48 protein-coding genes, 3 tRNA genes and 3 pseudogenes are annotated in these 55922 nt (G+C 72.4%); 14 read left to right on the forward strand and 40 right to left on the reverse strand.

Annotated features, from left to right (window positions below; translation table 11 throughout):
* From ACIRQ9_RS35125 to ACIRQ9_RS35200, 16 genes are all read right to left on the reverse strand, one after another.
* Positions 1 to 215 (reverse strand): flavodoxin-dependent (E)-4-hydroxy-3-methylbut-2-enyl-diphosphate synthase (locus ACIRQ9_RS35125; protein ID WP_404183029.1); only part of this gene is annotated, 215 nt, incomplete at its 3' end.
* Positions 216 to 219: 4 nt separating this feature from the next.
* Positions 220 to 1242 (reverse strand): adenosyl-hopene transferase HpnH, encoded by a 1023-nt coding sequence (hpnH, locus tag ACIRQ9_RS35130; RefSeq protein WP_404183032.1) that lies wholly within the window; start codon positions 1240 to 1242, stop codon positions 220 to 222.
* A gap of 5 nt (positions 1243 to 1247) precedes the next feature.
* Entirely contained in the window at positions 1248 to 1889 is a 642-nt protein-coding gene (locus ACIRQ9_RS35135; RefSeq protein WP_404183035.1) for a 1-hydroxy-2-methyl-2-butenyl 4-diphosphate reductase, read from the reverse strand.
* On the reverse strand, positions 1890 to 3881 hold the full coding sequence (gene shc / locus ACIRQ9_RS35140) for a squalene--hopene cyclase (RefSeq protein ID WP_404183038.1): 1992 nt from the start codon (positions 3879 to 3881) through the stop codon (positions 1890 to 1892).
* Between the two features lie 117 nt (positions 3882 to 3998).
* Entirely contained in the window at positions 3999 to 5126 is a 1128-nt protein-coding gene (locus tag ACIRQ9_RS35145) for a polyprenyl synthetase family protein (RefSeq protein ID WP_404183041.1), read from the reverse strand.
* The gene (gene hpnE, locus ACIRQ9_RS35150) at positions 5126 to 6547 is read right to left on the reverse strand and encodes a hydroxysqualene dehydroxylase HpnE (protein WP_404183044.1); all 1422 of its coding nucleotides are present in this window, start codon (positions 6545 to 6547) and stop codon (positions 5126 to 5128) included. The genes ACIRQ9_RS35145 and hpnE overlap by 1 nt, the downstream gene beginning before the upstream one ends.
* On the reverse strand, positions 6544 to 6684 hold the full coding sequence (locus ACIRQ9_RS35155; RefSeq protein WP_404183047.1) for a DUF6380 family protein: 141 nt from the start codon (positions 6682 to 6684) through the stop codon (positions 6544 to 6546). The genes hpnE and ACIRQ9_RS35155 overlap by 4 nt, the downstream gene beginning before the upstream one ends.
* Positions 6684 to 7637: a presqualene diphosphate synthase HpnD gene (gene hpnD / locus ACIRQ9_RS35160; protein ID WP_351935485.1), complete on the reverse strand. Its 954-nt coding sequence runs from the start codon at positions 7635 to 7637 to the stop codon at positions 6684 to 6686. Before hpnD ends, ACIRQ9_RS35155 begins: the two co-directional genes overlap by 1 nt.
* Positions 7634 to 8536, reverse strand: coding sequence for a squalene synthase HpnC (gene hpnC / locus ACIRQ9_RS35165; protein WP_404183051.1), 903 nt, complete (start codon positions 8534 to 8536; stop codon positions 7634 to 7636). The genes hpnD and hpnC overlap by 4 nt, the downstream gene beginning before the upstream one ends.
* Positions 8537 to 8896: 360 nt before the next feature.
* Entirely contained in the window at positions 8897 to 9673 is a 777-nt protein-coding gene (locus ACIRQ9_RS35170; RefSeq protein WP_404183199.1) for an ABC transporter ATP-binding protein, read from the reverse strand.
* A 10-nt stretch (positions 9674 to 9683) separates the two neighbouring features.
* A complete protein-coding gene (locus ACIRQ9_RS35175; RefSeq protein WP_404183054.1) occupies positions 9684 to 10613 on the reverse strand; it encodes an ABC transporter permease in 930 nt (309 codons plus the stop codon).
* Between the two features lie 149 nt (positions 10614 to 10762).
* Positions 10763 to 11647 (reverse strand): glycosyltransferase family 2 protein, encoded by an 885-nt coding sequence (locus tag ACIRQ9_RS35180; RefSeq protein ID WP_404183057.1) that lies wholly within the window; start codon positions 11645 to 11647, stop codon positions 10763 to 10765.
* The gene (locus tag ACIRQ9_RS35185; RefSeq protein ID WP_404183060.1) at positions 11644 to 12387 is read right to left on the reverse strand and encodes a CDP-alcohol phosphatidyltransferase family protein; all 744 of its coding nucleotides are present in this window, start codon (positions 12385 to 12387) and stop codon (positions 11644 to 11646) included. Before ACIRQ9_RS35185 ends, ACIRQ9_RS35180 begins: the two co-directional genes overlap by 4 nt.
* Before the next feature lie 13 nt (positions 12388 to 12400).
* Entirely contained in the window at positions 12401 to 13462 is a 1062-nt protein-coding gene (locus ACIRQ9_RS35190; protein WP_404183063.1) for an iron-containing alcohol dehydrogenase family protein, read from the reverse strand.
* Positions 13450 to 14202 (reverse strand): sugar phosphate nucleotidyltransferase, encoded by a 753-nt coding sequence (locus ACIRQ9_RS35195; RefSeq protein WP_404183066.1) that lies wholly within the window; start codon positions 14200 to 14202, stop codon positions 13450 to 13452. The genes ACIRQ9_RS35190 and ACIRQ9_RS35195 overlap by 13 nt, the downstream gene beginning before the upstream one ends.
* Positions 14199 to 15971 carry a DUF5941 domain-containing protein gene (locus ACIRQ9_RS35200; protein WP_404183068.1) on the reverse strand — a complete coding sequence of 591 codons (1773 nt, stop codon included), beginning with the start codon at positions 15969 to 15971 and terminating at the stop codon, positions 14199 to 14201. Before ACIRQ9_RS35200 ends, ACIRQ9_RS35195 begins: the two co-directional genes overlap by 4 nt.
* A gap of 669 nt (positions 15972 to 16640) precedes the next feature.
* On the opposite strand from ACIRQ9_RS35200, the gene idi reads away from it, so the two are divergent.
* Positions 16641 to 17234, forward strand: a complete 594-nt coding sequence (idi, locus tag ACIRQ9_RS35205; protein WP_351314608.1) for an isopentenyl-diphosphate Delta-isomerase — start codon at positions 16641 to 16643, stop codon at positions 17232 to 17234.
* Positions 17235 to 17240: 6 nt separating this feature from the next.
* Here the strand turns inward: idi and ACIRQ9_RS35210 are convergent, their stop codons facing one another.
* A complete protein-coding gene (locus ACIRQ9_RS35210; RefSeq protein WP_404183202.1) occupies positions 17241 to 17735 on the reverse strand; it encodes an ATP-binding protein in 495 nt (164 codons plus the stop codon).
* Between the two features lie 250 nt (positions 17736 to 17985).
* On the opposite strand from ACIRQ9_RS35210, the gene ACIRQ9_RS35215 reads away from it, so the two are divergent.
* Positions 17986 to 18741: an enoyl-CoA hydratase/isomerase family protein gene (locus tag ACIRQ9_RS35215; protein ID WP_404183071.1), complete on the forward strand. Its 756-nt coding sequence runs from the start codon at positions 17986 to 17988 to the stop codon at positions 18739 to 18741.
* On the opposite strand, the gene ACIRQ9_RS35220 is transcribed toward ACIRQ9_RS35215, so the two are convergent.
* Both ACIRQ9_RS35220 and ACIRQ9_RS35225 read right to left on the reverse strand, forming a co-directional pair.
* The gene (locus tag ACIRQ9_RS35220) at positions 18713 to 19363 is read right to left on the reverse strand and encodes a DJ-1/PfpI family protein (protein WP_404183074.1); all 651 of its coding nucleotides are present in this window, start codon (positions 19361 to 19363) and stop codon (positions 18713 to 18715) included. The two genes, ACIRQ9_RS35215 and ACIRQ9_RS35220, sit on opposite strands and share 29 nt — an antisense overlap.
* A gap of 7 nt (positions 19364 to 19370) precedes the next feature.
* Entirely contained in the window at positions 19371 to 20339 is a 969-nt protein-coding gene (locus tag ACIRQ9_RS35225; RefSeq protein WP_404183077.1) for a GlxA family transcriptional regulator, read from the reverse strand.
* 138 nt (positions 20340 to 20477) lie between these two features.
* On the opposite strand from ACIRQ9_RS35225, the gene ACIRQ9_RS35230 reads away from it, so the two are divergent.
* Positions 20478 to 21347 (forward strand): hypothetical protein, encoded by an 870-nt coding sequence (locus tag ACIRQ9_RS35230; protein ID WP_404183080.1) that lies wholly within the window; start codon positions 20478 to 20480, stop codon positions 21345 to 21347.
* Between the two features lie 122 nt (positions 21348 to 21469).
* Positions 21470 to 23872, forward strand: coding sequence for a Tex family protein (locus ACIRQ9_RS35235; RefSeq protein WP_404183083.1), 2403 nt, complete (start codon positions 21470 to 21472; stop codon positions 23870 to 23872).
* Positions 23873 to 24016: 144 nt separating this feature from the next.
* Here ACIRQ9_RS35235 and ACIRQ9_RS35240 read toward each other — a convergent pair whose 3' ends face one another.
* Positions 24017 to 25657 (reverse strand): ABC-F family ATP-binding cassette domain-containing protein, encoded by a 1641-nt coding sequence (locus ACIRQ9_RS35240; RefSeq protein WP_404183086.1) that lies wholly within the window; start codon positions 25655 to 25657, stop codon positions 24017 to 24019.
* A gap of 73 nt (positions 25658 to 25730) precedes the next feature.
* Positions 25731 to 26083, reverse strand: a pseudogene (locus ACIRQ9_RS35245) (hypothetical protein); the annotation flags it as partial.
* A 24-nt stretch (positions 26084 to 26107) separates the two neighbouring features.
* Here ACIRQ9_RS35245 and ACIRQ9_RS35250 point away from each other — a divergent pair.
* A complete protein-coding gene (locus ACIRQ9_RS35250; protein ID WP_404183089.1) occupies positions 26108 to 27076 on the forward strand; it encodes an FAD-dependent oxidoreductase in 969 nt (322 codons plus the stop codon).
* A 4-nt stretch (positions 27077 to 27080) separates the two neighbouring features.
* Here the strand turns inward: ACIRQ9_RS35250 and ACIRQ9_RS35255 are convergent, their stop codons facing one another.
* Entirely contained in the window at positions 27081 to 29036 is a 1956-nt protein-coding gene (locus ACIRQ9_RS35255) for a Xaa-Pro dipeptidyl-peptidase (protein ID WP_404183092.1), read from the reverse strand.
* A gap of 221 nt (positions 29037 to 29257) precedes the next feature.
* On the opposite strand from ACIRQ9_RS35255, the gene ACIRQ9_RS35260 reads away from it, so the two are divergent.
* A complete protein-coding gene (locus ACIRQ9_RS35260) occupies positions 29258 to 30736 on the forward strand; it encodes a M1 family metallopeptidase (protein WP_404183095.1) in 1479 nt (492 codons plus the stop codon).
* Between the two features lie 39 nt (positions 30737 to 30775).
* Here the strand turns inward: ACIRQ9_RS35260 and ACIRQ9_RS35265 are convergent, their stop codons facing one another.
* Complete coding sequence (locus tag ACIRQ9_RS35265) at positions 30776 to 31297, reverse strand: macro domain-containing protein (RefSeq protein ID WP_404183098.1); 522 nt, start codon at positions 31295 to 31297, stop codon at positions 30776 to 30778.
* A gap of 42 nt (positions 31298 to 31339) precedes the next feature.
* Positions 31340 to 32809, reverse strand: coding sequence for an amino acid permease (locus ACIRQ9_RS35270; RefSeq protein WP_404183100.1), 1470 nt, complete (start codon positions 32807 to 32809; stop codon positions 31340 to 31342).
* Between the two features lie 264 nt (positions 32810 to 33073).
* Here ACIRQ9_RS35270 and ACIRQ9_RS35275 point away from each other — a divergent pair, with 264 nt between their 5' ends.
* The gene (locus ACIRQ9_RS35275) at positions 33074 to 33799 is read left to right on the forward strand and encodes a MerR family transcriptional regulator (RefSeq protein ID WP_404183205.1); all 726 of its coding nucleotides are present in this window, start codon (positions 33074 to 33076) and stop codon (positions 33797 to 33799) included.
* 27 nt (positions 33800 to 33826) lie between these two features.
* On the opposite strand, the gene ACIRQ9_RS35280 is transcribed toward ACIRQ9_RS35275, so the two are convergent.
* The 4 genes from ACIRQ9_RS35280 to ACIRQ9_RS35295 are packed head-to-tail and all read right to left on the reverse strand — an operon-like array spanning position 33827 to position 39459.
* The gene (locus tag ACIRQ9_RS35280) at positions 33827 to 36004 is read right to left on the reverse strand and encodes a 3-hydroxyacyl-CoA dehydrogenase NAD-binding domain-containing protein (RefSeq protein ID WP_404183103.1); all 2178 of its coding nucleotides are present in this window, start codon (positions 36002 to 36004) and stop codon (positions 33827 to 33829) included.
* A gap of 40 nt (positions 36005 to 36044) precedes the next feature.
* Positions 36045 to 37259, reverse strand: a complete 1215-nt coding sequence (locus ACIRQ9_RS35285; RefSeq protein WP_404183107.1) for an acetyl-CoA C-acetyltransferase — start codon at positions 37257 to 37259, stop codon at positions 36045 to 36047.
* A 38-nt stretch (positions 37260 to 37297) separates the two neighbouring features.
* On the reverse strand, positions 37298 to 38311 hold the full coding sequence (locus ACIRQ9_RS35290; protein WP_404183110.1) for an LLM class F420-dependent oxidoreductase: 1014 nt from the start codon (positions 38309 to 38311) through the stop codon (positions 37298 to 37300).
* On the reverse strand, positions 38311 to 39459 hold the full coding sequence (locus ACIRQ9_RS35295) for a CaiB/BaiF CoA transferase family protein (protein WP_404183113.1): 1149 nt from the start codon (positions 39457 to 39459) through the stop codon (positions 38311 to 38313). The genes ACIRQ9_RS35290 and ACIRQ9_RS35295 overlap by 1 nt, the downstream gene beginning before the upstream one ends.
* Positions 39460 to 39637: 178 nt before the next feature.
* Here ACIRQ9_RS35295 and ACIRQ9_RS35300 point away from each other — a divergent pair, with 178 nt between their 5' ends.
* A complete protein-coding gene (locus ACIRQ9_RS35300) occupies positions 39638 to 40816 on the forward strand; it encodes a saccharopine dehydrogenase family protein (protein ID WP_404183116.1) in 1179 nt (392 codons plus the stop codon).
* Between the two features lie 497 nt (positions 40817 to 41313).
* Here the strand turns inward: ACIRQ9_RS35300 and mmpA are convergent, their stop codons facing one another.
* The 4 genes and pseudogenes from mmpA to ACIRQ9_RS35320 all read right to left on the reverse strand — a co-directional run bounded on the left by mmpA (position 41314) and on the right by ACIRQ9_RS35320 (position 43764).
* Positions 41314 to 41460 (reverse strand): morphogenic membrane protein MmpA, encoded by a 147-nt coding sequence (mmpA, locus tag ACIRQ9_RS35305; protein ID WP_404183119.1) that lies wholly within the window; start codon positions 41458 to 41460, stop codon positions 41314 to 41316.
* Between the two features lie 75 nt (positions 41461 to 41535).
* Positions 41536 to 42225, reverse strand: coding sequence for an endonuclease V (locus ACIRQ9_RS35310; RefSeq protein ID WP_404183122.1), 690 nt, complete (start codon positions 42223 to 42225; stop codon positions 41536 to 41538).
* Between the two features lie 51 nt (positions 42226 to 42276).
* A complete protein-coding gene (locus ACIRQ9_RS35315; protein ID WP_404183125.1) occupies positions 42277 to 42609 on the reverse strand; it encodes a plasmid stabilization protein in 333 nt (110 codons plus the stop codon).
* Positions 42610 to 42662: 53 nt separating this feature from the next.
* Positions 42663 to 43764 (reverse strand): annotated as a pseudogene (locus ACIRQ9_RS35320) (WD40/YVTN/BNR-like repeat-containing protein).
* A gap of 202 nt (positions 43765 to 43966) precedes the next feature.
* On the opposite strand from ACIRQ9_RS35320, the gene ACIRQ9_RS35325 reads away from it, so the two are divergent.
* On the forward strand, positions 43967 to 44383 hold the full coding sequence (locus ACIRQ9_RS35325; RefSeq protein ID WP_404183128.1) for an SsgA family sporulation/cell division regulator: 417 nt from the start codon (positions 43967 to 43969) through the stop codon (positions 44381 to 44383).
* A gap of 219 nt (positions 44384 to 44602) precedes the next feature.
* Here ACIRQ9_RS35325 and ACIRQ9_RS35330 read toward each other — a convergent pair.
* A pseudogene (locus tag ACIRQ9_RS35330) lies at positions 44603 to 45142 on the reverse strand (isocitrate lyase/phosphoenolpyruvate mutase family protein); the annotation flags it as partial.
* On the opposite strand from ACIRQ9_RS35330, the gene ACIRQ9_RS35335 reads away from it, so the two are divergent.
* The 3 genes from ACIRQ9_RS35335 to ACIRQ9_RS35345 all read left to right on the forward strand — a co-directional run bounded on the left by ACIRQ9_RS35335 (position 45141) and on the right by ACIRQ9_RS35345 (position 48856).
* Positions 45141 to 46778, forward strand: coding sequence for an ABC-F family ATP-binding cassette domain-containing protein (locus ACIRQ9_RS35335; protein ID WP_404183131.1), 1638 nt, complete (start codon positions 45141 to 45143; stop codon positions 46776 to 46778). The pseudogene ACIRQ9_RS35330 and the gene ACIRQ9_RS35335 sit on opposite strands and share 2 nt — an antisense overlap.
* Positions 46779 to 46877: 99 nt before the next feature.
* Entirely contained in the window at positions 46878 to 47654 is a 777-nt protein-coding gene (ddaH, locus tag ACIRQ9_RS35340; protein ID WP_404183134.1) for a dimethylargininase, read from the forward strand.
* 227 nt (positions 47655 to 47881) lie between these two features.
* Entirely contained in the window at positions 47882 to 48856 is a 975-nt protein-coding gene (locus ACIRQ9_RS35345; RefSeq protein ID WP_404183137.1) for an acyl-ACP desaturase, read from the forward strand.
* A gap of 46 nt (positions 48857 to 48902) precedes the next feature.
* Here ACIRQ9_RS35345 and ACIRQ9_RS35350 read toward each other — a convergent pair.
* From ACIRQ9_RS35350 to ACIRQ9_RS35370, 5 genes are all read right to left on the reverse strand, one after another.
* A tRNA-Trp gene (locus ACIRQ9_RS35350) sits at positions 48903 to 48978 on the reverse strand.
* 341 nt (positions 48979 to 49319) lie between these two features.
* The gene (locus tag ACIRQ9_RS35355) at positions 49320 to 50645 is read right to left on the reverse strand and encodes an SDR family NAD(P)-dependent oxidoreductase (RefSeq protein ID WP_404183140.1); all 1326 of its coding nucleotides are present in this window, start codon (positions 50643 to 50645) and stop codon (positions 49320 to 49322) included.
* 26 nt (positions 50646 to 50671) lie between these two features.
* A tRNA-Ala gene (locus ACIRQ9_RS35360) sits at positions 50672 to 50743 on the reverse strand.
* Between the two features lie 11 nt (positions 50744 to 50754).
* A tRNA-Gly gene (locus tag ACIRQ9_RS35365) sits at positions 50755 to 50826 on the reverse strand.
* A 67-nt stretch (positions 50827 to 50893) separates the two neighbouring features.
* Positions 50894 to 51148 carry a WhiB family transcriptional regulator gene (locus tag ACIRQ9_RS35370; RefSeq protein ID WP_404183143.1) on the reverse strand — a complete coding sequence of 85 codons (255 nt, stop codon included), beginning with the start codon at positions 51146 to 51148 and terminating at the stop codon, positions 50894 to 50896.
* Positions 51149 to 51406: 258 nt separating this feature from the next.
* On the opposite strand from ACIRQ9_RS35370, the gene ACIRQ9_RS35375 reads away from it, so the two are divergent.
* Positions 51407 to 52195 carry a VOC family protein gene (locus ACIRQ9_RS35375; protein WP_404183208.1) on the forward strand — a complete coding sequence of 263 codons (789 nt, stop codon included), beginning with the start codon at positions 51407 to 51409 and terminating at the stop codon, positions 52193 to 52195.
* A gap of 235 nt (positions 52196 to 52430) precedes the next feature.
* Here ACIRQ9_RS35375 and ACIRQ9_RS35380 read toward each other — a convergent pair whose 3' ends face one another.
* Together ACIRQ9_RS35380 and ligD are read right to left on the reverse strand one after the other, a co-directional pair.
* Complete coding sequence (locus tag ACIRQ9_RS35380) at positions 52431 to 53468, reverse strand: LacI family DNA-binding transcriptional regulator (RefSeq protein WP_404183146.1); 1038 nt, start codon at positions 53466 to 53468, stop codon at positions 52431 to 52433.
* Between the two features lie 108 nt (positions 53469 to 53576).
* Positions 53577 to 54596, reverse strand: coding sequence for a non-homologous end-joining DNA ligase (ligD, locus tag ACIRQ9_RS35385; RefSeq protein WP_404183149.1), 1020 nt, complete (start codon positions 54594 to 54596; stop codon positions 53577 to 53579).
* Between the two features lie 185 nt (positions 54597 to 54781).
* Here ligD and ACIRQ9_RS35390 point away from each other — a divergent pair, with 185 nt between their 5' ends.
* Positions 54782 to 55846 (forward strand): ATP-dependent DNA ligase, encoded by a 1065-nt coding sequence (locus ACIRQ9_RS35390; RefSeq protein ID WP_404183152.1) that lies wholly within the window; start codon positions 54782 to 54784, stop codon positions 55844 to 55846.
* Positions 55847 to 55922: the final 76 nt, after the last annotated feature.

The raw sequence follows: 55922 nt of genomic DNA on the forward strand, positions 1-55922 counted from the left end.
GCGACGCGGACGATCTGGCAGCCGGAGGCGGTCAGCTCGGCGATCTGCTGAAGGGTCGCCCCGATGTCCGACGTGCGGGTCGTGGTCATCGACTGCACGGACACCGGCGCGCCGCCGCCGACGGCCACCGGGCCGACGTCGATCCGGCGCGACACACGCCGCTCGGCGACCGGCCGGGCGGGGACCTCCGGGAGGCCCAGGGAGATGGCGCTCATGCGGTCACTCCCGGTTTCCGCTGACCGTCTCGCGCATGGCGCGCAGCGACTCCTTGAGGGAACCCATGGTGGCCAGGACGGCGGTCGGCTCGTAGCCGCAGTGCGCCATGCAGTTGGCGCAGCGCGGGTCCTTGCCGCGGCCGTACTTGTCCCAGTCGGTCTCCTCGATGAGTTCGCGGTACGTCGGCACGTACCCGTCGCTCATCAGGTAGCAGGGGCGCTGCCAGCCGAAGAGCGAGTAGTTCGGGATCGCCCAGGCCGTGCACGGGAAGTCGACCTTGCCCTCCAGGAAGTCCAGGAAGAGCGGGGAGTGGTTGAGCCGCCACTTGCGCCGGTTGCCGCCCGCGAAGGCCTTCTTGAACAGCTCGCGGGTCTGCGCCACGCCGAGGAAGTGCTCCTGGTCGGGAGCCTTCTCGTAGGCGTAGGCGGGCGAGATCATCATCTCGTCGACCTTGAGGTCGTCGTTGAGGAAGTTGAGCACCTCGATGATGGTCTGCGGGGTGTCGGTGTTGAAGAACGTCGAGTTGGTGGTCACCCGGAAGCCGCGCCGCTTGGCCTCCTTTATGGCCGCCACCGCCTCGTCGAACACGCCCTCCTTCGCCACGGACTCGTCGTGCCGCTCCCGCAGCCCGTCGATGTGCACCGCGAAGGCGAAGTAGGGGGAGGGCGTGAACTTGTCCATCTTCTTGCGCAGCAGCATGGCGTTGGTGCAGAGGAAGACGTACTTCTTCTTCGCGACCAACTGCCGGACGATCTCGTCGATCTGAGGGTGCATCAGGGGCTCGCCCCCCGCGATGGACACCATCGGCGCCCCGGACTCCAGCACCGCCCCGACGGCCTGGGCGACCGGCATGCGCTGCTTGAGCACGCCCGCCGGATGCTGGATCTTGCCGCAGCCCTCGCACTTCAGGTTGCATGCGAAGAGGGGTTCCAGCTCCACGATGAGCGGGAACTTGTCCCGCTTGCGGAGCTTCTGTTCAGCCAAGTAAGTCGCGACCTTGATGGACTGGCGCAGCGGCATGGCCATCTGGCTCACCTCCGGGGGAGCAACAAAGAACGGTGCCATTCGAAAAAAGCCGGAAGAACGGATCGAAGAACGCGGAAAGCGGATATTCCACCGCGCACCGTGCCGATCCGGACGAGTTCATGTTCAGGAGCGTCCACGACCACCCTGACGGCCGCAACGGGGCGTTCGCCCGCGCGTACGGCGCTCAGGAGCGTGGCCGCCGATTCCATGTCGACCGCGATCGCGCCGGTCGCGAGCAGGTCGGACCGTTCGTTTCCGCGGACGACGTGGTCGGAGCCGGTGACCGGACCTGTGTGGACGGTGCGGCCGGGCAGGGTCCGTACGAGTTCTTTCACGAGGAGTTCGGTGCCGACGCACGGAACGCTGCCGCGCGGGTCCCGGGTCTCCTCGGCGACGACCAGGTCACCGGGGTGCATGCCGGGTGCGAGTCCCGCGCAGAAACCGGTGGCCAGGACGGCGGCGCCGGTGAGCGCGGGGTCGGCCAGGACGCGGGTGACGGACCGTTCCGCCGCCCTGGGCCCCATGCCGGTGCGCAGCACGGTGACCGGCCCGCCCGCACCGCCGCGTTCGCCGGCGCGCAGGGCCAGATGCTCGATGCCGAGCGCGCAGGCGATCAGCAGCGGAGCCGGAGCGGGCGTGGTGCTCATTCAGCTCCTCTCGGCCTCGGGCATGGGCTCGCCGTGGACGTAACGGCCGAGCGCGGTGAGCGGGAAGACCTGCCGGTAGAGGTGGTAGTTGATGGAGAAGTCCCAGGGGAAGCCAGTGCCGGTGAAGTAGGGCTCGTCCCAGGAACCGTCCTCGCGCTGGGTCTCGGCCAGCCACCGCACGCCCCGCTCGACGGCCTTGGCGTCCTTCTCGCCGGCCGCGAGCAGTGCCATCAGCGCCCAGGCCGTCTGGGAGGGCGTGGAGGCGCCGCGCCCGCTCCATTCGCCGGCGTACTTGTAGGAGCGCAGGTCCTCGCCCCAGCCGCCGTCCTCGTTCTGGACCTGTTCCAGCCAGGTCACCGCGCGGCGGATCGCCGGATGCGAGGCGGGCAGGCCGGCCGCGGTGAGCGCGGGCACCACGGAGCCGGTGCCGTAGACGTAGTTGACGCCCCAGCGCCCGAACCACGAGCCGTTCTGCTCCTGTTCGGCCAGCAGCCAGTCGATGCCGCGCCGGGTGCGCGGGTCGTCGGCCATGCCCTCGAAGGCGAGCATCTCCACGACGTGCGCGGTGACGTCGGCCGAGGGCGGGTCGATGACCTCGCCGAAGTCGCAGAACGGCAGCCGGTTCGGGAACGGGCTGGTGTTGTCGACGTCGAAGGCGCCCCACGCGCCGTTCTTCGACTGCATGCCGAGGTTCCAGCGCACCCCGCGCCCGATGGCCTTCTCCATCCGCTCCGGGTCGTGGTGCTTGACCCGGCGCAGCGCGAGAACGACCTCGGCGGTGTCGTCGATGTCGGGGTAGTTGTCGTTGTGGAACTCGAACGCCCAGCCGCCCGGCGGGAGATGAGGACGCTTCACGGCCCAGTCGCCGGGCCTGACGATCTGCTCGCCGAGCATCCAGTCGGCCGCCTTGACCAGTTGCGGGTGGTCGGCCGGCAGTCCGGCGTCGGCGAGGGCGATGGCGGCCAGGCAGGTGTCCCACACCGGGGACTGGCAGGCCTCGATCATCCGGGAGCCGTCCTCGCGCCACAGGGCGTAACGATCCAGCGACTCCAGGCCCGCGCGCATCACGGGGTGGTCGAGGTCGTAGCCGAGCAGATGGAGGGCGATCACCGAGTACACGGCGGGCGGCTGGATGCCGCCCCAGGCGCCGTCGTTCTCCTGCCGCTCGACGATCCAGCGGCCGGCGGACCTCAGCGCGGAGCCGCGCAGCCTGCGCAAGGCGACCTTGCGGTAGCCGCGGACAACCTTGTCGAGCCGCTGGAAGAGGCCTTCCCAGCTGACCGGGGAGGCCAGCGGACGGGGCGGGTTGGGGTTGGCCGGGTCGGTGTGCAGCTCGTCCAGCGGGAAGGGTGCCGGACGCACCGGGCGATGGGCCGAGACGACGGTGAGCGGCACGATGGTCTGCCGGGCCCACTGGCCGAAGTTGTAGATGCTGAGCGGGAACCACCTGGGGAAGTACAGGAGTTCCGGCGGGAGTTCGGGGAGGTCCTCCCATTTCCACCAGCCGAACAGGGCCAGCCAGATCCGGGTGAAGACCCGGGCGGCGGCGATCCCGCCGCGCTCGCGGATCCAGGCCGACGCCTTCGCCATGTGGGGTGCGTCCGGGGCGTCCCCGGCCAGCCGCAGGGCCACGTACGCCTCGATGGTGGCGGAGAGTTCGCCCGGACCGCCGTAGAAGGTCGCCCAGGTGCCGTCCTCGCGCTGCTGGCCGCGGACGAAGAGCGCGGCGGCCGTCGTCGTGGCCTCGTCGCGGATGCCGAGGAACTCGCGGAGCAGCAGGTCCTCGGCGTCCATGGTGACGTTGGTCTCCAGGTCGCCCTTCCACCAGCCCTGCGCGTCCTGCCGGGCGAGCAGATGGTCGGTGGCGCGCCGCATGGCGCCTTCGGCGGCTTCCTTCACCCCGGTCGCCGCGGGGGTGGTGCGGTCCGTGCTGGCCGAGGCAGCGCGGGGCGGCACTGTGGCCCCGGTGCTTCCGTCGGTCGTCGCTGTCATGGCTTCCCCTTCGTGCAGTCGTGCGAAATCGTTCTGCTGTGGGTCCGCCGTCGGCCGGTGCTGCTTGCGCGCTCGCACCGGCCGGCGACTACGCGAGGGCTATTCGACCGATAGTGATCATCTCTTTCGTACGACGACGAAGTCGGCCAGCGCCGTGAACCGCGCCCGGACCGGGTCCGGCATGTCGACGGCGTGCAGGGCTTCGATGGCGATGGTGTGCTGACGACGCGCTTCCTCGGCGGTCCACTCACGGCCGCCGGCCTCCTCGATGAGGGCGGCGCGGGCGGCGAACTCCTCCTCGGAGAAGTTCTCGAAGTCGCTGCTCTTGGCGTCGGCGGCGAGGATCTCGCCGAGCCGCTCGGAGGCGGGGCCGCCCGCGGCGAGCGCGGCGACGACCGGCAGGGACTTCTTGCGCTGGCGCAGGTCGCTCCAGGTCTGCTTGCCGGTGGACTCCGGGTCGCCCCAGATGCCGAGGAGGTCGTCGACGGCCTGGAAGGCCAGACCGAGGTGGTAGCCGTACTTCTCCAGGGTGTCGGCGGTGCGGTCGTCGGCGCCGCCGAGCACCGCGCCGATGGAGCTGGAGGCGGCGAGCAGCGCGCCGGTCTTGTTGCCCTCCATCTCCAGGCACTCCTCGACGCTGACCCGGTCGCGGTGCTCGTAGGAGATGTCCTGCGCCTGGCCGTCGATCAGGGCGCGGGTGGCGGTGGTGAGCCGGCGGGTGGCGCGGCCCGCCTCCACGGTGCCCAGTTCCAGCAGCACCTCGTTGGCGAGGGCGAACAGCGCGTCGCCGACCAGGATGGCCTGCGCGGGACCGTGCACCTTCCAGACGGTGTCGCGGTGCCGGCGCTGCTCGTCGCCGTCCATCAGGTCGTCGTGCAGCAGCGAGAAGTTGTGGACGAGTTCGACGGCCACGGCGCCGGGGATGCCGATCTCGGGGCCGGCTCCGGTGACCTCGGCGGAGAGCACGGCGAGCGCGGGGCGCACGGCCTTGCCGCCGTCGCCGTCGGCGGGGTTGCCCTCGGCGTCGATCCAGCCGAAGTGGTAGGCGGCCACGGTGTCCATGGGGGGTGCCAGACGGTCCACGGCCGCCTTCAGTACCGGGGTGGCAAGGGTCCGGCCGCGCTCCAGGAGCGCGGTCACGTCCACCGCGTCGGCAGCCGTCTCGGCCGGGGGCACAGTGGGCACAGTTTCTCCTCTTGTTGCGGTACCGGGGGTGCGGGGGCCTGCCGCCTGCTGGTCGAGCATCACGCCGCCTCCTCGAACTCGAAGAGGTGGCGGGGACGGGGCCGGCCCAGGGTGCGCAGTACGGCGTCGGCCGCGTTCACACCGCTGCGGACCGCACTCTCCATGGTCGCGGGCCACCCTGTGGCGGTCCACGCTCCGGCCAGGTAGAGGCCGGGTGCCTTGGTGCGGGTGCCGGGCCGCAGCCGCCCGACGCCGGGGGTGGGGGCGAAGGTCGCGGTGCGCTCCCGGGTCACGAAGAAGTCCTGCACGCCGGCGCCGCGCGCACCGGGCAACAGCCGTTCCAGTTCGGGCAGATAGCGCTCGCGCAGGGTCGCCACGGGCGCGTCGATCTCGTCCTGGGCGGCGGACTGGGAGAGCGCGAGGTACTGGCCCTCGCGCAGACCCGAGGCGTGGGTGCGGTCGAACACCCACTGGACGGGGCTGCCCAAGGCGGCGAAGAAGGGCTTGGTGAGCACCGTGCGGTCGTAGACCACGTGGACGTTGAGGATCGGCGCGGTGCCGATCTCCAGCAGGTCCTCCGGCGCGTCGAGGGCGCCCTCGGGCAGCAGGTCGTACGCCTCGCGCTGGGCCACGGCGAGCACCACGGTGTCGGCGGTGTGCGTCTCGCCGGGAACCTGAACGCTCCACGTCCCGTTCTCGTTGATGGAGACGGAGGTGACGCGTGTACGGACTTCGGTGCGCACGCCCGCGGAGTCGAGCGCCTTGCGGGCGAGCCGGTCGTGCAGTTCCCCCAGCGGCACATGGGCCCAGCCGATGTCGGCCGCGCCCGGGTGGGACAGCAGACCGGTCTTGAACACCATCGCGGCGAGCGCCAGGGAGGAGTCCTGGGCCACCGCGTTGAGGGTGGCGACCCCCACCAGGTCCCACAGTGCCTCGATGGCCCGCGCCGACTGGCCGTGGGCGGCCAGCCAGCCGCCGAAGTCCTGCGCGTCGAGCGCGGGGTCGCCGAGGTCCAGTGCACGGAGGGCGAGGGCGGCTCTGCCCACTCTCGCGCGTTCGGCGAGCGAGAGATGCGGGTACGAGGCGAGGCTGCGTCCCAGATGCAGCGGTACCGGCAGCGGGTCCCGGCGGAGTCTGCCGAGCCGGCGTCCCTCGGGTTTCGCGAGGTCGAGCACGGGGACGTCGAGGCGGTCCTGCAGCGGTGCCAGCGCGGCGCCCTCGATGCGGTCCAGGAACCAGCGGTAGGCGGTGCAGCAACGCAGGTACACGTGCTGGCCGTTGTCGACGGTCAGGTCGCCGCGCCGGAAGGAGAAGGCGAGCCCGCCGAGGCGCGGCCTGCCTTCGAGCAGCGTCACCCGGACGCCGGCGTCGGCGAGTGCCAGCGCGGTCGTGACGCCGGCCAGGCCGCCGCCGATCACGACGGCGGTGCGCCCGGACGGGATGTCGTCGTGCGTCCGTTCGGATCGCGTGCCGTCGGTCATCGTGCAGCCTCCCCTGCCCGCCCGCCGTGCCGGTGGTACGGGGCAGGGCGGGCCGTCGCAGTCAGGGACGCCGAACCGCACCGGAGGGTTGCCTGCCGTTTCCCCCCGGTGGCGTCGGCCGGGCCCACGGTGTCCATCAGGCGCGCCTCCTGACGGTCCGGCGGGAGGTGTGGCGCCGGGTGTCGAGTCCGGACAGGCCGCGCACGGCGACGTACGCCTTCTCGTGTCCGGGCAGCGAGACCCGGCCGCGCAGCACGGCCTCCGGCTCGCGTTCGATGCGGTCGAGGAGTCGCCGGTAGATGCCCGCCATGGCCGCGACGCAGGCGCCGCTGCGCCGGTCGAGCATGGGCAGCAGCCGGTAGCCCTCGGCGAACAGGGCCCGGGCGCGGCGCACTTCGAAGTGCACGAGACCCGCGAAGTCCGAGCCCTCGGGCGGGTTCGGCCCGTGGAACCCGGCCGCGCAGCCGAACTTGGCGAGGTCGTCGGCGGGCAGGTAGGTGCGGCCGTTCCCGGCGTCCTCGCGGATGTCCCGCAGGATGTTGGTGAGCTGGAGCGCGAGCCCGAGCGTGTCGGCATACTCCGGCGCGCGCTCGACACCGCGCGCCCCCGGTTCGGTGCCGAACACACCGAGCGAGAGCCGGCCGATCGCCCCGGCCACGCAGCGGCAGTAGACCTTGAGGTCGTCCCAGGTCTCGTAGGCCTCGCCGCGGACGTCCATCAGCACGCCGTCGATCAGCTCGTCCAGGCCGCCCAGCGGGATCGGGAAGACCTGGGCCGCGTGGGCGAGGGCGACCGCGACCGGGTCGGTGTCGTCCTCGTCGACCGCGCCGTCCTGGACCCGGGCGAGCAGCGCCCGGGTGTCCTCCAGGCGGGCCGCCTTCACGTCGGCGGCGAGCACGCCGTCGCCGATGTCGTCCACGCGCCGGGAGAAGGCGTAGAGCGCCGACATGGCGCGCCGCTTGGGCGCGGGCAGCAGCCTGATGCCGTAGGCGAAGTTCCGTGCCTGCTGTCCGGTGACGGTCTCGCAGTAGCTGTAGGCGGCGAGTACCGGTGCGGACACAGGTGTGGGAGAGTCCACGGTCCGGATCACCCCTCTCCTCGCAGAGTCACGCCCACCTCACGCAGCAACCGGCCCTTGCCGGGCTTGGGGGGGCCGGGAAGTACGTCGTATTCGGCGGCGGCGATCGCCTCGATCGCCGCCCTTCCCCCCGCCACGAACCCCGCAAGCAGCAGCTTCAACCTGCCGTGGACGCTACCCACCAGGGGGGCGCCTTCATTCAGGAGATCGCGGGCGCGTTGCGCTTCGTATGCAACCAGTGCTCGCACCGATGCGCCCGTGATTTTCCCGGCGAGGTCCGCCTCCTGGACATGAAAGCGCTTCATGTCCGCGGCGGGCAGATAAATGCGGTCGCGGCCGAAGTCCTCGGCCACGTCCTGGAGGTGTTCGACGATCTGGAGCGCGGTACAGATCGAGTCCGAGAGGCGGATCCGCTCGGGGGTCGAGGTGCCGGTGACGGCGAGGACCAGGCGGCCGACGGGGTTGGCCGACAGCTCGCAGTAGGCGAGCAGGTCGTCGTAGGTCTCGTAGCGCGTGACCAGCTGGTCCTGGCGGTTGGCGGCGATCAGCCCGAGGAACGGCTCGGGGGTCATGCCGCGGCGGCGCACCGTGGGCTGCAGGCGGCGCAGCAGCGGGTGGCGCGGGGTGCCGTCGAAGACGCGGGCCAGGTCGGCCTCGAAGGCGTCGAGGAGGACCAGGCGGTCGTCGGCCTCGGCCGGGGAGACGCCGAGCAGCCGGGCGTCGGCGCCGCCGGGGGCCAGGTCGCCGTCGCCGATGTCGTCGACGAGGCGGGCGAAGCCGTACACCGCCATCAGGTCGTCGCGCCAGGCCCTTGGCAGGAAGAACGGGGCCACGGGGAAGTTCTCGTCCGCGGCCTTGTCCAGAGTGCCCCGCTCGGCCTCTCCGGTACGCGCCGGGGTGGCCGCCGTCACCGTTCGCTGCCCGCGGCCGGGACGGCGTGGCCTGCGTTGAGCTGGGGAGTTTCCGTAGCCATTGCCGTCACATCTCCCGTTCTACACTGCCGACCCAATACACACTATTTCGGACACGCCGCCCAGCAATCCACGGGGCGGCCCGGCCGAGGGTGTCGCGCATTATCGCCCCACTTGCCGCTTTCCGGGACCGGTACAGCTTACGTTGTACAACGCATCGAGGTTCGTCGGGGTGTCCCGCAGATCACAACAACACACCGATTGGCTTCAAGATTCCTAAGGCGAGCCGGAGTTGACGTTTCCTTTGCAGACGCCGGGCCCCGCCGGAAAGGTTCCGGCGGGGCCCGGGGAGCCGCTGGGCTACTTGCCCGTGAACTTCTCGTACTCCTTGAGCACCTCTTCGGTGGGACCGTCCATGCGCAGCTCACCGCGCTCCAGCCACAGGACCCGGTCGCAGGTGTCCCGGATCGACTTGTTGTTGTGGCTGACCAGGAACACCGTGCCCGCGTGCCGGCGCAGTTCCCGGATCCGCTCCTCGGAGCGCTTGCGGAAGGACGCGTCACCGGTGGCCAGCGCCTCGTCGATCATGAGGACGTCGTGGTCCTTGGCGGCGGCGATGGAGAACCGCAGCCGGGCCGCCATGCCGGAGGAGTAGGTCCGCATCGGCAGGGTGATGAAGTCGCCCTTCTCGTTGATGCCCGAGAAGTCGACGATCTCCTGGTAGCGGGCCCTGATCTCCTCCCGGGACATGCCCATGGCGAGACCGCCGAGGATGACGTTCCGCTCGCCGGTGAGGTCGTTCATCAGGGCCGCGTTGACGCCGAGGAGCGAGGGCTGGCCGTTGGTGTAGACCCGGCCCTTCTCGGCGGGCAGCAGACCGGCGATGGCCCGCAGCAGGGTGGACTTGCCGGAGCCGTTGGAGCCGATCAGGCCGATCGCCTCGCCCCGGTAGGCGACGAAGGAGACGCCGCGCACCGCGTGCACCTTGCGGACGCCGCGCTCCTCGCCCCGCTTGACGATCCGGCTCAGGGCGGCCGTCGCGCCGCCCTTGCCTGACTTGGCGCCGTTGACGCGGTAGACGATGTGCACGTCCTCCGCGATGACGGTGGGGATCCGCTCCCCCTCGTCGCGCTCCATGTCGTTCAGCTCAGCCACGGCCGTACCGCTCCTCAGCCTTCCAGAAGTACACGAACCCGCCCGCGAAGACGACCAAGGCCCAGGTCAGGGCGACGGCCCAGACGTGCGGCGGGAGGTTCTCGGAGCCGTATCCGTCGATGAGCGCGAAGCGCATCAGGTCCATGAAGACGGCCGCCGGGTTCACCTGGAGGAGCAGGCGCGCCCACTCCGGCCGGTGCTCCATCATCTTGCTGATGGAGAACATGACACCGGACATGTACATCCAGGTGCGCAGCACGAACGGCATCAGCTGGGCCAGGTCGGGCGTCTTGGCGCCCAGCCGGGCCACGATCATCGCCAGACCGGTGTTGAACAGGAACAGCAGCGCCAGGGTCGGCAGCACCAGCAGCCAGGACAGGCCCGGCGTGGTGCCGAAGCCGATCACCACGGCGATCATGACGATCATCGAGAACAGCAGCTGCTGGAGCTGCTGGAGCGCGAAGGAGACCGGCAGCGCGGCGCGCGGGAAGTGCAGCGCGCGCACCAGCCCGAGGTTGCCGGAGATCGCGCGCACGCCCGTCATGATCGAGCTCTGCGTGAAGGTGAAGGTGAAGACGCCGGTGACCAGGAACGGGATGTAGATGTCCATGGACATGCCGCGGCTGGCGTGCAGGATGACGCCGAAGATGAAGTAGTACACGGCCGCGTTCAGCAGGGGTGTGGCCACCTGCCAGAGCTGGCCGAGCTTGGCCTGGCTGTACTGGGCGGTGAGCTTCGCCTGCGAGAAGGCGAGGACGAAGTGCCGGCGTCCCCAGAGCTGGCGTACGTACCCGACGAGCGAGGGACGTGCGCCGCTCACCGTGAGCCCGTGCTTGGCGGCCAGCTGCGCCGCCGTGAGGCCCTCGTCGGGCGACGGCACCGCGCTCACCGCGATTCCGACGTCGTGCGTTGTCTCACTCAAGGGTCGAGCCTTCGTCCTCGGGTTCGTCTTACGTGCGTCTTACGAAATTGTGCTACCGGAGGTGACACGTATCCGCCATGGGACACGTTCCCGGCGCCGTCCGCGCGCCGGGACATCCCCGCGAACGCGGACACGCACCTTCGAGCTTCTCAGATCACCGGGGGCCGGCCCAGTCGCGTGAGCTTCCACACGGTGCGCCACCGCATGGGCCGACGGGGGCCGCACGGGGTGGTCCAGCCCTCCCGGAAGCCGGCGAACCAGGCCTGCAGGGCCGGGCGCGAGGGGCGCCGTACCAGGGTCAGCAGCATCCACACCCCGAGGTAGACGGGGACCAGCGGCGCGGGCAGGTTGCGGCGGGCCAGCCACACCCGGTTGCGGGCGACCATCCGGTGGTACACCGCGTGCCGGGAGGGCGCCGTGGTGGGGTGGTTGAGGACCATGTCGGAGCGGTAGTCGATCATCCAGCCGGCGTCCAGGGCGCGCCAGGCCAGGTCGGTCTCCTCATGGGCGTAGAAGAACTCGTCCGGCAGGCCGCCGACCTCGGCGAGGACCTGGGTGCGGACGGCGTTGGCACCGCCGAGGAAGGTGGTGACCCGGGAGGAACGCATCGGGTCGGCGGCCCGGAGCCTGGGCACGTGCCGGCGCTGGGTCTGCCCGGTCTCCGGGTCGGCGATGCGGAAGCTGATGATGCCGAGCCGCTGGTCGTCCGCGAAGGCCCGCCGGCACAGCTCGGCGGTGTCGTGCTCGGCGAGCAGACCGTCGTCGTCGAGGAAGAGCAGTATGTCGACGTCCCGGCCGCTCGGGCCGAAGGCCTCTATGCCGACGTTGCGGCCACCGGGGATCCCGAGGTTCTCGGGCAGCTCCACGGTGCGGACGCCGGCCGGGACCTCCGGGACCGGTGAGCCGTTGCCGACGACGACCACCTCGACCCGGTCGCCGTCCTGCTTGGCGACGGAGTCGAGGAGGGCCCGCAGTTCGTCGGGGCGGTTGCCCATGGTGATGACGACCGCGCCGACCTTCAGCCCGGCGCTCACCGCAGCCTGCTCGACGCCAGCACCGAGACCAGGTGCAGCAGGGTCTGGAGCAGCGCGATGCCGGCCAGCACGGCGGTGCCGAGACGGGTGCAGAAGAGGTCGCCGCGGACGTGGTCGACGATCGCGAGGAGCAGGATCAGCAGCGAGGCCTCGATGCCGAGGATGAGCCGGTGGAACCGGAGCAGGGCGGCGGCCCGGCGGGCCAGGGCCATGCCGGAGGAGCGCATCTCGGCGGCGGCCTCCTTGACCACCGGGAGACCGGCCTGGTGCCGGGCCACGCCGACCAGGTCGGTCTCGGCCTTGATCAGGACGGCGCCGAGCGCGGCCAGGGTGCCGAGGAAGGCCCACAGCCAGTCGATCCGGCCGGTACCGAACAGGTCGGCGGCGCGCAGTCCGAGGCCGACGAGCACGGCGGCGTCGGTGAGGTAGGCGCCGACCCGGTCGAGATAGACGCCGCCCAGCGAGTACTGCCGCTTCCAGCGCGCGACCTCGCCGTCGACGCAGTCCAGCAGCAGGTACATCTGGACGCACACGACACCGAGCACGGCGCCCGTGATCCCCGGCACCAGCAGGGCCGGGGCCGCGAGCACGCCGAAGAGGGTCATCAGGTACGTGAGCTGGTTGGGCGTGACCCTGGTGTTCACCAGGTAGCGGTCCACCCGCAGGGACACCTCACGCATGTAGAGGCGTCCCATCCAGTGCTCACCGCTGCGCCGGTCCTTGACCCCAGCGGGGTGCACGACCGGACGGAGTTCAGCTACCGATGGCCTTGACATAGTCGACGTAGAAGTCCTTGATCTGGTGGGTCTTGAGGTCGAGGTGTTCGAGGATGGTGTAGCGGCCGGGGCGGGTCTCCGGGGCGAACTCGACGACCCGGATGAACTCGTCCACGGTGAAGCCGATCTCCTCCGGCAGCACCGGCAGTCCGTGCCGGCGCAGCACATCGGCCATGGACGCGGACTCCTCGTGGGCTCCGCGCAGGTACATCGCGAAGGCCGCGCCGAGTCCGCACTGCTCGCCATGGCTGGCGGCACGCCTCGGGAACAGCAGGTCGAAGGCGTGGTTGATCTCGTGACAGGCGCCGGAGGACGGGCGGGAGTCGCCCGACACCGACATGGCGATGCCGCTGAGCACCAGCGCCTCGGCGAGCACCTGGAGGAAGTCGTTCTCCCCGATGCCGCCGGGATGGCGCAGGACCGCCTCGCCGGCCTGCCGGGCCATGGCGGCCGCCAGACCGTCGATCTTCTCGCCGGTGACGCGGTGGGACAGCTCCCAGTCCGCGATCGCCGAGATGTTGGAGACGGCGTCCCCGATGCCCGAGCGCACGAAGCGCGCCGGCGCCTCGCGGATGACGTCGAGGTCGATGACGACCGCGATCGGGGTCGGCACGCCGTAGGAGCCGCGGCCCGCGTCGTTGTCGAGGGTGGCGACCGGCGAGCACAGGCCGTCGTGCGCGAGGTTCGTCGGCACGGCGACCAGCGGCAGGCCCACGCGCGCGGCGGCGAACTTGGCGCAGTCGATGATCTTGCCGCCGCCGAGACCGACGACGGCGTCGTAGCGCCCCGCTTTGATCTCGCCGGCCAGCCGGATCGCGTCGTCCAGGGTGCCGCCGCCGACCTCGTACCAGGTGGCGCCGGGCAGGCTCGGCGAGACGCGCTCGCGCAGCCTGCTGCCCGAGCCGCCGCTGACGGCGACCGCGAGACGGCCGGAGTGCGAGATGCGCTCGTCGGCGAGCACACTTGCCAGGTCGTCGAGGGCACCCGGGCGGATGTCGACGACGACCGGTGAGGGGATGAGCCTGGTCAGTACAGGCACGCGATCTCCCGTCCCCTGGCGAGATCGTCGTGGTTGTCGATCTCGACCCACCGGACGTCGCCGATGGGGGCCACGTCGATGCGGAAGCCGCGGTGGACCAGTTCCTGGTAGCCGTGCTCGTAGAACTGCTGCGGGTCGCTCTCCCAGACCGTCTTCAGCGCGTCGGCGAGCTCGGGGGCCGCGTCGCCCTCGATGAGGGTGACGCCGATGTACTCGCCGGTGGCCTCGGCCGGGTCCATCAGCTTGGTGATCTTCGTCATGCCCTTGGCGGGGTCGACGACGACCTTCATCTCCTCGTCGGCGAGGTCCTTGACCGTGTCGAGGGCCAGGATGATCCTCTTGCCGTCGCCGCGGGCGGCGAGCAGCGTCTTCTCGACGGAGACCGGGTGCACGGTGTCTCCGTTGGCGAGGATCACGCCGTCCTTGAGGGCGTCACGGCCGCACCACAGGGAGTAGGCGTTGTTCCACTCCTCGGCCTTGTCGTTGTCGATGAGGGTGAGCTCGAGGCCGTACTTCGCCTCCAGGGCCGCCTTGCGCTCGTACACGGCCTCCTTGCGGTAGCCGACGATGATCGCGACCTCGGTCAGACCGATCTCGGCGAAGTTGCCGAGGGTCAGGTCGAGCACCGTGATCGAGTCCTCTATCCCGGCGGGCCCCACCGGCACCAGCGCCTTGGGCAGGCTGTCGGTGTAGGGGCGCAGACGCCGTCCGGCGCCGGCCGCCAGCACGAGGCCGATCATGCGGGTTCTCCTTCGTCGTGTACGGCGGGCGCCCCTGCGGACGCCCAGAAGCGGATGCTCTCGACGAGCACCAGCCCGGCCACGACCACGGCCAGGACCGTGAGCGCAACCTCGAACTGCTGTGCGGTGAGTGCCGCGGCCACCACGGTGACCAGCAGCGTTCGCCCTTCCTGCCCCCCGATGGCACGGACCAGCCAGGCCGGCGGTGCCCCGGCGTCGCCGCGGATGCGGTACACCGTGTCGTAGTGATGGTAGGCGACGGCGGCCACCAGGCCGAAAGCCGCGGGAAGGGTTCCGTTCACCCCGGATTTGCTTGCGAGGACGAGGACGGTGCCGTACTCGGCGGCCCGGAACAGCGGCGGGACCAGCCAGTCGAGGGCGCCCTTGAGCGGGCGGGCGAGGGCCTGGCCGGAGGCCAGCGCGTACACGACGGCGCCGGCGACCGGCGCCCAGGTGACGCCGGAGAAGAGGGAGACGGTGAGAACCGCCACTCCGGCGAGCGCCACCAGCAGCGGGAGGCCGAGCGGGGCGGGCAGCGCGCGGGAGACGAATCGGGCGAGCGGGCCGTTGTCGGCGAGGTCGGCCAGTGCCCGGGCGGCCCGGTCGGTCCGCCTGGCCTTGCGGGTCAGTGACCGCAGCACGCGCCCGGCCGTGGTGTAGGTCGCGGCGAGGGCGCAGCCCACGAGCAGCACGCAGAACGTGATCCGCGGGGTCGCCACCGCGGTCAGGACGGCTATGAGGGCCCATCGTTCACCGATGGGCAGGACTATCATCCGGCGCACCCAGACCGTCCAGCCCACGCTGTCGAGCTTGTCGGAGAGGGCCGCGGTGGGGCTGGTGTTGGCGGTGGCGTCGTGGTTGGCCTCGTTGAAGGAGAAGTCGACCACGTGCCGGCAGGTCTGCAGGATCATCGCGCCGAGCGCGAGGGCCCACACGTCGTCGTGGCCGCCGCCCCGGACCGCGCCGAGGGCGAGGCCGGCGTAGTAGGCGTACTCCTTGGCCCGGTCGAAGGTGGCGTCGAGCCACGCGCCGAGGGTGGAGTACTGCAGGGAGTAGCGGGCCAGCTGGCCGTCGGTGCAGTCCAGGACGAAGGACGCGATCAGGAGCACGCCGGCCGCGACGAACCCGGGGCGGGTGCCGGTGGCCGCGCAGCCCGCCGCGATCAGGGCGGTGAGCAGCGAGGCGGTGGTGACCTGGTTGGGGGTCAGTCCGCGCCGGGCGCACCAGCGGGCGATGTACCGGGAGTACGGGCTGATGAAGAAGGTGGTGAAGAAGCCGTCCCGGGCCTTCACCGCCGACTTCAGGCGTACGGCCTCGTCGTCGACGGCGGCGACGGCCTGCCGCGCCTCGTTGCGGGACTGCGGGTCGGTGGGGACGACGGCGACCAGGCTGCCCAGCTCGGGGCGGTGCACGTCGGCGTCCAGGGCGGTGACCAGGCCGTCGACGGCGAGGGCGGTGCCGCCGCCGGCCGCGGCCTCCCGGGCCAGCGCCGAGGTCAGCGCCTGACGGCCGGCCGGCTGGGCGGTGACGGCGCCGGGTATCGCGGCGAGCGGGAAGCGCGGGTCGGTGAGACCGAGCCGCAGGGCGTGCGGGTGACCGACGAAGCGGGCGTCGACGACGGCGACCCGTCGGTCGGCGGGCACCGCGGCGAGAAGGGCCTGGGTGTCGGCGCTGTCCGCGGCCGTGGACACCTCGAAGCCGAGGGCCCGCAGATCGCTCTCCAACGACGATCCGGGGACCGGCTGGCCGGTGACGATGGCGGTCGGCAACCGAACTCACTCCCTGGGTGCGGCGCGGAGCGCCGGTCTACTGCGTGGTGGGGCGCGGTGTGCCTGGTGGCCCCCGGGCGGCATTCGGCAGAGGTTAGCGGATGGTGAGGACTGCTTGTTCACCGGCCGTTCACGGCCCGGACGACCCGCTCTGCCCCGGCCTTTGCCGAGATCATCATCCGCGATCGGGCCCCCGGCTCACAAACCGCGCTCGCGGAACGGACATCAAGGACATGGAGCACCACGGCCGGGGCCGGCGTCAACCGGCCGCCCCGGACATCGGGCGCCACACCGGCGACGCCTGAAGCCACCCTGGCCCGGAGTTTGTTTCCGCAGCTCAGAGCTTACGACTAGGGTGATCAACGGCGCGTCGGCGGATACCCCCCACCCGTAATTGACCGTGCTTCCGGACGGAAGGGAAGAGACGTACCCCACGGGGGCAGGGCACGACCACGGCCACCCCCACGGCCACCCGCCCCGGACCACCGGAACGGCTGGTGCCGGCTCCCCCGGCGTCCTGGTGTTCGACACCCCCGGGCGGTTCCCGTTCGTACCCGTAGGGCACGATCAACTACCGGGTCCCTCTTCCGGCGTGCCCGTGCCGGGAAGTGCCGGGAGTGTCGGATTCGTACGGCAGACTTGGTGCGAGGACCGAGGCGAAGGATGGGTATGCCGATCACACCTGCCACCGCGACGCACAGCACGTCGGAGGGCACAACGGACGCGATCTTGCTCGAACTCGTCGACGAGAAGGGTGTGACCATCGGGACCGCGGAGAAGCTGGCCGCGCACCAGCCACCCGGGCAGCTGCACCGGGCCTTCTCCGTCTTCCTCTTCGACGAACAGGGCAGACTCCTGCTCCAGCAGCGGGCGCTGGCGAAGTACCACTCCCCCGGCGTGTGGTCCAACACCTGCTGCGGCCACCCCTACCCCGGTGAGGCCCCCTTCGCGGCCGCGGCCCGCCGCACCTTCGAGGAGCTGGGGGTCTCCCCCTCGCTGCTCGGCGAGGCGGGCACGGTCCGCTACAACCACCCGGACCCGGCCTCCGGGCTGGTCGAGCAGGAGTACAACCACCTGTTCGTCGGCATGGTGCAGGCGGCGCTCGCGCCGGACCCGGAGGAGGTCGGGGAGACCGCCTTCGTGACGGCCGCCGAACTCGCCGAGCGGCACGCCCGGGACCCCTTCTCGGCGTGGTTCATGACCGTGCTGGACGCGGCCCGTCCGGCGATCAGGGAGCTGACGGGCCCGTCCGCGGGCTGGTGAGCGGCCTCACGGCAGCGTCGCGGGTTTGAGCGGCAGGGCGGCCCAGATCACCTTGCCGCCGCTCGCCGTGTGCTCCACGTCCACGACCCCGCCCGCCTCCCAGGCCACCTCCCGTACCAGCAGCAGTCCCCGGCCGCCGGTCTGCCCGTGGTCGGCCTCCAGCGCGGTCGGGCGGTAGGGGTGGTTGTCCTCCACCGACACCCGCACCCACTCGGCGCCGACGGCGACCTCGACGGCCAGCACCGGCGACAGCAGCGCCGCGTGCTTGACCGCGTTGGTGACCAGCTCGGAGACGATCAGCAACAGTCCGTACTCCAGGTCCTCGGAGACCGGGACGCCCTGCCGCTGGAGCAGGTCCCGTACGGCGCGCCGCGCCTGCGGGACCGAGGCGTCCACGGCGGCGGCGGTGAACCGCCAGACCCCTTCGTACGGCAGCGGTTCCGGCGCCTGAGGGCCGCCTCCCTCTGGACGCGGGTATTGCCCACGCCCGTGGTTCTCCATCGTCCGGTCGCCACCCTCGCGCTCGATTGTCACCACACGACGAGTGTTGGCAACGACCCCCTCCGCCCCGGATGACTGAACACAAGTCAGCAACTATCGAACGATTCTGACCGTCGACGCGTGACAAGGTCGGTTGAACGACCGCTCCTGTTCCAGAAATGCCGACTTTCTGCACTATTACGGTTGTACTGCAACACCCGGGCGGGGCCGCCCCGGTCCGGGGCGGCGTCACGCCGATACCATCCGGGCCATGGAGCCCCACCTCGCCCACCAGGTCACCGGCGCCGTCGCCACGGTGGTCATCCACAACCCGGCCAAGCGCAACGCGATGACCGCGGCCATGTGGCGTGCCCTGCCGCCCCTTCTCGACGGGCTGTCGGGCGATCCGGACGTCCGGGTCCTCGTGCTGACCGGCGAGGGCGCGACCTTCTGCGCCGGTGCCGACATCTCCAGCCTCCAGGGCTCCCCCGCCGAGGCACAGTCCCTCGCGGTCGCCGCCGAGGAGGCGCTCGCCGCGTTCCCCAAGCCGACGCTCGCCGCGGTCCGCGGCCACTGCGTCGGCGGCGGTTCGCAGCTCGCGGCCGCCTGCGACCTGCGGTTCGCCGAGGAGGGCGCGCTCTTCGGCGTGACGCCCGCCCGGCTCGGGATCGTCTACCCGGCCTCCTCCACCCGCCGCCTGGTCTCCCTGGTCGGGCCGGCCGCCACCAAGTACCTGCTGTACTCCGGCGAACTGATCGGCACCGAGCGGGCGCTGCGCACCGGCCTGGTCGACGAGGTGCTGCCACAGGGCGGACTGGCCGGACGGGTGGAGGAGTTCGCGCGGATCCTGACCGCGCGCTCCCAGCTGACGCAGGCGGCGGCGAAGGAGTTCGCCGACGGGCGCACCGACCGCGACGAGCACTGGACCGCGCAGGCGCGGGGCAGCGGCGACGCCGCCGAGGGCGTCGCCGCGTTCCTGGAGCGCCGCAGGCCCGGCTTCAGCTGGGCTGTTCCCGGCCGAGGATGAACCGGCTTTGGGAGCGGAGCAGTTCGACCACCTCGGCCGGTGCCCGCCGCGGCGAACCCGCGTCGTAGGGCGGCCGCGGGTCGTACTCGATCCCGAGCTGCACGGTCTGGGCGACGGCGTCCCCGGCGATCCGGCCGAGCAGGGCGAGCCCCATGTCGATGCCGGAGGAGACGCCGGCGGCGGTGACGTACTTGCCGTCGGTGACGACCCGTTCGCCCGTCGGTTCGGCGCCGTACCGCCGCAGTTCCTCCAGGGCCAGCCAGTGCGAGGTCGCGCGGCGGCCGTCCAGGAGGCCGGCGGCGGCGAGCAGGAGGGAACCGGTGCACACCGACGTGGTCCAGGTGCTGGCGGCGTCGGCGGCGCGGATCCAGTCCAGGAGCGCGCGGTTGCCCATCTGCGGGGTCTGGCCCGGGCCGCCGGGAACGACCAGGACGTCGGGGCTCGGCACGTCGGCGAGGCTCTTCCCGGCGACCAGGGCGAGGGTGCCGTTGTCGGTGCGCACGGGGCCCGCCTCCTCGGCGACGAAGACGGTCTCGGACTCCGGGAGGCGGCCCAGGGTCTCGTACGGGCCCACGGCATCCAGGGCGGTGAAGCGGTCGAAGAGGACGATCGCGATCTGCATGGCACTCCTAACGGGGCGGGAAGGCCGGGGCGGGGCTGAACCTGCGCCGGTACTCGGCGGGACTCGCGCCGAGCCCTCGGAGGAAGGCACGGCGCATCGCTTCGGGCGTGCCGTAGCCGCTGGCGCGGGAGACCTCCTCGACGCCGTCGCCGGTGTCCTCAAGGAGCCGCCGGGCGTGTTCCAGCCGGACCCGGTCGACGTAGCGGCCGGGTGTGGTGCCGGTCTCGGCCTGGAAGGCGCGGGCGAAGTGACGGGGCGAGAGCGCGGCACGGGCGGCCAGCGCCTCCACGCTCAGATCGCCGTCCGGATGTTCGGTGATCCAGTGCTGGACCTCCCGGAGCGGTTCGCGCCGGGCGGTCTGGGCGGCCAGCTGGGCGCTGAACTGGGCCTGGTTGCCGGGCCTGCGCAGGAAGACCACCAGATGCCGGGCCACGGTGAGCGCCACGTCGCGGCCCAGGTCCTCCTCGACGAGGGCGAGCGCGAGGTCGATGCCGGAGGTGACGCCGGCCGAGGTGGCGACCCGGCCGTCCCTGACGTAGATCGGGTCGGGGTCGACGTCGACGGCCGGATGGTCGCGCGCCAGCTTGTCGCAGTACGCCCAGTGGGTGGTGGCCCGGTGGCCGTCCAGGAGTCCGGCCTCGGCGAGCAGGACGGCTCCGGTGCACACGGAGACGAGCCGTGCGGTGCGCGGGCCGTGCGCGCGCAGCCAGTCGACCAGCGCCGGGTCGGGGCGCCGGGTGCCCTGACCGCCGGGCACCAGGAGCGTGTGGGCCGCGGGCGCCCCGGCCAGCGCCGAGTCCGGTACGACGGTCAGCCCGCTGGAGGTGCGCACGGGCGCGCCGTCCAGGGAGGCCGTACGGATCCGGTAGCTGCCCGGTGTCTGCAGCTCGGCGCCCGCGAAGACCTCCACGGGGCCGGTGACGTCGAGACTCTGGACGCCGTCGAAGAGGACGACGAGTACGGTTCGCTGCGCCATGGAACCGATTGTTCGCCGAGGGGGCGATGGCCGCAATGACGGGTTCCCCACCTTTTCTGCCATGTCGCGGCGAAGACCGTGATGTTGGGACGCGCACGGCACTGGAGTCCGTACCGACCAGTCGGTAACGTGCTCGCCATGACCCCTGCCGTCCTCGAGCCGCGCGCCGGCCGCCGCTGTCACACCCTGCTCAACTCCCTGCACGCGACCCACTTCTTCAGCCCCGAGCTGGCCGAGGAACTGGCGGCGCTCGGGGTGACCCATCCGCGGGCCGTCAACTTCGCGGTGCGGGCCGCCGCGTTGGGGCCGGTCGGGCCGGGCACGGTGACGGCCACGTTCTACAACTACAAGTACGACCTGGTGGCCCGGCACGTCCCGGCCGTCTGGCGGACCGCCTCGCCCGCCGACGTCCTCGCCGCACGCGCGCGTGCCGTGGACGCCTCGATGCGGCGGCTGCTCGGCGCCGACGCGGTGGCCTCGGCGGAGATGGCCGAGGCCGCGGCACTCGCGCTGCGCGCCACCGAGGCGTGCTCCCGCTCCGGCCGCCCGCTCTACGCCGCGCACGCCGATCTGCCGGTGCCCGAGGAGCCGCACCTCGCCTACTGGCACGCCGCCACCCTGCTGCGCGAGCACCGCGGCGACGGCCACCTCGCGACGCTGCTCGCGGCCGGCCTGGACGGTCTGGAGGCCGTGGTGACCCACACCGCGACCGGCAAGGGCATGACCCCCAAGTGGGTGCTCGCCACGCGCGGCTGGAGCCGGGCGGACTGGGACGCGGCGGTGCTGCGGCTGCGCGAGCGCGGGCTGCTCGACGAGGCGGGCGAACCGACCGGGGCGGGAGCGGCCCTGCGGACGGAGATCGAGGCGGAGACGGACCGGCTGGACCGGGCTCCCTACGCACACCTGGGACCCGAAGGAGTGGCCCGGCTGACCGAACTGGCCAGGGAGTTCGCGGCGGCGGCCCTCGCCGCCGGCGCCTTTCCGGCCGATCTGGTCGGCAAGGGGTGAAAGCGGCCGGCTGAGCGTCCCCGCGGCGACTTCGTGTCGCGGAACGGCGCCCTGGGGCCCGGTTGTCGGTGTCACCTGCCACAATTGCCGCGCAACCTCAGTGGAGAAGGCGGTACGGGATCGTGACGACACCCGGGTCCCTGGTTCCAGGGTCCATCGAAGGCAGGATCGCCGAGGAGCTCGGCGTACGGGAGCGGCAGGTCAAGGCTGCCGTGGAGCTGCTCGACGGCGGTTCGACGGTGCCCTTCATCGCCCGCTACCGCAAGGAAGCGACCGAGATGCTCGACGACGCGCAGCTGCGCACGCTCGAGGAGCGGCTGCGCTACCTGCGGGAGCTGGAGGACCGCCGGACGGCGATCCTGGAGTCGGTGCGCGAGCAGGGCAAGCTCACCGAGGAGCTGGAGGCGCAGATCCGCGGCGCCGAGACCAAGGCGCGGCTGGAGGACATCTACCTGCCGTACAAGCCGAAGCGGCGCACCAAGGCGCAGATCGCGCGGGAGGCCGGCCTGGAGCCGCTGGCCGACGGGCTGCTCGGCGACCCGACGGTGGAACCGCAGGCCGCGGCCGCCGCGTTCGTGGACGCCGACAAGGGCGTCGCCGATCCGCAGGCGGCCCTGGAGGGCGCCCGCGCGATCCTCACCGAGCGGTTCTCCGAGGACGCCGACCTGATCGGCGAGCTGCGCGAACGCATGTGGGTGCGCGGCCGGCTGGCGGCGAAGGTACGGGAAGGCAAGGAGGAGTCGGGCGCCAAGTTCGCCGACTACTTCGACTTCGCCGAGCCGTTCACCGCGCTGCCCTCGCACCGCGTCCTGGCGATGCTGCGCGGCGAGAAGGAGGAGGTCCTCGACCTCGTCCTGGAGCCGGAGGAGGCGACCGAGGGGCCGTCGTCGTACGAGGGCATCGTCGCCCACCGGTTCGGGATCGCCGACCGGGGCCGGGCGGCCGACAAGTGGCTGACGGACACGGTCCGCTGGGCCTGGCGCACCCGCCTGCTGGTCCACCTCGGCATCGACCTGCGGCTGCGGCTGCGCACGGCCGCCGAGGACGAGGCGGTCGACGTCTTCGCGGCCAACCTGCGCGACCTGCTGCTCGCGGCACCGGCCGGCACCCGCGCCACCCTGGGCCTGGACCCCGGTTTCCGTACCGGTGTGAAGGTCGCCGTCGTCGACGCCACCGGCAAGGTCGTCGCCACCGACGTCATCTACCCGCACGTCCCGGCCAACAAGTGGGACGAGGCGCTGGCCAAGCTGGCCCGGCTCGCCACCGAGCACGCGGTCGAGCTGGTCGCGATCGGCAACGGCACGGCGTCCCGCGAGACCGACAAGCTCGCCGGTGACCTCATCACCCGGCACCCGGAGCTGAAGCTCACCAAGGTGATGGTGTCGGAGGCCGGCGCGTCGGTGTACTCCGCGTCCGCGTTCGCCTCCCAGGAGCTGCCCGGCATGGACGTGTCGCTGCGCGGCGCCGTCTCCATCGCCCGCCGGCTCCAGGACCCGCTCGCCGAGCTGGTGAAGATCGACCCGAAGTCCATCGGTGTCGGCCAGTACCAGCACGACCTGTCCGAGGTGAAGCTGTCACGGTCGCTGGACGCGGTGGTGGAGGACTGCGTGAACGGCGTGGGCGTGGACGTGAACACCGCGTCGGCGCCGCTCCTGTCCCGGGTCTCCGGCATCACCTCGGGTCTCGCCGAGAACATCGTGGCGCACCGCGACGCCAACGGCCCGTTCACCTCCCGGAACCAGCTGAAGAACGTGGCGCGGCTCGGCCCGAAGGCGTACGAGCAATGCGCCGGCTTCCTGCGCATCCGCGGCGGCGACGACCCGCTGGACGCGTCGAGTGTCCACCCCGAGGCGTACCCCGTGGTGCGGCGCATGGTGAAGGCGTCCAACCAGGAGGTGGCGGCGCTCATCGGCAACACGGCGGTGCTGCGCTCGCTGAAGCCGGGCGACTTCGTGGACGAGACGTTCGGTCTGCCGACCGTCGGCGACATCCTCAGGGAGCTGGAGAAGCCCGGCCGCGACCCGCGCCCGGCCTTCAGGACGGCCACCTTCAAGGAAGGGGTCGAGAAGATCTCCGACCTGTCCTCCGGCATGATCCTGGAGGGGGTCGTCACGAACGTGGCGGCGTTCGGCGCGTTCATCGACATCGGCGTCCACCAGGACGGTCTGGCCCACGTCTCCGCGCTGTCGAAGACGTTCGTCAAGGACCCGCGGGACGTGGTGAAACCCGGCGACATCGTCAAGGTGAAGGTCCTGGACATCGACGTCCCGCGCAAGCGGATCTCGCTGACCCTGCGGCTGGACGACGAGGCCGCGCCCCAGGGCGGCGGGAAGCCGGGTGAAGGCGGCGAGCGGCGCCAGCGCGGCGGGCGCCCGCCGCAGCAACGCCAGCAGGGCGGCGGCGGACGCGGCGGCCAGGGCCAGGGCGGCGGTGCCCGGCAGGCCCCGGCACCCGCCAACAGCGCGATGGCCGACGCCCTGCGCCGGGCAGGCCTGCTGGACGGCGGGAAGAAGGGCAGGCGCTGACCCTGCCCTCCGGGGCGGGGAGCCGCCGAGCCGTCGCCGTGGCGGTGCGCGTGCCGTGGACGCATCCCGCGTACACGGCACGCGCGCCGCGGTGGACGGCTTGCGCGCCGCCGTCGCCGCCCGACGGGCCGCGCCGGGTCCGGGCTAGCGCTCGGTGACCTTGCCCGCCGCGACCTCCAGGCGGCGGGTCACGTGCACCGCGTCGAGCATGCGGCGGTCGTGCGTGACCAGCAGGAGGGTGCCCTCGTAGGAGTCGAGGGCGGACTCCAGCTGTTCGATCGCGGGCAGGTCGAGGTGGTTCGTCGGCTCGTCCAGGACGAGCAGGTTGACGCCGCGGCCCTGGAGCAGCGCGAGCGCGGCGCGGGTCCGTTCGCCGGGTGACAGGGTCGCGGCCGAGCGCCTGACGTGGTCCTGCTTGAGCCCGAACTTCGCCAGCAGGGTACGGACTTCGACCGGTTCGGTGTCCGGGACGGCCGCGCCGAAGGCGTCCAGCAGGGTCTCGGTGCCGTGGAAGAGCTTGCGGGCCTGGTCGACCTCTCCGACCACGACCCCCGAGCCGAGCGCGGCGTGCCCCGCGTCCAGCTCCACACGGCCCAGCAGGGCGGCGAGCAGGGTCGACTTGCCGGATCCGTTCGCGCCGGTCACCGCGACCCGGTCGGCCCAGTCGATCTGCAGGGTCACCGGTCCGAAGGCGAAGTCACCGCGGCGCAGTTCGGCGTCGCGCAGGGTGGCCACCACCGAACCGGAGCGCGGGGCCGCCGCGATCTCCATGCGCAGCTCCCACTCCTTGCGCGGCTCGTCGACCACGTCCAGGCGTTCGATCATGCGCTGGGTCTGGCGGGCCTTGGCGGCCTGCTTCTCGCTGGCCTCGCTGCGGAACTTGCGGCCGATCTTGTCGTTGTCGTTGCCCGCCTTGCGCCGGGCGTTCTTGACGCCCTTGTCCATCCAGGAGCGCTGCGTCTGCGCGCGGTCCTGGAGGGCGGCCCGCTTGTCGGCGTACTCCTCGTAGTCCTCGCGGGCGTGCCGCCGGGTCGTGTCGCGTTCCTCCAGGTAGGCGTCGTAGCCGCCGCCGTAGAGGTTGATCTGTCCCTGGGCGAGGTCGAGTTCGAGCACCTTGGTGACGGTGCGGGTGAGGAACTCGCGGTCGTGGCTGACGACGACCGTGCCGGCGCGCAGGCCGGTCACGAAGCGTTCGAGCCGTTCCAGGCCGTCCAGGTCGAGGTCGTTGGTGGGCTCGTCGAGGAGGAAGACGTCGTAGCGGGACAGGAGCAGGGAGGCGAGGCCCGCGCGGGCGGCCTGGCCGCCGGAGAGGGAGATCATCGGCTGGTCGAGGTCGACGGCCAGGCCGAGGGAGTCGGCGACCTCCGCGGCGCGCTCCTCCAGGTCGGCGCCGCCGAGGCCGAGCCAGCGTTCCAGGGCGGTGGCGTAGGCGTCGTCGGCGCCCGGTGCCCCGTCGACCAGGGCCTGGGTCGCCTCGTCCATCACGCGCTGGGCCTCGGCGACCCCGGTGCGGCGGGCCAGGAAGGCGCGCACGGTCTCGTCCGGCCGGCGCTCCGGCTCCTGGGGCAGGTGGCCGACGGCCGCGGTCGGCGGGGAGAGCCGCACCTCGCCCTGTTCCGGCGCGGTGAGTCCGGCGAGCAGGCGGAGCAGGGTGGACTTGCCCGCGCCGTTGGCACCGACCAGCCCGATCACGTCGCCGGGGGCGACGACGAGGTCGAGCCCGGCGAAGAGGGAGCGGTCGCCGTGCCCGGCGGCGAGGTTCTTGGCGACGAGAGTGGCAGTCATCAGGAGGCCGATCCTAATGCGCCGCGGGCACGCCCCGAGCCCGGTCTCCGGCCGGTCAGGCCGTCACGGCCGCCGCCGGAACGCTCTCGGTGTCGCCGGGGATGTCGGCGCCGGTGCCGATGGCGCGCAGGTCCGCCGCCGGCTTGGCGAGGAGGGCGACACGAGCGCCGATCAGCAGGACCCGGCGGCCCGGCGGCGGACCTGGGTGGTGAAGATCGCGGGCGGGACGTCGGAGGCGAGCGGGGGGACGGCGTCCGGGCCGGGGAGCCGGAAGGGCAGCGGGGACCCGTCGACGACGAAGTCCACGAAGTCCCGGTGGACCTCGTGGCCGCCGCCGGCGCGCGTCGCCGGAGCCGGCCCGAGGGTCGCGTTTGCGGCGGACCTGCTGTGCGTTTTCCCCGCGGCCGGCCGGGCTGAGCGCAGCATGACATGGTCGGCTAGCGTCCCGGCATGGACCGTGAGCTGAGTGGTGACGTGATCGTGGTCGGTGGCGGGGTCGTCGGGCTGACCACGGCGGTGGTGCTGGCCGAGCGCGGACGGCGGGTGCGGGTCTGGGCCCGGGAGAGCGGCGGGCGTACGACCTCGGCGGTCGCGGGCGGCCTGTGGTGGCCGTACCGCATCGAGCCGGAGCGGCTGGTAGGCGAGTGGGCGCTCACCTCGCTGGCGGTGTACACGGAGTCGGCGGAGCGGTCCGCGCGGACGGGCGTACGCCTGGTCGAGGGTGTGCACGACGGGCTGCGGCTGGACGGGCTGGGTTCCTGGGCGGCGCGGGTGCCGGGCCTCGCCGACACCGCCGAAGGGCTCTCGGCGCGGCTGCCGTTGATCGACATGCCGGTCCATCTCGCCTGGCTGCGCGAGCGGTTGGAGAAGGCGGGCGGGACGGTCGAGGAGCGGGAGGTGCGCGCGCTGGGCGAGGTTCCGGCCGCGGTCGTGGTCAACTGCACCGGTCTCGGTGCCCGTTCGCTGGTCCCCGATCCGTCGGTGCGTCCGGTGCGCGGGCAGCTGGTCGTGGTGGAGAACCCGGGGGTCGACACCTGGTACACCTCGGTCGACGCACCCGCGGACGAGTCCGCGACGGCCGGCGAGGGCGTCTCCGCCTACTTCTTCCCGCAGCCCGGCGGGCTGATCCTCGGCGGCACGGCGCACGAGGACGCCTGGTCCCTGGAGCCGGATCCGGCCGTCGCGGCCGGGATCGTGGCGCGGTGCGCGGCGGTCCGGCCGGAGATCGCCGGGGCGCGCGTGCTGGAGCACCGCGTGGGGCTGCGGCCGTACCGGGACACGGTCCGGCTGGAGCGTGAAGTCCTGCCGGACGGGCGGGTGCTGGTGCACAACTACGGGCACGGCGGGGCCGGGGTCACGGTGGCCTGGGGCTGTGCCCTGCAGGCGGCCGGGCTGGTGGATCCGGGCCCGGCCGCCTGAGCGGTCAGCTCGCCGGGACCCGCCGCACGGTGTGCGGGACGCGCACTCCGGTCAGCCGGCCGGCGCCGGGAGCGGTCCAGCGGGCGCCGGTCGCGCGGGTGAACGCGGGGGCTCCGCCGACGAGCGGGACCTCGGCCGCGGTACGGGACAGGTCCAGGGTGAGCGTCGGTGTCGTGGACGGCGGATCGATGAGGTCCTTGTCCGTGCCCGCGACGATCAGCGCCAGGCGGTGTCCCTTGGGTACGACGTGGTCGGTGGCCGCCAGGTCGAGGGTGATCGTGTACGTGCGGCCCGGGGTGAGCGGGACGCCGTGGCCGGGGTCGGCGTAGGTGCCGAGGTCGGCCCAGCCGCGGCTGAAGACGGTGTAGTCGACGGCCTTGGTCTTCGCCGCGGTTCTCAGGAAGCAGGCGCTGTCACCGGCCGTGCTCTCGCCCCAGCAGGTGCGGTCGGTGAGGGTGGTGATGCCCTCGGCGCCGTCGGCGTAGTCCCGGATGGTGTCGGGGCCGAGGTCGACCAGGACGGCGGTCAGGTGGGCCGTCGAGGTGGTCGGGGTGGCGGTGACCGTGACCTCGGACGACCCGGACAGCCGCAGGTCCCGGGTGAGCGGCGCGGTGAGGAAACCGGCCTTGTCGGCGGTCGGGGTGGCGAGCTGGGCCGCCCAGTCGGTCTCGCTCTGCGCCGGGTCGTCGGTGAACGTCTCGGTCCCGAAGCCGCGCTTCACCCCGAGGGTGCCCACCCCTGCCCGGGTGCCGGCGGCGGGCCGCAGGGTGGTGGCCGTGGTGCCGCGCGGCGGCCAGACGGAGGAGGTCACCCACTGGTCGGGGTGGCGTTCGACGTCGGCCATCGGTTCGCGGTCGATGCCGTTGTCGTAGCCGAGGAGTTCGTGGTCGAACCAGCGGTGCAGGGTGTCGACCCAGGCGCCGCGCCGGTAGTCGAAGGGGTCGACGTGCCCGGTCTGGGAGAGCCAGATCTTGCGCTCGACGCCGTTCTTGGCGAGGGCGTCCCACCACTGGCCGAAGTTCTTGGTGCGGACGTTGAGGTCCTGCATGCCGTGCACGAGGAAGACGCTGGCCTTCACCTTGGACGCGTCCTTGACGTAGTCGCGTTCGGTCCACAGGCCGGTCCAGTCGCCGGTGCGCGGGGCGCCGTCGACCAGCTTCTGCTGGACGGCGCCGCACTTGGCGTAGGCGTCGTCGCTCTCCACCGCGCCGGCCAGCCAGTCGGGCCCGGAGTCGTACAGCGGGGCCCCCTGGGCGAAGTAGTAGTCGTACCAGGAGGAGATGGAGCTGATCGGGACGATCGTCCTGAGGCCCTTGACGCCGGTCGCGGCGACGCCGTTGGCGATGGTGCCGTCCCAGCTCTTGCCGATCATGCCGGTTCTGCCGTTGGTCCAGGTCGCCTTGACCGCCGTGCCGCCGGTGCGGCTGCTGTAGGCCTTGGCACGGCCGTTCAGCCAGTCGACGACGGCCTTCGCGGACTGGATGTCCGAGCGGCCGCCGACGTCGACGCAGCCGTCGGAGCGGTTGGTGCCGGCCAGGTCGACGCCGACGACGGCGTAGCCGCGGGGCACGAAGTAGTTGTCGTAGAACAGCGGCATCCGGACGACGTTCCCGGCGGCGTCGTACGTCTTGAGCTGGCTCTCGTTGCCGCGTCCGCAGCAGGAGTAGTAGGGGCTGGCGTCCATGATGACCGGCACCTTGCGGCCCTGGGCGGCGGGTTCGGCGGGCCGGACGATGTCGGCGGCCACCCGGTCGGTCCTGCCGTCGCCGTCGGAGTCGAGGCCGGTGTCCACCCAGACGGCCTCGCGGATGGCGCCGGCGTAGGAGTAGACGGGCCGGCTCTCGCGCGGGCCCCGGCCGGCCGCCTGGGCGGCGACGGGGCTGAGGAAGGCGGCCGCCAGGGCCGCGACGACCGCGATGACGAACGGTCTCCAGGTCGTGAAGCGCGTACGTTTCGGCATGCGGCGGACGCTACCCCGGTCAACTCCCGCGCAAAAGACGGCACCTGAGTGACCGAAGGATCTGATTGCGGCCGAATGGCGATCGTGTGACACCGGGGGCCGTGGACAGGCGAGGGGCCACAGGGACTCAATAGGCTCCGAACAGTTTCCCTGCTCCGTCGACCTGGTGTTCCGCCCGCGCGTGGCGGGACGCCTCGGCCCCCTACCGATCTGGAGTTCTCGTGCACCGCAGAATCCTCGCGCCCGGCGCACTGGCGGCGGCCTCCCTCCTGCTGGCGGTCCCGGCGTCGGCCGCGGGCCACAGCCCCGGCGCGCCGGGCATCGGCGACCCCTACTACCCGTACTACGGCAACGGCGGGTACGACGTCTCCCACTACGACCTGCGCCTGCAGTACCAGCCGGCCACCGACGAGCTGTCGGGCACCGCGACGATACTGGCGCGCACCACGCAGGACCTGTCCAGCTTCGACCTGGACTTCCTGCTGGACGTGAGCGAGGTGCGGGTCAACGGCGCGAAGGCCGCCTTCACCACCTCCGGGCAGCACGAGCTGGTCGTCACCCCGGCGTCGCCGCTGGACAAGGGCACGCCGGTCACGGTCGTGGTCCGCTACAGCGGGGTGCCGTCCACGAAGAGCGCGTACGGCTTCAGTACCTGGCACCGCACGCCTGACGGGGCGGTGGCGGCGGACGAGCCCGAGTCCGCCTGGTGGTGGTATCCCAGCAACGACCACCCGCTGGACAAGGCGACCTACGACGTCTCGGTCGCCGTCCCGGACGGCACCCAGGTCGTCTCCAACGGGCTGCTCCAGTCGAGCAGTTCGCAGCGCGGCTGGACCCGCTACAACTGGCGTCAGAACAAGCCGCAGGCGACCTATCTGACCACCCTGGCCGTAGGGAGGTTCGACATCACGAGGAGCACCTCCGAGGGCGGGGTGCCGGTCGTGAACGCCTACAGCAGGGACCTCGGCGACAACGACGGGGCGGCCCGGGCGAGCGTGGAGCGCACCGGGGAACTCGTGGACTGGCTCTCCGGCTACTTCGGGCCGTACCCGTTCAGCTCGGCCGGCGGGTACGTGCCGAACACGACGACGGGGTATGCGCTGGAGACGCAGAGCCGCGTGTACTACAGCCCCAGGCAGTTCGCGAACGGCTCCAACACCTCCGTGGTGGTGCACGAGCTGGCGCACCAGTGGTACGGCGACGACGTCTCCCTCAAGGGCTGGAAGGACATCTGGCTCAACGAGGGCTTCGCCCGGTACGCGCAGTGGCTGTGGTCCGAGCACGAGGGCGAGGGCACGACGCAGGAACTGGCCGACTACGTGTACGCGTCGCACCCGGCCGACGACCCGTTCTGGACGGTCAGGCCCGGGGATCCGGGCCCGGACGACCAGTTCGACATCGCCGTCTACGACCGCGGGGCGCTGGCGGTGCAGGCGCTGCGGAACGCGGTCGGTGACGACGCGTTCTTCACGATCCTGAAGGGCTGGCCGAAGGAGCACGCGTACGGCAACGCGTCGGTGGCCGACTTCGAGCAGTACGCCGAGAAGGTGTCAGGGAAGTCGCTGTCGGCGCTGTTCGACACGTGGCTGTTCGAACCGACGAAGCCGGTGACGCCGGCGGCGACCGCGCTCAGGGCGGCGGCGACGCCGGTCCAGCCGAAGTCCTGGAAGAAGATCGAGGCCACGAACGACGTGCACTAGCCGGTCGCCGGGTGCGCCGCACGGGGAACCGCGGACCGGTCACGGCCGGTCACGCGGTTCCCCGCGCCCCTGCCGGGACGTGTCCTCGCCGTGGTCGTAGACGGTGACCGGGACGCGGCGGGCCGCCAGACGCCGGGCTGTCAGCGGTTCGACGCGCGACCAGGTCCCGCCCGCCAGACCGCAGCCTATGCGGGGCATGTGGACGGAGGCGCCCAGTTCCAGCGCCTTGCCGGCCAGCGTGTCCAGCGCCGTGTCGATCGCCTCGTAGCGGACCGGGGCGCCCTTGCCGCCGGTTCGGATGCCGTGCTGGCCGATCATGTTGGCCACCCACAGGTGGTGGCCGACTTCGACCAGCTGGACCGCGCCCAGGGCGAAGTCGTTGCCCGCCCGGTCGCGGTGCCAGGCCCGGTAGGCCTTCTCCGGTTCCGGCCAGCGGCGCGAGAGCGCCAGGACGAAGCCCCTCCCCCAGCCGCCCGTGTCGTTGCAGACATGGGCGATCACCTTGACGCCCTCGCCCGACGGAGCGGTGGCGTCACCCCGGACATACGTGATCTGCGACATGACGCCACCGTAGACGACACCACTGACAAGGGCGTCGGCCTGCTACTTCGTGAGCTGTGACGGTTCCTGGCCGGCGGTCTGGGAGACCCGGCGGCGGACTCCGAACCAGCCCGCCACCAGCAGGACGGCGATGATCGGGATCAGCAGGAGGGTCTTGCGGCCCACCTCCGCGTCGTTCCACATCATGCCGAGGCAGACCATCAGGAAGGCGATCGTGGCGATCTCGGTGTACGGGCTGAAGCGGAGGCGGAACGACGGCCGGTCGACCAGTCCCTCCTTGGCCCGGCGGACGAAGATCAGGTGGCAGATCATGATGATCACCCAGGTGCTGATGATGCCGAGGGAGGCGACGTTCAGCACGATCTCGAAGGCCTGGCTGGGCACCAGGTAGTTCAGCACGACACCGAGCACGCAGACCGCGCAGGTCAGCAGGATGCCGCCGTAGGGGACCTGGCTGCGGTTCATGCGGGAGGTGAACTTCGGCGCCGACCCGGCCACCGCCATGGAGCGCAGGATGCGGCCGGTGGAGTAGAGGCCGGAGTTGAGCGAGGACATCGCGGCGGTCAGGACCACCAGGTTCATGACGTCACCGGCACCCGAGATCCCGACCTTGGAGAGCACCGTCACGAAGGGGCTCTCGTCGGCGGAGTACACCGAGCCGGGCAGCAGCAGCGCCAGCAGGACGACCGAACCGACGTAGAAGACGCCGACCCGCCACATGATCGAGTTCACCGCGCGCGGGACGACCTTCTCCGGCTCGGCGGTCTCGCCGGCCGCGACACCGACCAGTTCCAGCGCCGCGTACGCGAAGATCACGCCCTGCATGACCAGGACGACCGGCATCAGGCCGTGCGGCAGGACGCCGCCGTGGTCGTCGATGACGCTCAGGCCCGGGGTCCGGCCGTCGACCTTGTGCTGGGTGGCCAGGAGGAAGATGCCGATCAGCATGAAGCCGACCAGGGTGGCGACCTTGATGATTGCGAACCAGAACTCCATCTCGCCGAAGATCTTCACCGAGATGAGGTTCACCGTGAGCACCACGGCCAGCGCGATCAGCGCGAGCGTCCACTGCGGGATGCTGGTGAACATGCTCCAGTAGTGCGTGTAGAGCGCGATCGCGGTGATGTCGGCGATGCCGGTCGTCGACCAGTTGAGGAAGTACATCCAGCCGGCGACGTAGGCGCCCTTCTCGCCCAGGAACTCGCGCGCGTACGACACGAAGGATCCGGACGACGGGCGGTACAGGACCAGCTCGCCGAGGGCGCGGACGACGAAGAAGGCGAAGATTCCGCAGACCAGGTAGGCCAGCGCGAGGGCCGGGCCGGCGTTGTGGAGGCGTCCTCCGGCGCCGAGGAAGAGGCCCGTGCCGATCGCGCCGCCGATGGCGATCATGTTGACGTGGCGGGCCTTGAGGTCCTTGCTGTAGCCGGCGTCGCCCGCGTCCGCGGGCGTCTGTGCCGCGTCGGTCCGGGTGGCGACGGCCTGTGCCGTGTCCACGGCGTTCTTGCTCACAGGTGGTTTCCACTCTCTGGTGCGCCCGAGCGGATCACGCTCGGGTGTCCGGACGTTCTCGGTCGGCGCGCTCGGTGGATGGCACAGACCAAGGTGCCAGTTTCCCCCGGTCCCCTTCGCGTATGCGATGGCGCAGGTCACACAGCGGCACTTCTCACAAGATGGTGATCATGTCATGTGTGTGAACAAGTGACGAACAAACGATCATTCGCGGCATGGCGGTGCCGGTGTCACAGTGCCGCTGTGACAGCGATACTGCTGCGCATGACGACCGACACCGACAGCACGTCCGGCAAGCCGGCGCTCACCATCGACGAGCTGGCCGCCCGGGCCGGCACCACCGTGCGCACGGTCCGGTTCTACGGCACCAAGGGCCTGCTCCCGCCGCCGGTGATCGGTGCCCGCCGGGTGGGCCACTACGGACCCGGGCATCTGGCCCGGCTCGCGCTCATCGAGGAGCTTCGGCTCCAGGGCATGAGCCTGGCGGCGATCGAACGCTACCTGCACCGGCTGCCGCCCGGACTCACCGACGGGGACCTGGCCATCCACCGGGCCGTCGTCGCCTCCTGGGCCCCGGACACCGAGGAGCGGGTCGGCGCCGCGGAGCTGCGCCGCCGGGCCGGACGTCCGCTGGACGACGGGGACGTCGAGCGGCTCGTCGCGATGGACGCCGTACGGCCGGACGGCGACGCCTACCGCATCGACCCGGCCCTGTTCCGGCTCGCGGTCCAGCTCCTGGACCTGCCGCTGTCCGAGGAGGCGATCCTCGCCGCGCGCACGGTGCTGATCGAGCACTCGCGCGCGGCCGCCCACGCGCTGGCGCAGTTGTTCCGGGCGGAGGTGGCGGAGCGGACCGACGAGGACGTGAGGTCCCTGTCCGCCGATGTGCGGCCGCTGGTGGTCCAGGCACTGCTGACCACGTTCCAGCGCTCGCTCCGGCACGAGGTGCACCAGTGGCTCGCCGGACAGGAGGAGTCCCGGCCCTCCTGAGACGTGGGCCGGGACGGGACGGTCCGGTCAGCGGGCGTCCGTGAAGGTCTCCCCCTTGTCCGCCTTCTCCACCAGCAGGGCGGGCGGGGCGAAGCGGTCGCCGTAGGTCTCCGCCAGCTCGCGCGCGCGGGCCACGAAGCCGGGCAGGCCGCCCTCATAGCCGTTGACGTACTGGAGGACACCACCGGTCCAGCCCGGGAAGCCGATGCCGAACAGCGATCCGATGTTGGCGTCGGCGACCGAGGTCAGGACGCCTTCCTCCAGCAGGCGCACGGTGTCCAGCGCCTCGGCGAAGAGCATCCGCTCCTGCATGTCCCGGAACGGGATCTCGTGGCCGGGCTTCGTGAAGTGCTCGCGCAGGCCAGGCCAGAGCCCGGCGCGCTTGCCGTCCTCGGCGTAGTCGTAGAACCCGGCGCCGCCGCTGCGGCCGGGCCGCCCGAACTCGTCGACCATGCGGTCGACGACCGCCTCGGCCGGGTGCGCGGCCCAGGTGCCGCCGGCCTCCTCGACGGCCAGCTTCGACTCGCGGCGGATCTTCTGCGGCAGGGTGAGGGTCAGCTCGTCCATCAGGGAGAGCACCTTGGCCGGGTAGCCGGCCTGCGCCGCGGCCTGCTCGACGGAGGCGGGCTCGATGCCCTCGCCGACCATGGCGACGCCCTCGTTGATGAAGTGGCCGATCACGCGGGAGGTGAAGAAGCCGCGCGAGTCGTTGACGACGATCGGCGTCTTGTTGATCTGCCGGACCAGGTCGAAGGCGCGCGCCAGGGCCTCGTCACCGGTGCGCTCGCCCTTGATGATCTCCACGAGCGGCATCTTGTCGACGGGCGAGAAGAAGTGCAGGCCGATGAAGTCCTCCTGGCGCTCGACCCCCTCGGCGAGGGCGGTGATGGGGAGCGTGGAGGTGTTGGAGCACAGCAGGGCGTCGGGCGCGACGACCGACTCGATCTCCTCGAACACCTTGTGCTTGAGCGCGGTGTCCTCGAAGACGGCCTCGATGACCGCGTCGCAGCCGGCGAGGTCCCGCGGGTCGGCGGTGGGCGTGATCCGGGCGAGCAGCGCGTCCGCCTTCTCCTGGCTGGTGCGGCCCTTGGCGACGGCCTGGGCGCACAGCTTCTCGGAGTAGCCCTTGCCCTTGTGCGCGGCCTCGGCGGAGACGTCCTTGAGGACGACGTCGATGCCCGCGCGGGCGCACGAGTAGGCGATCCCGGCGCCCATCATGCCCGCGCCGAGGACGGCGACCTTGGTGACCTTGCGGGGCTCGACGCCCTGCGGCCGGTTGGCGCCGGAGTTGACGGCCTGCAGGTCGAAGAAGAACGCCTGGATCATGTTCTTCGAGATCTGGCCTGCGGCCAGCTCCACGAAGTAACGGGCCTCGATGACCTGGGCGGTCTCGAAGTCGACCTGGCTGCCCTCGACGGCGGCGGCGAGGATGCGGCGCGGCGCCGGGTAGGGGGCGTTGCCGGTCTGCTTGCGCAGCGAGGCGGGGAAGGCGGGCAGGTTGGCCGCGAACTTCGGGTTGGCCGGGGTGCCGCCGGGGATCCGGTAGCCCGGGACGTCCCACGGCTGGTGGGACTCGGGGTGGGCGTCGATGAAGGCGCGGGCCTTGGCGAGGAGGTCCTCGGGGCTGTCGGCGACCTCGTGGACCAGGCCGTTCTCCTGGGCCCTGCGGGCGTTGTACTGGGTGCCCTGGAGGAGGACCTTCAGCAGCGCGTCGGCGATGCCCAGCAGGCGGACGGTGCGCACGACACCGCCGCCGCCCGGGAGCAGGCCGAGGGTGACCTCGGGGCAGCCGATCTTCGTACCGGGCGTGTCGAGGGCGACGCGGTGGTGGCAGGCGAGGGCGAGTTCGAAGCCGCCGCCGAGGGCCGCGCCGTTGATGGCGGCGACCACGGGCTTGCCGAGGGTCTCGATGCGGCGCAGGTTGCGCTTGATGGCGAGGCCGCCGTCGAAGAGGTCCTGGGCGGTCTCGGGGGTGACCCGGATGAGGTCGCGCAGGTCGCCGCCGGCGAAGAAGGTCTTCTTGGCGGAGGTGAAGACGACGCCGCGGATCGAGTCCCGCTCGGCCTCCAGGCGGTCGGCGACCGCGGCGAGGGACTCGACGAAGGCCGCGTTCATGGTGTTGGCGGACTGGTTCGGGTCGTCCAGGACCAGGGTGACGACACCGGTGTCGTCCTTCTCCCAGCGGATGGTGGTGCTCTCGGTCATGTGAGGGTCTCCGTGAGGTCTCTTGGTTCCGCCGGGGTGGTCAGACGCGCTCGACGATCGTGGCGATGCCCATGCCGCCGCCCACGCACAGGGTGGCCAGCCCGTACCGCTTGTCCTGGCGCTCCAGCTCGTCCACGAGGGAGCCGAGGATCATGGCGCCGGTGGCGCCGAGCGGGTGGCCGAGCGCGATGGCGCCGCCGTTGACGTTGACCTTGTCCAGGGACAGGCCCATGTCCTTGACGAAGCGCAGCACGACCGCAGCGAACGCCTCGTTGATCTCGACCAGGTCGATGTCGTCGATGGTGAGGCCGGCCTTGGCGAGGGCCTTGCGGGTGGCCGGGGCGGGGCCGGTGAGCATGATGGTCGGCTCGGAGCCGGAGACGGCGGCCGCGATGATCCGGGCGCGCGGGGTGAGGCCGTGGCGCTCGCCGATCTCCTTCGAGCCGATGGCGACCAGGGAGGCGCCGTCGACGATGCCGGAGGAGTTGCCCGCGTGGTGGACGTGGTCGATCTTCTCCACCCAGTGGTACTTCTGCAGCGCGACCGCGTCGAAGCCGCCGAGTTCGCCGATGTCGGCGAAGGAGGGCTTGAGCTTGGCGAGGGAGTCGGCGGTGGTGCCGGGGCGCAGGTGCTCGTCGTGGTCGAGGACGACGAGGCCCGCGCGGTCCCTGACGGGGACCACGGACCGGTCGAAGCGGCCCTCCTTGACGGCCGTCGCCGCGCGTTCCTGGGAGAGCGCCGCGTACTCGTCGACGTCGCGCCGGGAGAAGCCCTCGATGGTGGCGATCAGGTCGGCGCCGATGCCCTGCGGCACGAAGTTCGTGGCCAGGTTGGTCATCGGGTCGTTGAACCAGGCGCCGCCGTCGGAGGCCATCGGCACCCGGGACATGGACTCGACGCCGCCCGCGAGGACGAGGTCCTCGAAGCCCGAACGGACCTTGGCGGCGGCCATGTTCACGGCTTCGAGGCCCGAAGCGCAGAACCGGTTCTCCTGGACGCCGGCGACGGTGTCGGGCAGGCCGGCGGCGATCGCGGCGATCCGCGCGATGTCGGAGCCCTGGTCGCCGACCGGGCCGACGACTCCGAGCACGATGTCGTCGATCGCGGCCGGGTCCAGGCCCGGGAAACGGTGCTGGATCTCGTGGATCAGACCGACGACCAGGTCGATGGGCTTCGTGCCGTGCAGGGCGCCGTTCGCCTTGCCGCGGCCGCGCGGGGTGCGGATCGCGTCGTACACGTACGCTTCGGTGCTCACTGACAAGCCTTTCAACGGGGGTTCGGTGGCGGTGGGGGTCAGAGCCAGTTCTTGACGGTCTCGACCAGACGGGCCGGGTCCGGGCCGACGGGGATCACGTCCAGCGTGGTCACGCCCGCTTCCCGGAAGGCGGCGATGCGCTCGCGGACGTAGCCCTCCGGGCCGCACAGGGATATGAGTTCGCAGAACTCGTCCGGTACGGCGGCCGCCGCGTCGCGGTGACGGCCGGCGAGGTAGAGCTCCTGGATGAGCCGGGCCTCCTTCTCGTAGCCGTAGGCGACGGCCAGGTCGTTGTAGAAGTTCTTGCCCGGTGCGCCCATGCCGCCGACGTACAGGGCGATCCTGGGGCGGGCCAGGTCGCGGGCGGCGGCCGCGTCCTCGCCGATGGCGAGCAGACCGCCGGCGACGACCCGCAGCGGCCCGAGGGACGGATCGCGGCGGGCGGCGCCCTCCGCGAGCGGGGTCCCCCAGACGTCCTTCGCCTTCTCGGGGATGAAGAGGGTGGGCAGCCAGCCGTCGGCGATCTCGGCGGTCATCCGGACGTTGGCGGGGCCCAGGGAGGCAACGTAGAGCGGGACCGCGGGGCGGACCGGCCTGGTGAGGATCTTCAGGGGCTTGCCGAGGCCGCCGGGGCGGGGCATGTCGGTGATGCCGTGGTGGTCGATGGTCTCGCGGCGCAGGATCCGCCGGGTCAGCTCGATGGTCTCGCGGGTCCGGCCCAGCGGCCTGTCGTACGCCTTGCCGTGCCAGCCCTCGACCACCTGCGGGCCGGAGGCGCCGAGCCCGATGACCGCCCGGCCGCCGGAGACCGCGTCGAGGCCCGCGGCCGTCTGGGCGATGAGGGCGGGGGTGCGGGAGTAGACGTTGAGGATCGCTGAGCCGATCTTCATCCGCTCGGTGCGGGCGGCCAGGTAACCCATGATGGTCGGCGAGTCGAAGCCGTAGGCCTCCGCGACCCAGACCGTGTCGAGGCCCGCCGACTCCAGCGCGGCCGCCCGGTCCGCCGCAGCGCGCGGGTCGCCCGCGTAGTCGAGGAAGGTCGAGAGCTCCATCAGGTGCGGTCCTTGTCGTCGTCGAGCAGGGCGGGTACGGCCCAGTCGCGGGCCACCTCGGCGGTGTCGGCGCCCGGCCGCGCGGGGGCGGTGCGCACGGTAGTCGGGGTGGCGGAGAAACGCGGGGCGGGGGCGGGCTGGGTGATGCCGCCGTGGTCGGTGAAGGTGCCGCGGGCGGCCAGATGGGGGTGGTGCGGGGCCTCGGACAGGGTGAGCACGGGGGCCACGCAGGCGTCGGAGCCGTCGAAGACGGCCGTCCACTCCTCGCGGGTGCGGGCCTTGAAGCGGGCCGCGACCCGCTCGCGCAGCTCGCCCCAGCGGGTCCAGTCCTTGCGGGCGTCGGCGAGGTCGTCGACATCGCCCAGCAGCCGCAGGAACTCGGCGTAGAACTGCGGCTCCAGGGCGCCGACCGCCATGTGTCCGCCGTCGGCGGTCTCGTAGGTGCCGTAGTACGGGCAGCCGCCGTCCAGCAGGTTGGCGGCGCGCCGGTCCTGCCAGCCGCCCGCGGCGACCATGCCGTGGATCATCGCGGCCAGGTGTGAGGTGCCGTCCACGATGGCGGCGTCCACCACCTGGCCGGCGCCGCCCGCGCGCGCGTGGTGCAGCGCGGCCAGGACGCCGACGACGAGGTAGAGGGAGCCGCCCGCGTAGTCGCCGAGCAGGTTGGCGGGGACCGCCGGGGGCTCGTCGGGGCGGCCGATCATGCCGAGGGTGCCGGTGAGGGCGATGTAGGCGATGTCGTGGCCCGCGCGCAGGGCCAGCGGTCCCTGCTGGCCCCAGCCGGTCATCCGGCCGTAGACCAGGGCGGGGTTGCGGGCGTGGCAGTCCTCGGGGCCGACGCCGAGGCGCTCGGCGACGCCGGGGCGGTAGCCCTCGATCAGGATGTCGGCGCGTGCGGCCAGGTCGAGGACGCGGTCGGGGCCGTCCGGGTCCTTCAGGTCGACGAGCACCGAGCGCTTGTTGCGGTTGGTGACGTCGTACGCCGGGTCGATCGCGAGGCCGGGACCGCCGGGCCGGTCGACGCGCACCACGTCGGCGCCGAGGTCGGCCAGGAGCATGGCCGCGAACGGGCCCGGTCCGATGCCTGCCAGCTCCACCACGCGCACGCCGGAGAGCGGGCCGTGTCCTGGCGTCCCTGCCGCGGTCATGCCGCCCCCAGTCATTGACACCACTGATGTAACACCGACGATGCTAGGAACACGTTCCACCGGACACAAGGGTGAACGAGCAAGCGCTTAGTCAAGATACCCGGTGGGGGTGCGTGCGCACTCCTCACGCTAGCCTCAGCCACCGACAACGGCACGGGTTGCACGACCGAGAGGTGTCATGAGCAGGCTGAAGATGACGGACCGTCCCTACGACATCGTGCTCTTCGGGGCCACCGGCTTCGTCGGTGAACTCACCGCCGGCTACCTCGCCGCCCACGCGCCCCAGGGGCTGCGCTGGGCGATCGCGGCCCGGGACGAGCGCAGGCTGGAGTCCCTGCGCGAGCGGCTGCCGGCCGGCACCGACGTCGGACTGCTGCGCGCCGACGTCGCCGAGCCCGCCACCGTCCGCGCCCTCGCCGAGCACGCGCGCGTGGTCGCCACGACGGTCGGCCCGTACGGCCGGTACGGCGAGGATCTCGTCGCGGCCTGCGCGGACACCGGCGCCGACTACCTGGACCTGTGCGGGGAGCCCGAGTTCGTCGACCTGACGTACGTGCGGCACGACGCACGCGCGCGGGAGACCGGGGCGCGGCTTGTGCACGCGTGCGGCTTCGACTCGGTCCCGCACGACCTGGGCGCCTACTTCACGGTCCGTGAGCTGCCCGAGGGCGTGCCGCTGACCGTGGACGGCTTCGTGACCGCCGACGCGACCTTCTCCGGCGGCACCTTCGCCTCCGTCCTCGACCAGTTCGCCCGCCCCCGGCAGATGATCGCCGCGGCCCGGGACCGCGCCCGGCACGAGCCCCGGCTGATGAACCGCCGGGCGTCCGCGCCCGCCGGAGCGCCGCGCTTCGCCGGCGAGATCGGCGCGTGGGCGCTGCCGCTGCCCACCATCGACGCCCAGATCGTGCGCCGTTCGGCCAGGGCGCTGGAGCGCTACGGCCCGGACTTCCGCTACCGCCACTACGCGGCCGTCAGGCGCCTCCCGATGGCGCTCGGCGGGATCACGGCGGTCGGCGCGGTGGCCGCGGCGGCCCAGCTGCCGCCCGCCCGGCGCTGGCTCTCGGACCGGCTCAGGCCCGGCGAGGGGCCGAGCGAGGAGAAGCGCGCCCGCAGCTGGTTCCGGGTCCGGTTCGTCGGCGAGGGCGGCGGACGGCGGGTCTACACGGAGGTCTCGGGCGGCGATCCCGGCTACGGCGAGACGGCGAAGATGTTCGCCGAGGCCGCGCTGTCCCTCGCCTTCGACGACCTGCCGCAGACGGCCGGCCAGGTGACGACGGCCCAGGCGATGGGCGACGCGCTGATCGAACGGCTGCGCGGGGCCGGGATCGGCTTCCGGGTGGCCGCGACCCGCTAGGGGGCGGTGCGGCACGCTGGGGCCACGACGCCGCGGGTCAGTACAGCCAGGGCCCGGTGCGACCGCCCCCGCGATCCGCTTGGCCGCGCCGCAACCCGCCCCGCGCGCCGGGCCACGGCACGGCGCGCGTACCGGCGGCGCGCGTACCGGCGGCACAGGTCCGGCCGACGGGCGGCGGCACGGGTCCGGCCGACGGGTCGGGTCGGGCGGGACGGACCCGCCGCCCCGGTCGGCGGCGGGCAGGCCGGACCCGCGCCGACGGGCGGGGCGGTCCGGCCACCGTGACGGGAGGGACGGACCAACCGCCGTGACGGGCGGAACGGGCCGGCCACCGTGACCGGCGCGACGAACCGGCCACCGTGACGGGACGGGACCGACCGGTCTCGGTGCCGGGACGGGACCGACCGGTCTCGGTGAGAGGTGAGTAAGAAGGAACCCCCGCTGTGCGGGCGGGCCGTCACCGGCCTCGAAGTGGGGCCGGACAGGTCCCTCGTAGGTCAGGACTGCCAGGACAGGAGCGTGCGGAGCATGCCCGCGATCCAGGCGAGGTGGGCCACCGCGGCGAGGACCAGTGCCACGCTGACTGCGCGCGCGACGGGCGGGGCGGCGTCGGACGGGACCTCGGGCGCGCGGTGTGTGGTCATGCGGGCCGGCCTGCCGCCGGGCCACGGACGGCCGCATCCGTATCCGTACCCGGTCCGCGCACTGGGTACGGATGCTCAGGCCAGGGCCTCGCGCAGCGCCGCGCGGCACAGCGCGTCCGCCCGGCGGGTGGTCTCCGGCAGGCGGTACCGCGGGGTGAGCGCCAGTGTGTGCGCCATCGCGTTGTCCAGGCTCACCCGGTGGCCGACGGAGACGAAGACCGGCTTGACGCCGTCCCGGGTGCGCAGCGCGCGGCCGACTTCCTCGGCGCCGGCGAGGAGCGGCGTGTGGCTGCCGCGCGGGGCGCCCGGCTCGTCGTGGACGAAGGTGAACGGGTTCTTGGCGACGCCGACGGTGGGCAGGCCGGTGAGGACACCGAGATGGCTGGCGAGGCCGAACCGGCGCGGATGGGCCAGGCCGTAGCCGTCGCAGACGACCAGGCCCGGCGGGCACGGCAGGGCCTCCAGCGCGGCCCGTACGGTGGGGATCTCGCGGAAGGCGAGCAGGCCGGGCACGTACGGGAAGGAGACCTGCCCGACGGCGGTCGCCTCGGCGACGGGTTCCAGGGTCGCCGCGTCCAGCACGACGGCGGCCGCCGCGACCAGGTCCCGTTCGTCGTCGTAGGCGACGTCGACGCCGGTGACACGGCCGGTGCCGGGCGGCGGCCCCGGCTCGTCGAGGACCACCCGTCCGCGCAGTCCGTCCTGCACGGCCAGCGCCGCTTCCTCGGTCGCGGGCCAGCCCGCGGGTACGCGTACGGTCGTCATGGTGAGCACGAGCGTACGGCGCGGGCACGCGCGCGTGCGGTGCCGGGGCGGTCAGCTCTTCCGGTCGTCCAGGGCGCGTTGCAGCTGTGCCTTGTTCATGTCGGAGCGGCCGTCGATACCGCGGCGCCTGGCCTCCTCGTAGAGCTGGTCGTAGGTCGGGCCCGCCGCACCGCTGTGCGACCGCTTGCCGCCGCGCCGGCCCGAGGACATGTCCTTGAGGGACGTGCGGCTCGCCGTGGCGGACTCGCCGGCGCGGGCGCGTTCCTTGTTGACGGTGCGCGCGGCGATCTCCTCGGCGCGCTCCTCGTTCTCGCCCCGGTCGAGCGCGCTCTCCTTGATGTGCTCGTACTGGCGTTCCCGCTTGGGGCTGGATCCGCGTGGCATGGCCGCTCCTTTCCGTGTCCTCGGGTGGGTGGCCGCCACCGGGTACCCGTCCGTCAGCGCTCCAGACGTGCCGCCCGCCCCTGCTCCGGCGGCCCAGCAGCTCAGGTCGGGGGTGCAGTCGACGGTGTCGTACGAACCGGTGTCGACGGTCCGCCAGGTGCGGCCGCCGTCGGTGGTCAGGTCGGTGCCGGTGGGGCCGACGGCGAGGGCGGCGGTGCGGCTGTGCGGGAGCCAGGCGACGCCGGAACGGTAGGCGGGCGGCGCGGTCGGCGCGGAGCGCCAGGTCCGGCCGCCGTCCCGGGTGACCGCCGCGGCCCGCGGGGAGGTCTGGTCGGGGCGGTAGTCGCCGCCGACCGCGAGGCCGTGGGCGCGGTCGCGGAAGGCGAGCGCGAACACGCCCTTGGCCGGGTCGCCGGCCGGGACGGGCGTCTCCGCGGCGGTCCAGGTCAGCCCGCGGTCGGTGGTGTGCAGCACGCGCGCGTGCGCGCCGCCGCCGGTGGCCAGCCACGCGTCCTTCGGCCCCGAGGCGACCAGGCACTGGCCGCCGGCGGCGAACCCCGCCTCGCCGTCCAGGGCGGCCGGCATGCCCGTGCGGGGCAGCACCCGCCAGGAGCGGCCGCCGTCAGCGGTGGACAGGATCCGGAACCTCCCGTCCACCGGGTCGCTCATGGCCAGGCCGTGCCTGCGGTCGAAGAAGGTCATGCAGTCGTAGAACGCGGCCGGGTCGGTGTTGCGGAAGGACTCGGTCCAGGTCGCCCCGCCGTCGTCGGTGCGGTAGACGCGGGACGCCTCGCCCTCGCCGATCGCCAGCACCACCGCGCTGCGCGCGTCGAACGCCTCGACGTCCCGGAACTGGAGGTCGCCCGCGCCCGGCGGCGAGACGTCGTGCCAGGTGGTGCCGCCGTCGCCGGTGCGCAGCACGGTGCCGGCCGTTCCGGCCAGCCACGCGGTGTGGCGGTCGACGGCGGCCAGGCCGCGGAACCGCACGTCCGGCGTGCCGGTGTTCTTGAGCGCCCAGTGCGGTGCCGGCACGGCCGCGTGCGCGGAACCCGCGGTCAGCGCGGCCAGCGCCGCCGCGCACGCCACTCCCGCCGTCACCGTCCGGCTCGTCCGTCCCGCCCGCCCTGACCGTCGCGTGCTCCCCAAGCGCCTCATGGCGCGGGAAGTTAGCCCACCGGCCCGGTGCCGTCCAGAGGGCCCGGCCGCCGCCGCCCGGTGAAGCACCGGGTGTGAACGGGCCCGGTGACCGAGGTCACTCGCCCCTCGCGTGCACGGATCGGGCGCTTCCGTCGTCTCTCCCAGTGCCAGGTCGCACACGCCCGGGAAATTCGTCCAGCCGTCGCTAGGGAGCAAGGCCTTGTCCACTGTCATCGAGCAGCCCGTAGAGGCCCGTCTGGTCGCCGCTTCGCCGCGGATGCCGAGCATCCCCGCCAGCCTGTGCTACGACAGCGAGGACCCCTTCGCCGTCCGGATGACCTTCCCCGCCCCGGCCACCCTGGAGGGCGTCGACGTCTGCTGGACGTTCTCCCGCGAGCTGCTCACCGCCGGGCTCGACGCCCCGGAGGGCGAGGGCGACGTGCGGGTCCGGCCGTACGGCTACGACCGGACCGTGCTGGAGTTCCACGCCCCCGAGGGCACCGCCGTCGTGCATGTGCGCACGGGCGAGATCCGGCGGTTCCTGGAGGCGACCGGCGACCTGGTCCCCGCCGACCTCGAACACCTCCGGCTGGACCTGGACCACGACCTGGCCGAACTGATGCGGGACGCCTGCTGACCGGGTCCTACCGTCCCAGCAGCGCGTTGAGTTCGCCGTAGCCGAGCCCGTCCGCGAGGCCTCCGTAGGTCCCCTCCTCCAGCAGCTCCCGCGCGGAGCGGCAGACCGTCGCGTACGCGGCCTCGACCGGCGCGCCGGGACCGGCCAGGACGTTGAGCGGCCCGTCGACGCGGCCGCGATCCGCTCGGCCCGCTCGGCGGCCGGTCGCGGCGAGCCGTTTCCCGCGCCGTCGTACCGCGCGTCCTCGACGTTGACGCCGACGGCGCCCGCCGCGAGCACCGCGCGGACGGTGTCGGCGGCTCCGGCCGGTTCCTCGGCGAAACCGCTCTCGATGTCGGCGCTCACCGGCACCCGCACGGCGGCGGCGATGCGCGCGACCGCCTCCACCGCGCGGTCCGGGTCAAGCCGAAGGTGCTCAGGTCCGTCATGCGGACGACTCACCCCTCCGCGGCGCCTCCGAGGCCGGCAGGAGTCCGACACGCAGATGGAGCCGGAGCGCCGTCCGTCAATTGCGTTGACACCCCGTCGGCGGCCTCCTAGCTTGGACGACGGTTCTGTTGCCGCCGATAGGAGTAGGACGTTGCTCGTCTGAGGGATTCGAGACACCGCGCCACACCCGTGAGGTGTGTCCGTGGCGTTCGACCTCGGCGTGCGAGCCGTCCTCCGGCACAGGCATCTCCCCTCTGCCCCCGGCTGCTGTCCCGCGGTGTCTCGACACACGTCTGTCCCCGACACCGCAAGCAACCGCGAGGCGCCCATGTCTGCATCCGTCACCTGTACGTCCCTCTCCTTCTCCTGGCCCGACGGCACGTCCGTCCTGGACGGTCTGGACCTCGCCGTGGGTCCCGGCCGGACCGGTCTCGTCGGCGTCAACGGATCGGGCAAGTCCACCCTGCTCAAGCTCGTCGCCGGTGAGCTCACCCCGTCCGGCGGCACCGTGAAGGTGGCCGGCGAGGTCGGCCACCTCCCGCAGAACGTCACCCTCGACACCGCGCTGCGGGTCGAGGAGGCGCTCGGCATCGCCGCCCGTCGGGCCGCGCTGCACGCCATCGAGGCAGGCGACGCCTCCGAGGCGCACTTCGAGACGCTCGGCGACGACTGGGACGTCGAGGAGCGCGCCCTGGTCACCCTCGGCGAACTGGGGCTCGGCCACATCGGGCTGGACCGGACCGTCGGCGAGGTCTCCGGCGGCGAGTCGGTGCTGCTGCGGCTGGCCGCGCTGCTCCTGGACCGGCCCGACGTCCTGCTGCTGGACGAGCCCACCAACAACCTCGACCTGTACGCCCGCAAGCGCCTGTACGCGGCCGTCGCGTCCTGGCCGGGTCTGCTGATGGTCGTCAGCCACGACCGTGAACTCCTGGACCTGGTCGACCATATCGCCGACCTGCGAGCCGGGGAGATCACCTGGTACGGCGGCAACTTCTCCGCGTACGAGGAGGCCCTTGCCGTCGAACAGGAGGCGGCCGAACGCATGGTGCGGGTCGCGGAGGCCGATGTCCGCAAGCAGAAGCGCGAACTGTCCGACGCCCAGGTCAAACTGGCCCGCCGCAAGCGGTACGGGCAGAAGATGTACGAGCAGAAACGCGAGCCGAAGATCGTCATGGGGGCGCGCAGGCGGGCGGCGCAGGAGTCCGCGGGCAAGCACCGCATCATGCACGAGGAGCGGCTCAGCGAGGCCAGGGAACGGCTCGACGAGGCGGTGGAGGCGGTACGGGAGGACGACGAGATCCGCGTCGACCTGCCGCACACGGCCGTACCTCCGGGCCGGAACGTGCTGACGCTGGAGAAGCTGGAACTCGCGCACGGCTCGCGGGCGCGGGGAATCCTCGATCTGCGCGGGCCCGAGCGGATCGCGCTGGTCGGGCGCAACGGCGCGGGCAAGACGACGCTTCTGCGCACGATCGCGGGCGAGCTGGAACCGGTCGCGGGCGAGGCGCACGCGCACGTGCCGCTGCGCTTCCTGCCGCAGCGGCTGGACGTCCTCGACGGGGAGCTGACCGTGGCCGAGAACGTGGCCCGGTTCGCGCCGGGCGCGACCAACAACCAGGTCCGGGCCCGGCTGGCCCGCTTCCTGTTCCGGGGCTCGCGCGCCGACCAGCGGGCGGCCACGCTCTCCGGCGGCGAACGCTTCCGGGCGGCGCTCGCGGCGCTGCTGCTGGCCGAACCGGCCCCGCAGCTGCTGATGCTCGACGAGCCGACGAACAACCTGGACATGGCGAGCGTGCGGCAGCTCACCTCGGCCCTGGAGTCCTACCAGGGCGCCCTGATCGTGGCCAGTCACGATCTGCCCTTCCTGGAGTCGGCCGGGATCACCCGCTGGCTGCTGATGGCGGACGGGGAGCTGACGGACACCACACCGGAGGAGGTGGCGAGTCTCAGGAGGGGCACAGCCTGACACCAGGGGTTATGTCCGCACGGACCCGCACTGCATGATGGCCGTCCGGTGTCGCCGAATCGGGGCGCCGGACCCAGCCGCCGACCCCGGAGACCCGTCGTGCCCAGCAAGAAGGCCCTCATCCGCCGTCCCAGCCCGCGCCTCGCCGAAGGTCTGGTGACGCACATCGAGCGGGAGAAGGTCGACGTCGAGCTCGCCGTGGACCAATGGGAGACGTACGCGGAGGCGTTGCGCGCGCACGGCTGGGAGACCGTCGAGGTCGAGCCGGAGGACGACTGCCCGGACTCGGTCTTCGTCGAGGACACGGTCGTCATGTACCGGAACGTGGCGCTGATCACCCGGCCCGGCGCCGAGTCCCGGCGCGCGGAGACCGCCGGGGTGGAGGAGGCGGTGGCCCGGCTCGGCTGCTCGGTCAACTGGATCTGGGAGCCCGGCACGCTGGAGGGCGGCGACGTCCTCAAGGCCGGCGACACGCTCTACGTCGGCCGGGGCGGCCGGACCAACGCGGCCGGGGTGCAGCAGTTGCGGGCGGTCTTCGAGCCGCTGGGCGCCCGGGTCGTCGCGGTGCCGGTGAGCAAGGTGCTGCACCTGAAGTCGGCGGTGACCGCGCTTCCCGACGGAACGATCCTCGGACACATCCCGAACGTGGACCGGCCGTCGCTGTTCCCGGGTTTCCTCGCGGTGCCCGAGGAGGCCGGCGCGCACGTGGTGCTGCTCGGCGGCGGCAAGTTGCTGATGTCGGCGAGCGCGCCGAAGACGGCGGACCTGCTGACCGACCTCGGCCACGACGTGGTGACGGTGGACATCTCGGAGTTCGAGAAACTCGAGGGCTGTGTGACGTGCCTCTCGGTGCGGCTGCGGGAGTTGTACGTCTGAGCGGGTGATCGTCTCACTCCCCCAGTTCCGGGACCTGCGGGTCCCGGGTTGTTTGGCATGTCCCGATTCGCCCTGGGCGCAGCACCTGATCAGCGCTCTTTACAGCGCGCTTAACCTACGGCTTCGTAACCTACGGATTCGTAGCCTACGATCACGTAGGTTTCCGGCACCGCTCGCCGGATCACTCCCCTTCATCCGCTCTTGTCCGGCGTCCCCCTGGAGTTCTCGTGACGATCACTTCCCCCCCTCTCGGCAGCTCGTCCGCATGGACCGACGCGCGACTGCTGTACGCCTTGGAGGAAGTGGTCGAGAACGAACTCAACCGCCACCTGACGGTCGCCAAGGACTGGATGCCGCACGAGTACGTGCCGTGGTCCGACGCCCGTAACTTCCCCGGCTTCTTCGAGGACGGCGAGGCGTGGGGCAAGGAGCAGTCAAAGGTCACCGAGATCGGCCGGATCGCCCTGGTGGTGAACCTGCTCACCGAGGACAACCTGCCCAGCTACCACCACGAGATCGCCTCGCTGTTCGGCCGGGACGGCGCCTGGGGCACCTGGGTGCACCGCTGGACCGCGGAGGAGGGCCGGCACGGCATCGTGATGCGGGACTACCTGCTCGCCTCCCGCGCCGTGGACCCGGACCAACTGGAGCAGTTCAGGATGTCCCACATGAGCGAGGGCTTCGAGTCCGACAACGCGCACTCGATGCTGCACTCGGTCGCCTACGTCGCCTTCCAGGAACTGGCGACCCGCATCTCGCACCGCAATACCGGCCACCAGTCCGGCGACCCGGTCTGCGACCGCATGCTGGCCCGGATCGCCACCGACGAGAACCTGCACATGGTCTTCTACCGCAACCTGCTCAAGGCGGCCTTCGAGATCGCCCCCGACCTGACCATGCAGGCGGTGCGGGACGTCGTGGTCAACTTCCGGATGCCGGGACACGGCATCCCCGGCTTCGAGCGGGCCGCCGCCCAGATGGCCATCGGCGAGGTCTACAACCTGCGCATCCACCACGACGACGTGATCCAGCCGGTGCTGCGCCACCTGAAGGTCCTGCAGATCGACGGTCTCGGTCCTGACGGCCTGCGGGCGCAGGAGGAACTCGGCCTGTTCATGGGCGGGCTGGACGCGGAGGCCCTGAAGTTCGACGAGAAGCTGGCCGCGCGCAAGGCACGGATGGCGGCCCGCGCCGGAGCCTGAACCCGCGCGGGCGGACCGGCCTTTCGGCCCGGCCCGTCGGTGAGGGGGCGGGGCGGCCGGATTCGAACCGGCGTGTTCCGGTTCTGGAGACCAGCGCGCCTGCCTCTGCGCTACGACCCCGCCCTTGCGCCGGATCGTATCGTCAGCGCACGCGGGACCACGAGAGTCCTCGGGGCACGCACCCGCCGTGGGCCTGGTGTCCGGCAGCCCGGGTCACTTCCCGGGCGGCGGCGTCCGGCGCACGCTCCGTGGTCGAGCAGGGTGACGCCGGCCGTGGCCGTCGCCACGCGGGCGGCGGCCACCGGACCGCTGCCGTTGCCGGCGACGGAGAGCCGGGCCGGGCGGCCGTACGGGGCCCGCTCCCCCGCCGGCCGCCCGGCCCGCAACCAGTCCAGCGGCGGAGCGAGTTCGGCGGCCGGACGCGGCAGGACGCGCGGCACTCCGGCGAACACCCGCTCCTCGCTCACCACGCCGCCTCCCGGTAGTCCTTCAGGAACACCCCGGACACCGGATCGCCGGCCTCGCCGCGCACGATCGGGTCGTAGACGCGGGCCGCGCCGTCGACGACGTCGAGGGGGGTGCGGAAGCCCGCGTCTGCCACCCGGGCCTTCTTGGGCGCCGGGTTCTCGTCGGTGATCCAGCCGGTGTCGACGGCGCACATGTGGACGCCCCGGTCGGCGAGTTCGGCGGCGCTGGTGCGGGTGAGCATGTTGAGCGCGGCCTTGGCCATGTTGGTGTGCGGATGGCCGGCCGTCTTGTTGCGGACGGCGAACCGGCCCTCGACCGCGGTCACGTTGACCACGTACCGGCGCGGGTGGGGCGAGGCCAGCAGCAGCGGCAGCAGCCGGTCGCAGAGCAAGGCCGGGGCGACCGCGTTGACCAGCTGGGCCTCCAGGACCTCGGCGGGGTCGAGGTCGCCGAGCCGGGCGGACCAGGAGTTCTCCGGCGACGGGTCGGGCAGCAGCCCGGCCTCGTCCGCCTCCCGCAGCGCGGCGGGCAGGAACGCCGCGTCCGCCGGCCCGCGCAGCGGCGCGAACCCGGGGGCGGGCCGGGCGCCCGGCGGCAGCGCGTCCCGCTCGCCGGAGGCCAGCAGCGCGTAGGCCTCGGGCGGTCTGCGCACCGTCTGGGCCGCGTTGTTGACGAGGATGTCCAGCGGGGCGCCCTCCCGCCGCAACTCCTCGCACAGGCCGAGCACCTGACGCGGGTCGCGCAGGTCGACGGCGAGCACGGTGAGCCGGTCGCGCCAGGCGGCGCTGCCGGGGGCGGCGTCGAAGCGGCGCGCGGTGTCGTGCGGGAAGCGGGAGGTGACCTGGACCTCGGCGCCGTCGCGCAGCATCATCAGGGCCAGCTGGAAGCCGATCTTCACCCGGCCGCCGGTGAGCAGCACCCGGCGGCCGTTCAGGTCGGCGCGCAGGGCGCGGCGGGCGGTGTTGTCGGCGGCGCAGTCCGGGCAGAGCCGGTGATAGAAGCCGTCGACCTGTCGATAGGGCGACTTGCAGACGTAACAGGTGCGAGCCTTGCGGAAGACGCCCCCGGCGCCGGTCACCGCCAGCGGCGCGTCCTCGCGGCGGTCCAGGGCCCCGGTGGCGGTCGCGGCCATCACCGCGGCGTCCGCCGAGGACAGTTCGGTGGAGCGGTCCTTGCGGCGGCGCAGCCGTCCGTCGCGGGCGAAGGAGGCGGCGACCTGTTCGGCGCGCAGCCGCACCGGGTCGTCGACGGGCAGCGCCCGCAGCTTTCCCACCACCTCGTGGAAAGCCGTCAGTTCCGCCTCGGTGACCGCCTCGTCCATCCGCTCCGCCCCGTGTCCGCCGCTCGTGGTCCCGGCCGGATTCGAACCGGCGTATCCGTCATGCCATGACGGCGAGTCTGCCTCTGCTCTACAGGACCTCGGCGCGCGATCCGGACGACCGGATTCGAACCGGCGTGCCCGCCTTGGCAAGGCGGTGCGCCTGCCTCTGCGCTACGTCCGGCCGCGTGCCCGGAGCCTATCCGGGCGCGGCGGAGGAATCCCACCGGGTTTTCCGGGCCGGACGCGGATCAGCGGGCGGCGCGTCGCAGTTCGAGCCGTTCCTTCTCGGACAGGCCGCCCCAGACGCCGAACCGTTCGTCGTTGTCGAGCGCGTACTCCAGGCAGGCCGAACGCATCTCGCACATACCGCAGATGCGCTTCGCCTCGCGTACCGAGCTGCCGGGCTCGGGGAAGAAGAAGTCCGCTCCGGTCTGCGCGCACAGCGCCTGCGCGTGCCAGACCGGGACGGGCGTGCGGGACGGGATCGTGATGTCGAAGTGCATGGCCAGGATCGTGCCGTGCGGCGAAAAACGTTCGATCAACGCCCGCTCAACGGGCCCGCGACGGAGCTCGGCAGCCTCGATCATGCGCGACCGCACCACGCCCGCGCACGGCGGCGCGCGGAGCGGAACGAAAACTCGGCGCGGACGCCCGGTGACCCACGGTAACGGAGTTTCGGTGGGCGTGCTCCGGCAGCGATTGTCAGTGGGCGGTGGAAGACTCGGCTCTGCAACGCACGGACCCCTTCCGAGAGGGCGATGATGCTCACCACCCGTTTCGTCGACGGCGCTCCCAACTGGATCGACCTCGGCACCCCCGAGATCGACGGCGCCGTCTCCTTCTACAACGGCCTCTTCGGCTGGCAGTTCCAGTCGGCGGGACCGGACACCGGCGGTTACGGCTTCTTCCGGCTGAACGGCCGGACCGTCGCCGGCGGCATGCAGACCACCCCCGAACAGGGGCCGCCGAGCTGGAACGTGTACTTCAGGAGCGAGGACGCGCAGGCCACCGCCAAGGCCGCCGAGCAGGCGCACGGAAGCGTCCTGGCCCAGCCGATGGACGTGATGGACCGGGGCCGTCTGGCGGTCCTCTCCGACCAGGCGGGCGTGACCTTCGGCATCTGGCAGCCCGGCACGACCAAGGGCGTGGAGGCGGCGAGCGATCCGGGTTCGCTGTGCTGGGTCGAGCTGTACACCCCGGACATCGCGGCGGCCGCCGCGTTCTACCGCAAGGTGCTGGGTCTGGAGACCTCCGGAGTACCGTTCCCCGGCGGCACCTACACCTGTGTCAACCCGGCCGGCGGTGACGACGACTCGGTGTTCGGCGGGATGGTTCCGCTCGCCGAGGACCCGGCCGAGGCGCAGGCCGGCGCGTACTGGCTGCCGTACTTCGAGGTCGAGGACCCGGACGCGGTGGTGGAGAAGGCGCAGCAGACCGGTGGCAAGGTGCGGATGCCGGCGACCACGCTGGAGGGTGTGGGCCGGATGGCGAAGCTGGCCGACCCGTACGGCGCCCGGTTCGCGGTGATCAGGAGCGAGCCGCGGGGCTGAGGCCAGGGCCTGTCTGACCATTCCCGTCGTCGCCCGGAGGGCGGCCGGGCGGCGTCAGGTGCGTGCTCTCGGTGTGCCGGGCGTGGACCCGCGTACTGGACGTACTCGGGTCTGCGCCCGGTGCGGCGAGTGGGGGCACCTCCCACGCCCTTCAGGCAGTGGGGGAGCGTGCATGGCGTCGCACGGCAGACGGGAATGGTCAGACCGGCCCTAGGGCGGTCCGGGGCAGGTCGCTCTAGGCGGTGGCGCGCCGTACCAGGGTCGTGGGCAGGATGACGCTGGACGGCGGGTCCGTCCCGGGGGCGGTGCGGTTGAGCGAGGTCAGCAGGAGGCGGGCCATCAAGCGCCCCATCTCCTCTATGTCCTGACGGACCGTCGTCAGCGACGGCTCGCTCCGCTCGGTGACGGGCAGCACGTCGTCGAAGCCGATCACGGCCACGTCCTCGGGCACCCGGCGGCCGCGCTCGCGCAGCACGCGCAGCACGCCGAGCGCGGTGAGGTCGTTGGCCGCGAACACGGCGTCGACGTCGGGGCGGCGGTCGAGGAGTTCGCCCGTGGCGCGCTCGCCGCCGGCCGGGGTGAAGTCGCTCGCCACGACCAGCTGCGGATCGGACTCGCCGAGCGCGTCCATGACGTCCCGGTAGCCCTGAAGGCGGTCGGCGGCCGACGTCTGGTCCAGGGGCCCGGTGATGTGGGCGATCCGGGTCCGGCCGAGGCCGGCGAGATGGCGTACGGCGTCCCGGGCGCCGCCCCGGTTGTCGCAGTCCACGTACACGGCGCGGTCGCCGCCGTCGCTCCAGCCGGGCCGGCCGCCGAACACGACGGGGACTCCGGAGCCGTCGATCAGGCCGGGCAGCGGGTCGTCGAGGTGCAGGGAGAAGACGAGCGCGCCGTCGACGTGCCCGCCGGTGAGGTAGCGGGCCACGCGCGCGTGGTCGTCGCGGCCCTCGGTGAGCAGCAGCACGAGCTGGTTGTCGTGGGCGGTCAGCTCCTTGCTGATGCCCCGCAGTTGGAGGGCGAAGAAGGGGTCGGTGAAGATCCGGGTCTCGGGTTCGGCGATGACCACGGCGATCGCGTCGTGCCGCCGGGTGACCAGGCTGCGGGCCGCCTGGTTGGGGACGTAGCCGAGTTCCTCGACCGCCCTGCGGACCCTCTCGACGAGGGGTTCGCGGACCCCGTCGCCGCCGTTGACCACCCGTGACGCGGTGGCCCGGGAGACCCCGGCCCGTGCGGCCACGGCCTCCAGCGTGGGGCGCGACACTGCCTCGGACACCTCGGCCCTCCTCGTCGGCGGCTGACGATCAGCATAGCCCCGGACGGGCGGCGTCGCCGGGGCCGGGCAGGCCGCGGGGAGACCGGCGGCCCGCGCCGACTCCCCTCGTCAGGAGGGCTGTTCGGGCCGGGCGCGGCTCGGCTGGACGCGCTTGGGCTCGCCCGGCATCTTCGGGTACTCGGGCGGGTAGGGCAGGTCGCCGAGGCCGTGGTCGTGCTCGTCGCGGCGGGCGAGTTCGAGCAGCGCGTCGAGGGAGTAGGCGTGGTCGTCCATGTCGGCGTGCACGTCGCCGACTTCGGCGAAGCGGGCCGGCATGGTGACGAGGTCGAAGTCGTCCGGCCGCACGTCGTCCACCTCGCCCCAGCGCAGCGGCGCGGAGACCGGGGCGTCGGGGCGGGGCCGCAGGGAGTAGGCGGAAGCGATGGTGCGGTCGCGGGCGGTCTGGTTGTAGTCGACGAAGATGCGGGCGCCGCGCTCCTCCTTCCACCACTTGATCGTCACCCGGTCCGGCATCCGGCGTTCCAGCTCGCGGCCCAGGGCGATCGCCGCGCGCCGTACCTGGGTGAAGGTCCAGCGCGGTTCGATGGGCACGAAGACGTGCAGTCCCCGGCCGCCGGAGGTCTTGGGCCACCCGCGCAGTCCGCCGAACTCGTCGAGGACGGAGCGCAGTTCGTGGGCGGCGCGGACGGCGTCGGCGAAGTCGGTGCCGGGCTGCGGGTCGAGGTCGACGCGCAGTTCGTCGGGGCTGTCCACGTCGGCGCGGCGCACCGGCCAGGGGTGGAAGGTGAGGGTGCCGTACTGGGCGGCCCACACCACGGCGGCCTCCTCGGTGGGGCACATCTCGTCGGCGCTGCGGCCGCTGGGGAAGGTGATGTGGGCGGTGGGGATCCAGTCGGGCATGCCCTTGGGCGCGCGCTTCTGGTAGAACCACTCGCCCTCGACGCCGTCCGGGTAGCGCTGCAGGGTGGTGGGGCGGTCGCGCAGGGCGCGCAGGATGCCGGGGGCGACGGCCGCGTAGTAGCGGGCGACGTCCAGCTTGGTGAAACCGCGCTCGGGGAAGAACACCTTGTCCGGGCTGGACAGCCGTACGGTCCGGCCGGCCACCTCCAGTTCCACCGCTTCGCCCATGCGGCCACCGTAGGCCCACCACCCGTCCCGCGCACATCGGTTGCACCCGGCCGGGCCGGCCTCGGGCCGGGGCCACGACACCGGGTGCCGTCGGCGCCGGCGCACCGTCCGCGCCCGCGGCACGGCCGGCTCGGGACCGTGGAAGCCGGCGCGCGCGGCGCGAGGTCCGCTCGTAGAGTCGTGGCATGGATCTGCCGGTGATGCCACCCGTGAAGCCGATGCTCGCCAAGTCGGTGGCGGCGATCCCGCCGGACATGCAGTACGAGGCGAAGTGGGACGGCTTCCGCGCGATCGTGTTCCGTGACGGCGCCGAGGTGGAGCTGGGCAGCCGCACCGGAAAACCGCTGACCAGGTACTTTCCCGAGCTGGTCGCGGCGCTGGCGGAGCGGGTGCCCGAGCGGTGCGTGCTGGACGGGGAGATCGTGATCGCGCGGGAGGGCAGGCTGGACTTCGACGCGCTGACCGAGCGGATCCATCCGGCGGACTCCCGGGTGCGCACCCTCGCGGAGCGGACGCCCGCCTCGTTCGTCGCGTTCGACCTGCTGGCGCTGGCCGACGAGTCCCTGCTGGACGTTCCGCTGACCGACCGCCGGGCGCTGCTGGCCACGGCGCTGGCCGGAGTCACCCCGCCGGTCCACCTGGCGCCCGCGACGAGGGACGTGGCGGTGGCCCGGCGGTGGTTCGAGCAGTACGAGGGGGCCGGCCTCGACGGAGTGATCGCCAAGCCGCTGACCCTGCGCTACCGCCAGGACGAGCGGGCCATGTTCAAGGTCAAGCACGAGCGGACCGCCGACGTCGTGGTGGCGGGCTACCGCCTGCACAAGAGCGGCCCGGTGGTCGGCTCGCTGCTGCTGGGCCTGTACGACGACCGGGGCGCCCTCCAGCACGTGGGCGTCTCGGCCGCGTTCCCGATGAAGCGGCGGGCCGAGCTGATCGAGGAGCTGGAGCCGCTGCGCATGGACGACGTCTCCGCGCATCCGTGGGCGGCCTGGGCCGAGGAGTCCGCCCACGAGTCGGCGCGGCTGCCCGGCGCGCCGAGCCGCTGGTCGGGCAAGAAGGACCTGTCCTGGGTGCCGCTGCGACCCGAGCGGGTCGCCGAGGTGGCGTACGACCACATGGAGAACGGCGCCCGCTTCCGTCACACGGCCCGCTTCCGCCGCTGGCGTCCGGACCGCACGCCGGAGAGCTGCACCTACGCCCAGCTGGAGGAACCGGTGCGGTACGACCTCGCGGAGATCCTCGGCTCGTAGCCCCGCGACTCCGGGCCCCGTCGGCGCCGCGCCCGGCACCGGCGGGCCGTCCGGCGGTGCGTGATCGGTTTCGACC

This window comes from Streptomyces sp. NPDC101237, assembly GCF_044767465.1.
Taxonomy (GTDB): Bacteria; Actinomycetota; Actinomycetes; order Streptomycetales; family Streptomycetaceae; genus Streptomyces; species Streptomyces gramineus.

Bases quoted from the DNA above. Each gene is read 5' to 3' on its own strand.
- hpnH (WP_404183032.1), bottom strand. From the start codon at position 1,242: ATGGCCATGCCGCTGCGCCAGTCCATCAAGGTCGCGACTTACTTGGCT.
- ACIRQ9_RS35135 (WP_404183035.1), bottom strand. From the start codon at position 1,889: ATGAGCACCACGCCCGCTCCGGCTCCGCTGCTGATCGCCTGCGCGCTC.
- shc (WP_404183038.1), bottom strand. From the start codon at position 3,881: ATGACAGCGACGACCGACGGAAGCACCGGGGCCACAGTGCCGCCCCGC.
- ACIRQ9_RS35145 (WP_404183041.1), bottom strand. From the start codon at position 5,126: ATGCTCGACCAGCAGGCGGCAGGCCCCCGCACCCCCGGTACCGCAACA.
- hpnE (WP_404183044.1), bottom strand. From the start codon at position 6,547: ATGACCGACGGCACGCGATCCGAACGGACGCACGACGACATCCCGTCC.
- ACIRQ9_RS35155 (WP_404183047.1), bottom strand. From the start codon at position 6,684: ATGGACACCGTGGGCCCGGCCGACGCCACCGGGGGGAAACGGCAGGCA.
- ACIRQ9_RS35170 (WP_404183199.1), bottom strand. From the start codon at position 9,673: ATGGAGCGCGACGAGGGGGAGCGGATCCCCACCGTCATCGCGGAGGAC.
- ACIRQ9_RS35195 (WP_404183066.1), bottom strand. From the start codon at position 14,202: ATGATCGGCCTCGTGCTGGCGGCCGGCGCCGGACGGCGTCTGCGCCCC.
- idi (WP_351314608.1), top strand. From the start codon at position 16,641: ATGCCGATCACACCTGCCACCGCGACGCACAGCACGTCGGAGGGCACA.
- ACIRQ9_RS35210 (WP_404183202.1), bottom strand. From the start codon at position 17,735: ATGGAGAACCACGGGCGTGGGCAATACCCGCGTCCAGAGGGAGGCGGC.
- ACIRQ9_RS35215 (WP_404183071.1), top strand. From the start codon at position 17,986: ATGGAGCCCCACCTCGCCCACCAGGTCACCGGCGCCGTCGCCACGGTG.
- ACIRQ9_RS35220 (WP_404183074.1), bottom strand. From the start codon at position 19,363: ATGCAGATCGCGATCGTCCTCTTCGACCGCTTCACCGCCCTGGATGCC.
- ACIRQ9_RS35225 (WP_404183077.1), bottom strand. From the start codon at position 20,339: ATGGCGCAGCGAACCGTACTCGTCGTCCTCTTCGACGGCGTCCAGAGT.
- ACIRQ9_RS35230 (WP_404183080.1), top strand. From the start codon at position 20,478: ATGACCCCTGCCGTCCTCGAGCCGCGCGCCGGCCGCCGCTGTCACACC.
- ACIRQ9_RS35240 (WP_404183086.1), bottom strand. From the start codon at position 25,657: ATGACTGCCACTCTCGTCGCCAAGAACCTCGCCGCCGGGCACGGCGAC.
- ACIRQ9_RS35250 (WP_404183089.1), top strand. From the start codon at position 26,108: ATGGACCGTGAGCTGAGTGGTGACGTGATCGTGGTCGGTGGCGGGGTC.
- ACIRQ9_RS35255 (WP_404183092.1), bottom strand. From the start codon at position 29,036: ATGCCGAAACGTACGCGCTTCACGACCTGGAGACCGTTCGTCATCGCG.
- ACIRQ9_RS35265 (WP_404183098.1), bottom strand. From the start codon at position 31,297: ATGTCGCAGATCACGTATGTCCGGGGTGACGCCACCGCTCCGTCGGGC.
- ACIRQ9_RS35275 (WP_404183205.1), top strand. From the start codon at position 33,074: ATGACGACCGACACCGACAGCACGTCCGGCAAGCCGGCGCTCACCATC.
- ACIRQ9_RS35280 (WP_404183103.1), bottom strand. From the start codon at position 36,004: ATGACCGAGAGCACCACCATCCGCTGGGAGAAGGACGACACCGGTGTC.
- ACIRQ9_RS35290 (WP_404183110.1), bottom strand. From the start codon at position 38,311: ATGGAGCTCTCGACCTTCCTCGACTACGCGGGCGACCCGCGCGCTGCG.
- ACIRQ9_RS35295 (WP_404183113.1), bottom strand. From the start codon at position 39,459: ATGACCGCGGCAGGGACGCCAGGACACGGCCCGCTCTCCGGCGTGCGC.
- ACIRQ9_RS35300 (WP_404183116.1), top strand. From the start codon at position 39,638: ATGAGCAGGCTGAAGATGACGGACCGTCCCTACGACATCGTGCTCTTC.
- mmpA (WP_404183119.1), bottom strand. From the start codon at position 41,460: ATGACCACACACCGCGCGCCCGAGGTCCCGTCCGACGCCGCCCCGCCC.
- ACIRQ9_RS35310 (WP_404183122.1), bottom strand. From the start codon at position 42,225: ATGACGACCGTACGCGTACCCGCGGGCTGGCCCGCGACCGAGGAAGCG.
- ACIRQ9_RS35315 (WP_404183125.1), bottom strand. From the start codon at position 42,609: ATGCCACGCGGATCCAGCCCCAAGCGGGAACGCCAGTACGAGCACATC.
- ACIRQ9_RS35335 (WP_404183131.1), top strand. From the start codon at position 45,141: ATGTCTGCATCCGTCACCTGTACGTCCCTCTCCTTCTCCTGGCCCGAC.
- ACIRQ9_RS35355 (WP_404183140.1), bottom strand. From the start codon at position 50,645: ATGGACGAGGCGGTCACCGAGGCGGAACTGACGGCTTTCCACGAGGTG.
- ACIRQ9_RS35370 (WP_404183143.1), bottom strand. From the start codon at position 51,148: ATGCACTTCGACATCACGATCCCGTCCCGCACGCCCGTCCCGGTCTGG.
- ACIRQ9_RS35375 (WP_404183208.1), top strand. From the start codon at position 51,407: ATGCTCACCACCCGTTTCGTCGACGGCGCTCCCAACTGGATCGACCTC.
- ligD (WP_404183149.1), bottom strand. From the start codon at position 54,596: ATGGGCGAAGCGGTGGAACTGGAGGTGGCCGGCCGGACCGTACGGCTG.
- ACIRQ9_RS35390 (WP_404183152.1), top strand. From the start codon at position 54,782: ATGGATCTGCCGGTGATGCCACCCGTGAAGCCGATGCTCGCCAAGTCG.